This is a genomic window from Pseudoalteromonas piratica, assembly GCF_000788395.1.
Classification (GTDB): Bacteria; Pseudomonadota; Gammaproteobacteria; order Enterobacterales; family Alteromonadaceae; genus Pseudoalteromonas; species Pseudoalteromonas piratica.
The window spans coordinates 1815072-1869164 of the sequence record NZ_CP009888.1 but is presented as its reverse complement, the minus strand read 5'-3'; the positions used below and the strand labels follow the sequence as shown (position 1 = coordinate 1869164).

Here is a 54093-nt window from a genome sequence, read left to right as displayed (position 1 = left end):
TGAACGAGAAACAGGGAGCATTATTAGTAAAACATTTAATAATTCTCGAGCTAGAGAAATCACCGTTCTTGACATTGGTAGCGAAAAAAACGCATTTAAGTCAATTTCCCTCTATGGACCTAATAAAAAAATCAGTTATTTAGTAATAAATGAGCATTTAAAATCAGCAACAAAGAGTTTCATTTTTCATCATGAGTTTGATGTGGTTTATAGTGGAACTTGTACTGAAATCTAAAACTTGAGAATCTTAATCCATTGAAAGGAAACCATAAGATAATTCAGTATTTCCAATTGTTTATGTAAAATAATAATTTTAGTCACAATCTATTAATAGGGATTTTATGAGTTCAAATAAAACTAATAGTGACGACCTAATTTTCAAAAACCTATTTTATGGCTCCTTTTGGGTTTTGATTTTTGCACCTCTAATTGTTGCACTTATGCAATATTTTTTCGTTGGCTATATAGTTGATTTTAATGACCCCGATTCTTGGGAAGACATAGTAAAAACGTACAACTTTCCTATAGAGCTCACCAAAATATTAGGCGGTATTACTGCAATGCTTGGTTTGCTTTACCGAAGTCGCCAAACAAGTACTCAAATTTTGAAATCCCAACAACAGTTAGATCTATCTATCCGTGCCGAAGAAATAAAAAGAGATGAGTTTCAGTTAGAGCTAGTAAAATCTGGCTTTGAAGACGTATTCGACACGTTAAAAGATAAAAATAATTCTAGAGTTAAGTGGATTAAGGCTGCAAAAATTCTATTACACACCCTTGAAATCGAGAAACACATAAAAACAGATATCGGTATTAAAGACTATAAATTTTATAAAGAACGATTAAGAATACAGTTGTATGAAGCTTTGCAACTCGAAACTTCCCCTGGAGTGTTCCAATCTTTGCCTGCTCAATTCTTTTATGGTGTTGAAAATTGGCAAGATGCGGATTTGACTCTTGAACAAGCTGCGATTCAAGCACACCCAGTGAGTGATGTGCAATGTGAAGACATAAACAAAATTCTTCCAGATCCTATAGTTACAGCGCTATTACCAGAATCTGTGACTACAATATTTGACTTTCTAGAAGGATATGATCCAGAGATGAATGAGCTACTGAGTGAAGTTGAATACAGGGATGGAGACTATATGAGCGCACACGGATTTAAACAAGGTCCAGCAAAATACATTCATCATAGGAGAAAGTTTAAGGTGTTGAATGGAGAAATACACGTGCGAGACAATAATAATTAAAGAAGCTTTTAAATAGCGTTTCCCATCACCCTAGATAAATAGCGGCTCATAGACAGCCGCTTTATTTTTGCACTACCATATAGGAAACCGACATTAACAAGACTAGCTATGGATAACGAAATAGAATTTAAATGGGTATGGAAAACACCGGATTTACGCAACGTAAAACAGCCTGACATTCTCACGCCAGAAGAAATGATCAACTTGATAGAAAGAGTTGATAATGTGCGCGTTGATCCGCTGCTTGGGCTACGCAATCAATGTATGCTGGCAATGACTTTCTTTAGCTGCTTTCGTGCAATCGAGGTTAGCCAGTGGAAAGTTAAAGAGTGCCTTTATCCTGACGGCTCTATTTGCCATATCACCCATGTTAGAAAGGATGGTACTAAGGGCAAATATCCGATGAAAGCACCCGTTGTTATCCAAGAACAGCGTGAAATGTTAGATAAGTGGCTCAATGCCCGGGTGAAACATCGTATTAAACTCGATAAAAGCGGTTCAACTAAATACCGTGGATTAGACCCCGAAAGCCATGTGTTTTTAAGTAACTGGCGCGGTGTTTGGCAAAACTTCTCACTGACTCGAAAGGTTAGCAAAGGCAAAGAATACTTGGTTGCTACTGCGGTGCAAAACTTACTTAGCAAGCTTTATAAAGAATATGGTTTCCCGCGCTCAAGTAGTCATGCTGGCCGTCATTCTATGGCGCGATTCGCTGAGAAATTACTAAACAAAAAGAACAATCCACACGCAAGATTTATACTGCAAAACTTATTGCATCATAGGTGCGAAGAAGCACAAAACGACTATACAGAAGTGATAGATTATAAAAGAGTGAAAGCTGCGCATCAGGCTATGTTACTTAAGCCAAAAAAGAGGGGAAGACCTAAGCTTAAAGATTAAATAATCCGTATTTACTCGCTATTTTATTTATTTTATGGTCTAACACTTTTTGAGCAATGCTTATGTCTCCGCGTAACTCTATAACGCTATAATCATGATCAATATTTTCTGGTCCGTTATTATCGCTCTTTAATTGTTTTTTATGATAATTGTCTATTCTCAAACCATTATAATTCATCACTAATTCTGAAAGAGTATTTATTTGCTCTAATAACTCGATGTCATTGAAATACAATTTGGTAATCACTCTTAAATAATTAAGAGATCCAAAGACTTCATTGATATTTTCCCTATAGTCATCTGGGGTTTCTTTTTTACCAATCAGCCTAAACTCGTTTCTAATAATGTTGTTATGGTAAAGTAGAAGCTCAGCTTTATCAGTTAACTTTTCTTTCTTGGTTCTTGAATCTGTTACCTTTTTATTGAGCCATAAGGTAATTAACGACAAGCCAAAAACAAATAATGAAAGTACAATTTTAAACTTTTCACCCTGTTCAAATTGAAAATTGAATATATCGAAATTAATTGAAAATCCTGTTAATAAACCTGAAATAAAGACAAGACTAATCACGAATAAGAAAAACCTATTACTCTTATTGCTGAAAAAACCATTTACTCTTTTCAAAATTACATTCCTTTAATTGCTTTCAGCAAATCCCAATACCAAGTTGTTTGGTGTGTGCACTGGCTTATCTTATTTCGCAAACCTTGCTCAGTGATGGGTCTACCCATTGCGGTTAAACGCTCAGCAACTTCTTTAGCACTAACACCATTCAATGCCATTTCAGCCTTAACTTGCCGCTTTATTTCGATTGCGGCTTGTTCGTCTAGCTGCTTTTCAACGTCCGATTTTGCTTGTTTAGCCATTAATCAATCTTAATTACAAAAATAATCTAATTTGATTATACATATAATCATTTAATGGTTGCAAATTAATCTATTTTAGTTATTCTTATAATCATATTTGATTATTAATATATTCATTTATGAGTTTGTTTGATTCGTATTTGAATGTTTATAGATGGGAAATTTTATGAGTGATTACACAGTGCTACCAAAGCAAATAGCAAACGCTTTAGAAAAAGAAGGTGTACCGCTGTCACAAAAGCAAGAACTTGTAATGGCTGGTTATCTTTCTGCGGTACAAATGCAAATTGAAGCTTTTGGTTTAGATAAAACAATCAAAATGCATCAAGAATCAAATAATTCTTAAATAGGAAATTTTATGGCTATGAATATTGAGTATCTATCATCCGATAGCGCTACTTTTTTAGTCGCAAAAGGCGATTATTCTGCAAGTGAAATTTTAAAAGCTGCGGTTGAACAAAACGTGATTGATGACGGTGATTTTTCAGATGCTGAATATTATCAGTCTCATTTTAAAGCAACGCCAGCGCCGAAAAACTCAGGTTTCAAGAGTTGGCATTATCCAATAGAAAAACCATGCAAGGGTTCTTACTTTGCATCAGTTTTACAGCAGGGTTAACAGGTAGGAATATTTGAACATGTCAGAGAAGCAAGCATTAGAGAGCATGAAAGGAAAAGTTATTGAATCAATCCAGCATCATGAAGTAATCGGTTCGATTCAATTTCATTTTACAGATGGAAGCACCGTGCAGGTTTTTGCTCAAGAAAAAGCAAGCCAGCAAATAATGATTATTGAACCTAACACTAAATAAAAGGTGAATCATGGAAAACCAACACAAAAAAATTAAAGGCTATCGCGACCTGTCACAAGCCGAGATTGATGCAATGAATGAAGCTAAAGCGCTTGCTGAAAATGTAGGCTCTTTAGTTGAAAAACTTCAAGGCCAAGACGGGTTAGATCAGCGTTGGATTGCAACTGCTAAAACAGATTTGCAGAAAGGTTTTATGTCTCTAATTCGTGGCATAGCACAACCAACAACTTTTTAAGTTTAGTTAACCGCTGCGCTTGTTAATCGAGCGCATTATTAAACAAATTTTTAGATTGGGAATTTTTATGTCTATTTTTCAATGCGAAAACTGCGGTTGTGCTGAAAATACAGCTTGCGCCAATCAGGGGTTTAAAGGAATAAAGCACCTTTTTGATTGGTCATACAACCCAAGTTTAGAGGGAAAGTTACTTTGTCGAGCTTGTGGCCCTACCAAATTTAGCGATGGTTCAAAAATGAAATCAGACCATTGGGGTGAATATGGTATTTGGCACAATAGATTTGAAAGAAGATATTTGCCGCATGGTGAGTTCAAGACCAATAACCAAGGAAATTTGGAGCATATTGAATCAGGTTTAATTGGTAATGAAGCATACAAGAAATTTGCCCGTTCTGAACCTTACCCACTTAAAGAAAACGTATAGGAAATTTTATGGCAAAGGCAATTGTAGATTTAGAGCTAGAAATAGCAGTCGGTATCGAGGGTTTTGCCCTTATGAAGCTTGATGAAAAAATTAATCAAACGTTTGGTTTTGCTCCAAGCGATGACCTTGAATTTGTTTTACATGATATGCACCAAGTTGGCATCGATGATTGGGTTAAAAGCAATATTGATGACATACCAGAAGAAGTCGGTATTTATTCATTTCATGGGCGCGGTGAATTTACAGAAGATAGCGCTGATTACAGCATAACTTGCATTAACGTTTAAATGGGAAATTTTTAACTCGATGTTTGAATTGCAAAAAGGCGATTGCCTGCAGCTAATGCCCAAATTAAATGACAAAAGTGTTGATATGATTTTCGCAGATCTACCTTTTGGCACAACCAAGCAAAGCTGGGATAAAGTCATTGATATGGTTGCTTTATGGAAAGAGTACGAGCGCATTATTAAAGATGACGGCGCAATAGTTTTGTTTGCAAAGCCACCGTTCGACAAAGTACTGAGCTGCAGTAATTTGAAACGCTACCGTTACGACTGGATTTGGGAAAAAACACGCGCAACAGGTCATTTGAACGCGAATAGAATGCCATTGCAGGCACATGAAAATATTTGTGTTTTCTACAAAAAGCAGCCTACTTATAACCCTCAGAAAACAACGGGCCATAAGCCAGTAAATAGTTTTTACACTAGACACAACGGCGAATGTTATGGAGCCAGCAAAGTTAGTTCTGGTGGTGGTAGCACAGAACGTTACCCACGCAGTGTTTTGAATTATGCCCCTGTACCAAATAATGAGCGGTTGCACCCAAACCAAAAGCCAGTCGATTTACTCAAGCATCAGATACTAACTTACACAAATGAGAAAGATTTGATACTGGATAACACTACAGGGGTGGCATCTACTTTAGTGGCCGCTATCGAATTAGGGCGTGAATGTATAGGCATGGAGAAAACGCCTGATATTTACGAAACAGCACGTAAACGATTGCAGCGATATTCAGCTGCAGCTTAGATGGGAAATTTTATGGCTTGTAATAATCATACACCTTGCCCCGATGGTTATTTAAATTGGCATGATTGGGCTAAGAAAATGAGTAAAACTCACAGGCAAACTAAGTGCCCTGATTGCAGTAAATATGTAGTTTGGGTTCCAAAGAAAGGTAAATAGGAAATTTTGATATGTCAGAAGAAACTAATAAAGCTGTGTCTTTTGAAAGAGTGCGAAGCTCGGTACCAAAAAACTCAGTAGGCATACTGGCTTATTCAACAGTTCTATTTCACAGCCGTTTAGGGGAAATCGCTATATCAGGTTCTGATAGAGATACTGTTTGCACAGCTTTTAACAGACTAAAAACAAAGTCTACTACTTCATGTGACCCTGATAGATTGCAAGAAGTGTGTTTTTTCAAACAAGATGACTTAGAAGATAACAATGAGAATTTTGAGCAGTTGAATAGTACACCTTGGCAACCTATGGAAACAGCTCCTAAAAATGGTGATGAAGTTATTTTGTATGTAGAAAAAAGAGCTGGCATACCAGGCGGTTTTTTAGTTGGTCATTATATGGGGGGTGGTCATTGCATAGAGGATCATCCACCTATAGATGCAGGTTGGTATTTTTGGAACGGTTGTCAATTTGACCTTGCATCTAAACCGTTGGCGTGGATGCCTCTACCAAAGGTACCTACAGGCTTTAAATACTAACACTTTTTAAATGGGAAATTTTATGTCACAACAACAAGCTGTAGAAATAACGGCAAAACTTTATCAGTGTCGTGAACAACAAATATTCTTAGGTGGTGAAGATGGCTTTATTCAAATGTTTGATAAGTGGAAGCCAGTTGTTGAGGCTGCGATGAATAAACATCAATGCTCTGAACTGCCAGCGTTAATTGAGCTTTTAAAATTGGCTGAATCGAAACCTGACGGTGGAATGATGATGCATGTACTTAATGCTGTTGTTTGCGAAATGTTAGAGCCTACGGTTACGGCTCATTAATTAAGTGGGAGTGGTTGAGGTAATTATGAACTACAGGCTTTTAGAACATGATGAAGTCATTCAGTCAGGCGATGAGTTTTTAGAAGATGATGCGAAGACTTGGACGGAGATTACAGATAAAAGTCCTTGTTCTTGGACTATAGGGATGAAGTGGAAAGGCCGTGGTTTAAAACCAATGCGACGTAAAGTACAAAATAACAATTAGCGATATAGGAAATCATTTAGGCTGTAAAAATTTAGTTTGGGGAGGTTTAAGTACCATCCCCTGCTCCGCTGCCTAAACCCGCACCCGGTATTGCGCTTTGAACCGCATCGGCAGCAACTGTAATACTTGCACCAAAACCACATACCAAAACACCAATGAATAATAAGACTTGTTTTATTTCAATTCTCCTTTCTAAAAGTTAGTCTTAAATAAAATCAGGTCTCATTATACGAAGGAAAAAATTTATTTCACCCGTTGGGCTGGGGTTGTAGTTTTTAGCTACACGTTATCGAGCCAGCGAACAAAACAAACATCGCAGTTAAAAATAGCGACATAATAAACGCGATACTTAACGTAATTAACCACCACAAGCGCGTATGATCAGAAAAGTAGTTAACTAATCCATTGCACAACTTAAGCGACAGTTTAAGCAGAAACATAGTTAAACATCGCTTTAATATCAGCACGCACTTGCTGCTTTAAATCACTCATTGGTTTGCGGCCATCAAGCGATGCGTTATCACCAAACACTTTTTTATAAGCAATCTCTGCGCTTGGTTCGTCATCAAACTTAAAACACCAAAGCCGCCAAATTGGATGAACGTATAACAAATCAAGCTCAACACTTGTTAGCCTTACAATCGTTAGCGCATCAGCATCAAGCACAGGGAACACAGCTTTAATCATTTCAGCTTGATTGTCTGTGCTGTCTTCGCTCGCTTTGTAACGCACATCAAGCAACGCATTATCATTGAGTGAGTCAAAGTCAGCAATATGGCCCGTGTAATGACTGAACACTCTTACACCTTTACTTTGCTCTGTGTCAGACTCATCGTGACAAACGCCATGCCAGCTACCGCCGATTTGTGATTTGAATGTCTCGATAACATTATTAGCAGGTGTCGCAGCATATAGCGCTACGTTGTTTATTAAATATCTGTAGCTCATTGCGCCCCCATATCTAGCAAACTTTGCACTATTAACGTGTTTATAGTGCCAGCAAATCCTGTGCTTTTGCTTTGCAAATAGCATGTTGACGCTTTTGCTGTTACAGCATAAATTTGCTTTCCACTCGCTGTAAAGCTTAAGCTATCGGTTGAGTCAAAATTTACTAAATGCATATCACCACTGGCAATATCTGCATCAATTGTAATTAAATATTTACTACCAATGACAAAGCCCGTAATCGTAATAATGCCTGACCAAGCGTTAGTCTGATTGACAGACATATTCAATGCTTTGTAATCAGCTAAACCAACCCAAGCATTACGCTCTGAATTCCAAGTAAACTGCTCTTTGTTATCGTCAGTAACGTTAACAAATTCAGCATAGTAAGAAGCTTTTTTGATTGAGCTTTTTTTGAAAATAACAGCGTTTGTTGTTCTTGGTGAAACATACAACCTGACGAAAGCCTCAGTTGTTGTAAACAATACTTCATTTACTCCCCTGCTTATTAATTGATATGCACTATTATAAGCAAGTAGGTTGACGTCCTCGTTTGCTTCTACTTTGAATAAATAAGATTCGTTTGGCGTTACAGGAAAGCTTAGAATTCGAGCGCCATACGCTAAATTATTAGGGCTACCGTGCGAGGTTTGCACTGACCAAGAATCACTTGTCAGCTTTGTCACTGTTCCTGCATTTGCCACAACAAATGGATTGTCAGCGTAAAGCTCCACACCCAACGGCTGCGCCAGATTAGGAATAATGGTCGTGCCATGTGGCGCGCTTAGATCATGGTCAATAATCTTCTGACCATTTTTAGTGAATTTAAACTCTAAGAAGCGACACGTAGCAAGCTCGTTAATACGATGGATAGTAAAAGGTATCCAAGATTCGGCACCAATATGTGTTCCTATAGCCTTAACACCATTAACAATATAATCCATCTCCTTGCCCGTTCTCACGATTTTAAGGCGGTTGAACTTTGTAGGAAACTCTGGATTTCTGTCTTCTGGCGCACAATCAGCATAATATGCAGTCTGCGTGTGCTTCATCTCTAGTTGTAAAGAACCGTGCTCCCACGCTGCACCACCATCTACATATTTATTCTTTTTTAACCGAAACGCGGGGGTATCATCAGAGGCATTACCCTGAACGATAGAATCATAATTAGGATCATCGCGTTCAACTTGTACCACCATTTCAAACTCAAAATCGTCTTCTGGTGCAACCTCTATTTTTTGCTGCACGTTAATAAAGCCGCCGTCTGATGATTTTAACAATGCAATATTACGTGGCCGCTCAATTCTTAGCGCTTCACGCACAAATTTGGCAGCGAGCGACGGGCTGCCAAGTTGCACAGGAAACGGCAGATAGTTAATCATTATGATCTCCTAACAACTGCTTTAAATGATGTTGCGCCAGCAATACCACTTAGTGTGATGCTAGCTTTTTCAAAGTGGCCGTAAGCGTGCGGCTGTGCACGGTTTGCGTTGTCGCTATCGCTTGCGTTAAATGTGCCGTTTGTTACATCAAGTGTCACACCTGGCAAGTTGTCAATTGCGCCATTTTCTGTGACAACCTGGCACGTAACAATGCCAGCGCTTGGAATGACCTTATTGCCGCCAGCATCGAAAAACACAATCTGCTCAAAAAACGTTTTATCATAGTCTAGCGACATACTGTTTGATGAATGTACGCCATCTAGTGTGCTACCTTGAATCAAAATTCGTTTACTCATTTTAATTACTCCGAATACGTTGAGCTATAAAGCGCTGCAATTGCATCTGGCGATGCAGCATATGCGTGTATATCTGCACTAACAAATGTTCCTGCTGTATGTTGGCTGTTGTTAAATTGCGACATTACTGAACAAACAGAATCAAGCTTAACCATTGGGTATGTTCCCACCTTTTTATAACTCGCTGAAACACCATTCAGATAAAGCTCGATTTGGTTATTGCGGTGCACAACCACTATTTGATTAAAACCTGGTGTTAACCCCCCACGTATATCTGTAAACGCTCCATATTCACCAAACCTAAACAATATAGATTTGGCTTTTTCAACTATCAGAGCCATTGAAAAGCCTGACAGCGATGTGGGTGCTACGTTAAATAAAAGGGTTGTCTCATTTGGTACATTTAAATAAGCGTTAAACACCAACGTCCACGCACTATCAAACGGCGGGAAATTATCTTTGGTTGGGAACGTTAAAAAGTCGGCTTGTACTGTGCGCTGTGCAGTTGTTGTTCTAGCTAGCGGTGTTGGTTGTGCTGAATCTGTCACAATGGTATCACCAAGATAAAGCGAACCAGCGCTTGCCGTGGTATCTGGTTCATATGGATCAACGCTTGGGTAAACAGCAAGTATTGCTGATGTATTGCCGCTTGCGTTATTTTGCACGCCAATGTGTAGCACACCAACACCATTTGCTTGCCAATCGAACTTATAAAAAGCAGGTGTACCGAACAACACTTGAGGCACTGACGCACGCAAATCAATGACTACGGATTGAGTAACTGGCGTTGCGCCTCCTGTGAGCGTTAGCTCAACTTTAATATGTGTTGCGTCATCTGCTTTTAACTCAACAGCCGCAGTTTTAACAAGGTTATCGTTTGTAATACCTGTTGCCGTGTTACGTATTGCACCGACTGCACCTTTGCTATTAGTAACGCGGGTTAATGTTAAATTGCCGTTTGTATCTTCACCTGCGCTTGGCAATATCGTGACGTTGTCTTTAGTCCAGGCTGCGTTGTTATGTGTTGCTGATTGCAGTAATAAATTTTTAAAGGTTGGTGCTAATTGTTCGCCCCGAGTTGTAAAACAACGCTCATTAGCTGCTGCAAGTGCGCTTTGGCCATAGCGATTGTAATATTGTCTGTCAGCTGTTGCGTTAGTAAACGCAACACCACCTGCAACACGGCTTAGATCATAACGCTGGCCACTAATATGCGTTAACGGGTTCATTAATTTATAAAGCTCAATTGTTGAGAATGGCGCAAGTACAATTGCGCTGGCTCTATCTGCTTGCTGCTTCGCCAGCTCTGCATGCGACGCAGCATCCTCCGCAGCATCTAACTGCGCGTTATAGCCAATGATGCTGTTTTGTACTGCAGTAAAAAGCGCTTTTAATTTTGTTAAAAATGTAAAGCCGAAATCATCCGCGCTAAATTCATCTTTAGGCACGGTAATACGTGAAGGGGTACTCATTAGCATTCTCCAATATTGAAATCTTGTGTGTAGAGGTTATAAGCCACACCTTTAAGTGGCTCTATAGTTGTAAACTTGCACGCATATGCGTTATCAAATTCTTTTTGATTATTTAATCCAGGGTAAAGCGATATAAACCAATCTTTGTGGGTTGTTACATCACGCATAGCGCTTGATAAAAACGGCACATCAGCATCGTTAAGCCAATTAAGTGAAAAGCTATTTTCTCTGAAAGTTGGCGCTTGCTGGCTATGCAGTGAGCCACCATCTGTTCTAAACTGTTCGCCGTTGCTATTAATGGTAAATGTACTTCCGTAAGCAAAATTAACAGCAGGCGAAAAATGGCGCCCCATGTAAATGCGGGCAATATCAAGTTGGTTATCAATATTTAGCGGGTCTTTAATCGTGATGCGGTATGACTTGGCAAAAACGCCTTCAAACCAAAGTTGGCTAAATCGCGTCTGCAAATTTTTAATTACTGATGAAACAATAGGCTGTATGCGCCAATCCCAATCTCGCACCGTTACTTGTTGTATTACACCAATTTCGCCTGAATCATAAACACGCTTACCAAGTTGGTTTACATCATTAAATAGCTCTAAACGCATTAAACCAGCGTCGCTAAAATTCGTGCGCCAAAGCACCAAAGCAGAAATTAAAACTAAATCAGCAAACTCACCAACAATTTGTATTTCACTGCTATCAGTAGAGCGAAAAATATCTGAATTGCCGTATTTCTGCATATTTTTTAGCGGCAGCGTTGGCACTTCTGCCCCTACGTTCATTGAAATACTGGCGCGATCAAACTCATTATTGATTAACATGCGAATTTTATTATTCATTGCCAAAAGTCCAGTGAAATTTTGTTAGTTAAAAGGTTTTCAGCAAACCGTGTAATGATTGCGTGATTGCCGTTCTGTGCAGGTGTTTCAAGTGATATTTCATCACCCAAATTCCATTGGAACGGTGCAGCAAGTTGCTCTGTTTCATTGACATAACGCGCAATACTTTTTAACGCTAATCTGCGTGCTAACTCAGTTTGTGCGTCGTCTTTATTAGCTATTAGTGTTGGCGTTGTAATGCTTAAACCATTAACCGCATTGCTATCAGATACTGTTAACTGCTCGTTTGATAACTGCTGTGCAAGCGTTGGGTTTGTGTCAAATACACGTGCAGCAACATTTGCTAAAACAGTCCAGTTTTTTTGATACCCGAGTGTCAAATTTTGTATAGGTTTTAATCGGTGGCGTTGCTGGCGCGTAAACTCAATATTTTGGTCATCGCGCAAGGTTTTGTTGGCTGTGCCTGTGGTGCCTGAGAATTGTTTAAAAACAAATGTACCCAATCGGGAAAAGTACCAATAACCACCAATAGAGATTGCAATTTGGTCTAGTAAATCACTGTAGGTTGTATCGTTATCAATATAAATTCCGAGTGTATAGCTCGGCAGCACACCAAATGTAATTGCATAACCTAAACGTGTGCCGATTAAATAGTTGACAATCTGGTTTGAAGTTTTAACGTACTGGCCACCAATTACAGCGCCGTTTATATCCAACGTAATATTGCCAACTGGCTGCACTAAAAATGTAATTGTTGAGGCTATTAAATCAACGGTGTAATTTGTTGGGTTTACTAAATCACCGTTGAATTTAACCGCATTAACAGCGCTGCTTTGCACACTATTAAATTTGTATGTATGAGTAGCTGCGTTAATTAACTTGGGTGTGATATTGAAACACTGGCCAAGGGCTAATGGCAGCAATTCGCCCTCGCTTGGCCCTGCAGTAAACACACTCGTTAAAATAGGTATGTCTAATGCGCTGGCTTTGTCTTTAAACTCAATGCTAACTTTATCTTTACTTTGTTCAACAGTGTCAGCAACGCCAACAAAGACTTGCATAAATTGCGTTTTGCTCCATGTTTTATCGCCAATGTAAATTTTGATTTTACAGTTCTCAACATCATTTAAACTTCGTGTAAAGCTCGTTGGCACTAGCTCCAAATCACTAATCGACGACGCACTCTTGCCAAAAAACACTTCACTCATTGTGCGCACAATTTCAAGACCGCCAACAATCGCATCTTGGTATGCTTGGTGGGCTGGCACGTCAGAACCGCTCGACACAAACGGACAGTTAGCAAAATATGCTGTTTTAGTTTGCTCATTATCGATGTAATCAAGTTCAACAATTACGCAACGAAATAAGCCAGGCGTATTTAGCCAGTCGTGAAATGTCATGCAATAGACCTCGCAGAAACCTCGTTAACTCGCTTTAACTCTTTTTGCGAGCTTTCGCTGAACTTAGCAATTCGCTCTAATCGAGTGATTGCAACTTTGTTATCACTTACAAGTTGTTTGTTAAGCTGCGTTTGCTCTTCAAGTTTTGCACTCAGTTCTCTGTTAAGCTTTTGCGACTCATCAACAACACGTTCTAGTAACTTATTTTGTGCATTAGTTTGTGGTGCCAAGTCTTTGATTGGATCGGGCCAAATAATGTCGATCGGCGAAAAATCAGGAGGCAATGTCACTTTTTTATTTCTATCTAGTTCAATCGCTTCTTTTGTTTTAATAATCGCTGTTTCAATGCACTCAAGCTGAGTTGTGTGCACGTTCAACACGTCTATTTGCGCTGCACTTGCAGCCAGGATTAACTCTGCTTCTTCTGCAAACACTGCGCGAACATCTGCGAACTCTTGTTCTAGCGTTTCGTTTATTTCTTCCAAGTCTGCACTTAATTTGGCCTCAAGTTCAGCAATTGCACTATCTCGCTCGTCTGCAGCTTCAAGCTCTAAACTTTCAAGCAGCAATTTTATTGCTTCTAACTCTGCAATAGTTGTTTGCTGTAGCAATAATTTAGCTGCTTCAAACTCTGTCAATTCAAGCTCTTGATTAGCAATTGCATCAGCAATTGCATTTGAGTCGCTCTCATATGCAGCTGTTAGGTCAGCAATATTTGCTGCAAGTTCCTCGGCGGCTTTTTCTTCAAGTGCTGCTGTTAATTCCTGCAGTGCTTTCAGTTCGGCAATTGTTGAATTTGCTAGGCTTATTTTTTTATCTTCAAATGCTGCAATGCGAGGGTGTGGTGCAGGGCCAACATTGCGAGCAGGGGCTATCTTCTCAAAAACATTGTGTACGCTATCAAAAACGCTGTCATAGTTAGCAGGATTATAGTCACGGCTTAGCTCTAAATAACGCGAGCCAACGCTTTGCAATTGCGACATTGCCTCCGTGTCACCTCGGCGTGCACGTGCTGTTAATGATTCAAACTGCCTTTTTGCTTCATCAACTTGCGCCGCATTTGTGAGTGAGGACAAGTCACTAATTAATAGCGAGTCTGCTGCTTGTTTTAACTGTTTTGCGGCATTATTTAGCGCATCAAAACTGGCAAGCTGCGCGCTATGTGCTTGCTCTTGTGCTGACTGGTTTGCATTAATGGCTGCAAGCTCTTGGCTGTAGCGTGCCGCTATTGCGCTGTTAAGCTCCTCAATGCGTGCTAGCTCATCGGCATTAGCTTCACCTGTTAGGTTGCCATATAAACCGCTTATTGCTGTGTTACTGTAGCCAATTGCATCAAAGCCAGGTAACGACGATTCAATTTTATAAATTGCCGCATCAATGCTGCTTGCTGTTTTGTTTATCGTTGCAGCTAATTTATCAAAGTCACGCTGTGCGTTACTTATTGCTTTTTCAAATGTATTTGTAAGTGTTTGCCGCTCAGCGTTAAGCGCATCAATGTTAGATTTAGCGGTATTAATCAGCCCATCATAACCTGCAAGCTCAGCATTAAAGCGGTTTAAAATCGCTGCTTGCAGTTCATCGAGTGCATTTAACTGCTCTTCAATGGTGCCACCTTCAACGCTGCTTTGGTAATTCTCTCGGGCACTTGCTTCAACGCTGCCTAAGTAATCAATGTTGCTTAGCTCACCCATCGCAATGTGTATTTCAGCAATACTTGCTGACAGTGCCAGGCTAAATTCGTTAATGGCGTCGATGCGCTCATTGTAAAGTGACACTTCAACGTCAACGGCCGCAGCAAACGCATTGTTTGCTGCTTCTCGCGCTTGCTCGGCTTTATCTATTGCCGCATTAATATATTGCTCAGCAATTTCTAACCGTTTTTTACCATACAAGGTCTCTAAATGTGCCGTTTCAGCGCCTAACGCCTCAGCCTCAGCTTTCATTTGCTCGTACCAGTCATTTAAATCTAGCGCGGCAAGTTCGAGGTCTGATTTACCTATACGGTTAATCTGTTCAATAATATCGTCATTAAACGCTTTTCTTCGCTCCGCCAGCTTGCGCTCTGCTTCTGCGGCTTCTGCGGCTTTATCCTTTTGGTTTTCAACTGCGTCATAGTATTGGTCTAAAATTGGTAGAAGTGCCATAAGTGCCGCATACATTTCTTGACCAGATTCGGTTGATAAATCTAAACCGTCAATAATGTTTTTAAAGCCATCACGTGTACTCGGCAACGCCAACCCCAACTCGCCAAACTGTTGAATTAATTGCTGTGATAAAAACTCATATTGTTCTGTGTCTGTTAAAAATTCAGAGTAATAGGTGCTAGCAGCATCGACCAGCGCCTCAATGCCGCCAACAAGCTCAATAATGTTTTGGCTTGCGCCAATCATATCTAAGCCCGTCAAATCGCCTAGACTTTGGCCTGTATAATCCAATGCGCGGTTAAATACTGCTTGCTCTTGTGCAACACGGATCAAAGTGTCATATAAGCCTTCGCCCACTTTTTGAAACTCACCAATTTGCGGTAAAAGATGTTTTGCCATCAAATCAGCTTGCTTACTAAATGCAGCTTGCAGCTCAGCCTCTATCTCTTCGCCACTTAAATCTTTTAACGATAAATTAGGAATGCTTATTACAAAGGACTCAAGCGCATTCGCAGCATCAAGACCTAGGATATCTAGTGCTTCAGTAAGTGTGTCACCCATTGATGTGAAGATGAGCGCTAATTCAGATGATAGTTGTGCATCAAGTGAATCATATTCGGTGTTGTATTTAGTTGATGACTTTAATCCCCAAAATTTCTTTTTCTTGGTTTTAATGTCGGCATAGGTTGCGGCATCAACTAAACCACGCTCAATGACATCACCCATGGTTTGCGTAAAGAAAGTGATACCAGAATCAACGAGTGATTTTTTCGTTGAACTAAACGAACCAATGATTTTATCGAGTATGCCAAGCGGATCAATTTGCGTTAAGCCACCAACCAAGGTGCTTTCTAACTTACTTGTGGTGCTTACTTTGCCTAATTCACCAGAGTAACTATTTTCATCAAAACGCCCGAAATTACCGACAATACTTGTTGCTAGTCTCGTAATATTTCGATTCAAATCGTTCAAAGCGCTATTCATAGCTCGCATTTCAGCGTACTGATCGAGCTCTAATTCTTCTGCGCGTTCTAGTGCATTGAGGATAGATTCAGATTTTGCATCGGCATCACCTAGAATCGTTCCTGTTCCCTGATTTGATTGACGTTGCTGTGTTGAACTTGGCGCACTGCCTGATGCTGAACCACTAAACACACCTAAGCCAGCCATTAGCGCCGCCATTGCCGCAATTCTTGCAAATGCGGTATAAGGATCACCACTACCTTGATTTGTAATTGCAGTTAGTGCGTTTGCTGCTGCCTTTTTAAGCGCCAAAGCTGTTTCAACAATTGCAAAAGCAGTTTCAATTTTGTGTAATTTTTCACGCGCAGAGCTCTGCTCATCAAAGAACTGGCCAGCAGCTCTTGCCATACCAGCATAAGAGTTCATGTTTGACTGCAACCGGTTATCAGCTAAGTTCGTTTCTGCATTGCCTATTTGAGTTAAATTTGATTTGGCAGAAGCAGCTCGCGCTGTATCTCCTGATTCAACAGCTTTCAAATACTCATCATTGTATTTTATGCGTTGCGCGGCCAGTTCGGCTTCAAGCTGCGCGAATTGTTGCTGCTTTGCGATCATGTTATCCAATTGCTGTGCAACTGAACCAAATGCTGAAACAATTACATCTGATGTATTCGATAACGAGCTATTTAGCGTTTCAGATTTTTTAATTAATTTATCGAGCGCTTGCTGCTCTTTTTTGATTTGTGTTTCACGTGATTTGTTATTGTTTGTTGAGCTACCATTTTTACGTGCTTCTTTATTGGCTTTCGCCTGTGCTTTTGCTGCAGCTTCTGCGTTTTCTTTTACGCCTTTCCACCAATTCGCAAGATTATCGCTTGGCTCAAATGACTTAAGTTCTTCAAACTCAGTGCGTGATTTCTCAAGCGTGCTGTTCATAACCGCTGCAGCAGCCTCAATATCTTCTGCTGAGACAGTAAAACCCTCACTTTTTGAGGCGAAGTCACCAAGGCTGTTACCCATAGCAACTAGACCTTCATCACCAAGGAAATTGCCAGCAGCAAGCAAGATTTGTGACCAGCCATTAGCAATCGTTGCTAATGTTAGAGTGAAAGGTTTTAATACAGCATTAATTACTTGCGCGGTTACATCGGAAATACTCGCTAATGCATTCATGCCGCCCGAACCGATTTCGAGCCAACCAATTTCAACGAGTTTTAATACCTTTCGTAATGTATGAACACGATCCAATACAAAACCAATACCAGTAACAGTGCCTTCAACGATATTCGTAAATACATCTTGCCAACCGCCCCAGCTAGTAACTGTATCAACAATGCCTGCATTGACTGCAGATAAGGCTGGTGCCATGGCAACAGTCAAATGATTTGATGCACCTGTGATTAAGCCGCCCATGCGGTCAAATTCGCTAGCAGCTTGCGCCACCATTGCAGCATCAACTTCACTTAATGAGACACCAAGTAAGCGTGCTTCTTCTTGCGCAGCTAATAAGCCTGCTGCACCATTTTCAAGTAGTGGCAATAATCGACTAGCTTCATCAGCGAGTGATTCAAGATAAAAAATCTTTTCGCCTTTGGTGCCTACTTGATCTAAGCCTTCAGCAATCGCTAATAACTGCTGATCCGGTGTTTTTGATTTCAGCTCATCGATTGATAAACCTAAGTTTTCAAAAATGTCGGCTGCTTCACCGCCACCAGTAGCGACAAAGTCACCAATTTTATCTTGCGTATCTTTGAAGATATCGCCAATTTTATCGGCACCAATACCGACTTTATTCGCGGCATAAGTCCACTCGGTTAACGTTTCGGTAGATACATTAAATGCTTGCGCAGTTGCATTAATTTCTTTAATTGCTTGAGTTCGCAAACTGCCAGCAAGCAAACCAACAGCTGCAGTTAAACCGCCAACAATTGCAACACCACCTGAGAAGCGCGCAAGCATGTTTCCCATTTGCGCTTTTGTTTTCTTGGATTCAGTTTGCGTGCTCTTTTGTGTTTTATTAAGCTTGCCTAACTCATCTTTAGTGAGTTTTAGAGCGCGAACACCGCCTTTAGCATCACCAGTGATCAGAATGCCGGTTTTATAGCTTTTACTTGCCATTTAATACCTCGGCTGCACCTGCAGCTATATGCTTAATATCAAAAAAAAGTTGTTGGCGAATTGATTTATCGATATCGAAAATTTCAAACGCGGATTGAATTGATTGGTTATCTATAGCCGTGTAAAAGATACCGGCCATGCTTGAAACGATACGCCATTGATCTGCTACAGACTGATAAAGCTCAAATGCTCGAACGTTTTCAGCCCATAGTTCTAATGGTTCTGGTTTTTTCTTTGAAAGGGTTTTCTCGACAAACTCAAGCGGCAAACCAAGCGCAGCAGCTTCTTCTTCAATATCTTCTGCACTTCGCTCTCGTTTGCCACCATGATAGGCTTTGCCGAGTTCGACTAGTTTTTTAAGCGCTGCTCTTCACGTACTGATCCTGTTGCTTTAAATAAACCATCAAGCAGTGCTTTGAAGTATGGTTCCCAACGAAGCGCCTCTTCTAAATTATCTTCATTAAACTCAAAAGCAGCACCACCGCTGTCTTTTAGGTCCCACCCCTTTAAGTAATCTCGAACAAGGTTTTCTGACTCTAAATCAATTTCGTTAATACGTGCTTCAATTTCAGCTTTACGCTCAGCATCATCATCGGTTAGCTGAATGAGTTCTCGCGATAAAGCGCGTACTTCATCCATAGCCGCTTGGACGGTCCGCTTGATATCTTTTGCCGCGTTACGGTCTAAACGTGTGAAAGTCGCACTAAATTTAATTTTTTGTGTGCGCATACCTTCAGTAACTTCTGCAACACATGCCACTTTGATTTCAGGATTAGTACCGATTAATGATAAAGCCATGATAATTTCTCTCTTAGTCGTTAATTTGATTTGGTCGTAAAGGAAAAGCCGCAAGCGCCACGACCAAAGCGCAAGCGGCAAAGAAGTTACTTAAAGATAAGTTTTGGCGCTTCTAAGAAGCGGATATCAGCCTGAAAACCAACATCACCATCGATATCGGATTCTGAAATATTACTTAGTTGAACACGCGCAGAAACAATCTCGATGATGTTTCCGCCGACTGTGCCATGAACAAGTTTGAATGCTTGCTCAGTCACGCCATTATGCGATTCAGCGTCGGCAAAATAGTTTTTAGCCGCGATATCAGGTGCAATAAACGTAACTTGACCAGTAGGTTCAAAGTCTCCATGCGCTGATGATTCAGAATTAGGAATGTTTCGGTGATTAACACCACCACCAAAGTTAATGCTGCCACCGGTCATCTTGAGCGCTTGACCACCTAATTCAACTGTCACAGTGTTATCTTTGTTGATAGGAAGTGGATCAGCATAATTACTATATGCAATGGTTACTGGATTACCTCCTGGGGATGGTCGCACATATGAACCTTTGCAGTTACCAAACTGCATACGAACAAACTGGTTAAAGTCGATTGACAACTCACCGCGTACACCATGTGTCTTCTGGATCATCTTGCCGCCAGTGTGACGAACAAGCGTTACCGTTTTCGATTTATTGTGACTCAGTTCATATGTAACGGTTTCACTTCCTGGTGTCGCAGTATCAACCGTTTCAACAAAGCCACATGCTTGCAGTAAACAACCGAAAGCTGGTGCAGTGCCTTTAGTGCCAGAGCCTGCTGCATCAATATTGAATGACCACGTTGAATGCGGCGATTTATTGATTTCAGGGCCTACGCTCGGAATAACTGAATCAACATTACGTGTAACTTTCTCACCGTCATATTGCGTAACTGAAATACCGTCAACGGTTTCCATTACATGTGTGCCGTCAACACCTGGATCAACACCTTCGCTAACTTCCAGCATTGCAAGCAAAATTGAATTTAACTTCATCGCGCTTTACCTTATTTTTTCTGGCTTTGCTTCGGTTGCTTAGCCGGTTGTTTATCTTTCGGTGTCCAAGCTTTTTTTGCAGCTTCTTCACCACGTTTTTTTAATTCAACTTCACAGTTAAGCGGCTCTGACGCAACTGTCACTTTGCCGTCTGTTCCTGTGTGAATTGTGCGTTTAGGCATGGTTTTCTCCAGGCAATAAAAAAGCCGCTGTATGCGGCTTGTTAATTAGATTTATGTGTATATGAATTTTCAAAAACATACCGATACATGGATAACCGTCCGTCTATATCCAATGGGTTGCCTTTTCGTAATTCCATATTGCTGTGGTTGTCGCTTTCGCACCAACCTATCAAAGAGTTTTCAATGCCTGCTTTAATTGAAGACATGTTGCCTTGGTTAGTTAAAACAATCACACCATACGTTTTTGTTAATTGCTGGCGTGTACGCGATGCTGATTGCGATGGACTGGCACTTGTATCGAGTTCATAAACCAAAATGGCAGGTAACTTACTATCACCGCTAGAAGCAGGAACAGTAAAACTAACCTCAATATTCTGCCTAAATGATTCACTAGAAGAATCGTAATCTTGAAGCCAATCGGTGAGCTCTAAAGCAAACTCACTTGTTTCAACCATGGTTTTTAATGTCGCGACTAACGCAAAGCTTTCATCACGCGATTTTGCTCTAAGCTCTGTCACATATACATCTGTGTGTGCGATCTTTCTACTATCAATTTCTAGCGGTCTACTCGATACAAGATTTATGACACAACTCTCTGAAGCAGGATTATCATTTAATCTAAACGTTTCAGTTTCGGGAATAACCGTCTTTACAGATGAAAACATCAAATGAGAAGTGTCCAGCTTTGGTTGGGTATTATCTCCCCCGGCTTCAACAATTGAAAACGTTGGAAAAGTGTCTTTCAGCTTAGCAATTAGATTTGAAACACTCATAACCTATCCAAATATCGAGAAAGACCTTTATAAAAGCCTGCATTTATATCGTTTGCCGCTGCATCATGTGCTTTGGCCATCCAGCCAGTTGCTTTGATACCAGGGTGACTTACTGAACCTTTAGCAAAATAGAAAGAAGTTGATGAACTACCTGCTTTAGATATTCTCATCGTTTTGCCGTGATTTTTTTTACGAACAGAAATGCTGTGCGAACGTGCGCCAAACTCTAATATATGTGCATAGTAACTTGGGTTTATCCCTGCTACTTTGCGGTTTGGGCCAACAATGATTGCATACTGTTCTTCTTCAAGCTTGGTTGTATCTTTTTGGCCTTTTCCAACTAACAACAAGGCGTTTTGCTTTCGCTTGCCGCTCAATGTTTGGTGACCAATTGATTTTGAAAGCCTACCCGTACGATCCGGTGCATCTGCCTTCATTTGTTTTTTTACTGGCGCTGATGCAGTTCGTAAACCTGCACGAATCGCTTTTGTCTTTAATCCATTTTCTAACTTGTCTAACTCTTTATTGAGTGCAGCAATGCTAGGATTAAATTCAAAATCAATCATTTTAAAGCCTTACAATAAACATGTATTTCAGTTGGCTTACCTAAAACACCGGTTACCGATAAAAGCGCATTATTTACCTCAACCACAAAGTCTTCTTCAATTACTACCGGTTGAGGCTTGTTAAACTTAATGACGTATTTATTTTCTGTGATTTCTTGCGCGTCAACGATACGGCCTGATGTGGCCGTTTGTTCGAACTTGCAACGTATACGCAATTTTTCAACGAGCTTATTTTCAGAACCATACTTGCCCTGCACTTTTTCATCTTGTGAAAAAATTGCTAGCCACTTTAATTCTCCAGGTCTAAGCATTACCCAATCACCACTTCGTCAAAGCTTGCCAGTAATGCACTTAATGCACGATTCTCATATTGCTGTGCATCTGTTGTTGACTCACGGTTTACATACAAATCAGAAACAACCAACAAAATTGCTTGTTGTAACGCCGCTTTGCTTGAGGCTTTCAAATCTTCGATAACAATTGCATTTGCTACATCGCCAGCTTCACCCTGCGTGTTGAAAATAGGACGTTGCAGTTTACCTTCAATAAGACCTAATGAGGCAGTTATCAAACTAGTGATAAATGAGTCATCAAGCGTATGATCGATATTTAATTGCTGTTTAGCTTGTGCTAATTCGACTACCATAAAAACCTCAAACAAAGCGGATTACTTCGCTTTTTCTGCAACAAACTCTTTTGCCACTGCTGGCGTGATTGCTAGAATTTTTTTAGCTCTCTTTACTTCAAAAGTAGCTACATCGCCATTTGCATAATTACGGTAAGGAGCTACAAAGTGAATTGTTAACTCACCTTCTAAATTCAGCTCTTCTTCATTAGCTACAGATTCAAGCTCATTCAAAATCACTTTGAGCTCATCGTTGCTTTTACCATCTGTTTGAATGGTTTTCTTTTGTTCTTCCGCTAACTTTCCGATAGCTGCCAAAAGTTCTGCTTTATTCATGATTTTCTCCAATTGAGCTAGCCGCAACTAGCAGCTAGCTCTTAATAAATTACCAAGTAACGCCAGTGCCTAGCGCAAGACCTTCATTGTGACGGAAACCAACATCGTTACCAGTAACAACACGCAGAACTGATTGGTTACGAGAGTACGCAGAAACCAAATTACCAGCATTATCGTTATAAGTAGCTTCACGGCTGAAATCGATTGTTAGTTGATCTGATTCACCGATAATTACATCATTCCAATCAGCGAAATAGATTTCTGATTCGTTAGTACCTGCACCTAAATTTGCAGGAATTGTTGAAGTGTGTTGAACCGGGTAACCTTTAAGCTGCATTTGTGCCAACTCAGGATAAACAAGGTTGCCTTTACCATCACGAAGACCTTTAAGCGTCATAAACGTGCGAGGACTTAGACCCCAGCCAGGCGAAACAAGTAAAGAGTCTGATTCCATCACTTTTAGGATGAGTGAATTAAGATAAGCGTCGATTTCAGCAACTGTTTTGGAGCCTGACCATGCAACGGTTTGACCAGCAGTTGTGGCTACTGCTTTAAAGCCAGTAGGAGTATTGTTTGTACCATCATCACGCAAAAATGCTTTATCTTGTCGTGTTGCAATCGCGGCGATCATATCGCTTAAGAAAATTTGCTCCACTGCAAAACCAGACTTACCGATCAGCTCATTCGACATTGGTACGATGGTCATTTGTGTTTTTGATGATAGTTTCACATCATCTAATTGACCGCTTTCAGCATTTTGAGCATCATTCTCACCTTTGTAGCTCGAAGTCGCACCACCTATCAGGCGAGGAATAGAAAGGTTACCACTCACAAGCGGCATCACGCGCGCACCTAGAGAACGAACAACCGCTTTAGGACGAAGCAGTTCAATTACTTCTGATGCAATGTTTTCAGGTACTAGCACACCACCCGAATTAGATGCAGTAGAAAGGGCCATTGCTACTTCTTTGTCGCCTAGTTCGCTTTCAGCAAACTTAGCTGCATCTACCGGATTGTTTTCTGCGGCTGCAACTGACATTGCAAAGCGCGCAGCTTTAGCACCAGGATATACAGCTGGAGCTTTCTTAGACTGAATAGCAACGTCTGCAGTAATTGCTGATTTTACTGGTTCAGCTGTGGCTGCTGCCATTTTTTCTGCTTGTTCTGCACGACTGATTTTAGCTGTAAGCTCATCAAACTGAGTGCTCAGTTCAGTAAATTTTGCTTGGTCTTCTGCTGAAAGTTGTTCACCTTTTTGCTCTTTATCAGCAAGCGCTTTTACTTGATCAGCAATAGCCGCTTGTTCGCGGCGCATTTGAGTAATACCCATGGGGTTTTCCTTATGTTTATAAAACAAAAAAGGCCGCTGTAAGCGACCCTTGTTAAAAACTCTGCCGCGAGGCTAGAGCTGTGTTTGCATACGCATGTGCGCTGCTTGAATAGAGATGGTTGGTTGTTGTGTTTGACTAGCAACAATACGTGATGCAATTGAATTCACTGCTTCTTGCGGTGTACTCAACGTATCAGCTAAGCCTAGCTTTATAGCTTCTTCACCTTCAAAACAGTCAGCTTCCGTGTTGATAGCTTCATCAATTGAAATGTTTCTATATCGACTAATCGCATCAGTGAACTTTTGATAGGTTTTATCCATATCAAGTTCAATCGAAAGTCTTTCTTCATCTGTCATTGCTACATCAGGTTGGCGATCAACTTTACGGGCGCCACGGTAAAAAGTATGTATATCTACATTTTGTTCTTCATACCATTTAGACAAATCATAGCGTTTAGTATAAACACCAACGGAACCGACACCACCTGTATCTGAAAGAATAATTTCTGTACAAGCTGCTGCAATTAAGTAGGCACCGGAGTAGGCATTGAAATTAACTATTGCTCGAATAGGCTTCTTATCTCTGTTTTGATAGATATACTCAGCAAGCTCAAACGCACCTTGCGCACTGCCACCGCCAGAATTTATATCAAGAGCAATCTCTTTTACAGAATCATCATTTAATGCTTTGGATAGTTGGTTACGTATCAACTCATAACTTGTAACTTCTGTGCATGCTTGTGTAATTAAACCCCGTCTTGGTACTAACACACCATGCACACAAATAATTGCCAAGTTTTGACTCTGCTCAGGACTGCCTATTGATTGTACTTCCATATCTCGCGCACTTAGCCGGGATTCATCAATTGGCAAATTGAACATCTTACCTTTTAAGAAAGACGCAATCATATCTGAAACACTGGAGGTTGCTAATAATGGCTTATTAAAAGCCATTTCAGCAAGATGAATATAGTTTACTTGAGGCATAGGTTACCTTTCTAAAATGGTTCTAATTTCTTTGATTTGATCAGAAGTGGCCGTATTCATTTGCTGGTGTGTATCAATGTTTTTCGAATCAACCATGTTAAGTGGAGTTAAATATTTATCACCACCTTGAATTGGAGGTAAGTTTTCAAGTCTGCGAATATCATTTACTGATAACCAACCCCATTGTCGAGCAGTTGCATAAGCTGTATAGCGACCTTGCAGGTCACCACGCACCAAGCTTGCAACATTAAATTCTATAAAATAGTCTTTACGCTCTGCAGGTAAAAGTAAGTCTCGGCGCATTGCCGATTCCCAACGTTTCAACCACGGCATTAAACCGTAAATAACGAAGTTCAGTGATTGCTGTTCTATTGATTTATAAGATTCACCAGCGCTTTCACTCAGCATCGAAAGTGGCACGCCATATAAACGAGATATATCAGCAACGCCCATTTTTCGCGCTTCAATCAGTTGCGCTTGTTCGTTACTCATTGCCATTTGCTTATAGGTCATGCCTTCTTGCAACATGGCAACGCTGAACATATTCCTTAAACCTGAATGCTTTTCAGTAAAAGAACTTACAACCTTGTTAACACCGTCTTGCGTTTTTATTGTGCCTGCATCTTTTGGTCTTTCAATCACACCTGATAACGTGGTGCCATTTGAAAACACTTTTGAAGCATGTTCTTCAACGGCTGATGCAAGACCAATTGAATCAGCACTAGTTTGTAATGGTGAAAGGCCTTGAAAACCGTCCATTGAAAACGCTTTAACATGGTGAACCATTCGCATTGGTAAAGTTTCATTTTCATCAGGCAAAAAATAGTACGGTAAACCATCCTTACCTTTTAAAATTTGAACCTTGCTGCGATGGATCGGAATTAGCTCTTTGATATTCTGCTTTCTATCACGCTCAATCAGGGCAATATGGTTACCGTTTAAGCCTAAGAAACCTTGACCTGTTTCAAAATACTCAAATGCTGAATCTTTTTGATTAGGCTGGTTTCGAAGCAGATCATAAAGTGGATGCTCTAATGCCTTTTCTCGCTGATCACCGTCACGTTTATAAACATGACAAGGCAATTGCGCTGTTGATTCAGCAAGTAAAGTAACTGCTCTGCGAAGACCTGAAAGCGCTAACGCAGACTTAGCATCAACTGCAACGCCAGACTTTGCATATGTAGATGATGAAGCAGGCGCAACAGATAAGTTACCACTACTATTACTACCCCATAAATTTGAAAAAAACATTATTCAGCCTTTGGTGCTTTTGATAATAAGTAAGAAAAAACAGTTAGGAAAACACCCAAACAAATCGCACCAAGTGCCGGATTAAATTGATAAAAACCAAACGACATGAGAAGTGCACCGGCTAGGCCAACAACAAAACTAATTGCATCCTTTAACATCCAACTTCCCCTGAGTCATAAATTGAATCTTCTTCTTGAGGCTGTGCAGATTGATACATTGCCTCACCCATAGCCATCATTAGCGCAACGGCACCATCGATTTTATTTTTATCTTTCTGTTTAATTGGTCGAACAACATCATCATTACCTGGCATGTGTTTACCAATCACATTGGATATATGCCAAGTTAAGATTGAATTGCCATCATGGTGAAAACGACCTGAGTTTACAGCCGCTTCTAACTCTTTCATTGGATCTGATAGATTTGTGTAATTCTGAGTAATGGTTACAACATCTAAGCCTTCATCCATTAGATGATGCGCTAAGTTGGTTGCACCATGAGGATCAAGCGGCACTCGAACACAAGGCGTTTCTAAGTGCGATGCAACGATATCATCTTGAATTTCACGATAATCAATTTCAGCACCTTCAGTAACACTCAATAATTTTGCATTGATATACTTTTGAAAGCGCTCACCTAATCCACGATCTTCATTATCGTAAGCAGTGTCATAAGGGATCCAAAACTGAGGCGCAATGCAATACCAGTGACGTTTACCATCAATAAATTTCCAAAAGATGCGAACCTTTGAGTTCATATCAAGTTTACGAGCTAAGTCACACGCTTGAACGCAGTCTTCGCCTCTGAATTGTTCAATGGAAAGCGTTCTATCTTCACACGCTTTCCATTTCTCCATATTGAAATAGGCCTCTTTCGCTGAAACCCAAACATTCAAATGCTTTGTTTTAAATCGGTTTGTAAATCTAGGTCTTGCTATTGCTTTTTTCTGCTGACTTAGCAAGTAATCAGCTTTAACTGAAACACCGTAGTTAGGATTGGCTTTAATTAAAACTTCTGGTTTGGTCCAATCATCATCAGGATCAATGCCGTAAATTAATGCAAACAGTTCGTCATCAATATTGCCATGAAGCATTTCAATAGAACGTTGTTCTAAATCGTGACAAGGGCTCTCGATATTGTCACCAGCCGTTGTGATAACAAGCATTAAAGGTTGTTCACGCGCACCCATACCAGTATTGAACGTATCATACTGATCATCTGATTGATGTTCGTGATATTCATCGATAATGCCTAAGTGTGGTGAGCTACCATCACCAGGCTGACCGATAACAGGCTCAAATACAGAACCATCCGCACGAGTCATTTTTTTTGCGTGAACATGCAAACCGAAACGTTTACGTAAAGATGGAAGTTTTTCGGCCATTAACTTTGCTGGCTTAAAAACTTCCCACGCCTGTTTTTCGTTTGTTGCACCACAATAAACTTCAGAGCCGTATTCATCGTCAGCACATAAGCCATATAGACCAGCACCTGCAGCAATAGCTGATTTGCCGTTCTTTCGTGGTACTTTTAGGTATAACTCTCGAAAACGGCGTGTATTGTCTTTTTTTCTTACCCAACCGTAGCCAACAGCAAAAAAGAAAAGCTGCCAAGGCTCTAACGTAATTTTTAAACGCCTTCTAAGCCACTCGCCTTTTGTGTGTGGTAGCTTTTGAACAAACCGACAAACTCTTTCAGCCTTATCTTTATCAAATCGATAAGGGTATATTTTATCAGTCTGCTTTTTTAAATCTTCTAAATGTCGCTTACATGCAAGTACAGTTAATTGGCTAGCCGGAATTTTGCCAGCGACAATATCACGAGCGTATTTGTTAGCCGCGTTAACGTTCGGATATGAAGACATAAATTAAAATTCATCAAATTCATTCTCTTCGTCTTCGCTTTTACCACCGCTAAGCATTCGTGCTCTCGACATTGGATTTAAGCCAAGTAAAGATCCTGTTCTTGTTAATTGTGAGATCGCATCATTGCGTACATTGACTAATGGATGCTTTTTTAAACCGCCCTGACCTGACTCAGTCCAGTAAGTACCAGCCAACTCCTGATCACATTGCAGCATCATGGCGAATGCGTTGCAGTATGCAAGAAGCAAAATTGCATCTTCTTGAGCGTAACTGTTACGTTTAATCAGTATTTTACTGTTAGTTTTCCAGCACTCTTTTGCCATTTCGTTGATTAATTCAGGTGGTGGAGCAACGCGCTTAATTTCAGCATCACCAACAGCAAGATCGCCTTTTGCTCTGCCTGCTCCAGGTGATCTAACTGCTGTCATAAAAACCTCAACTAATGACTAAAAAACAAACAAAAAACCCTCAAAAAAAAGTTTCTTATTTTTTTCATGTAAAAATCTGTGTTCGGGGCTGTACTATATCGGAGGTTTCCCCCTGACAATTTTATGCCCCCTCCCTATATTTCAATACAGATGTGTGGCCGTATCGCTTCAAAATTTGCTGTTTAGTCTTACCAACTTCCCAACCTGTCTTTTCGTTTGCGCATTCTTTACAGAAACACGAAAGGTTTGATAGTGATTCGTCACCACCTTTTGAAGCAGGAACTATGTGCTCAGCAATAACACCTTGTTTAACTATGCTCGGGTTACCAAGCAAGCAGTTCAAACAAAGAAAGTTCGCAAGGCTTTTAACCTTTGGAGCTATGTGGTGTTTCCATTCGTTAGTTTGATAAACCAGTTTCCCTTTCTTCTTTAGGTCTTTTCTGTATTTACCAAACCCTTTGTTATCTGCATGCTGGTCACAATAACCATGACGATGAGTTGTCGAGTTCCCACACCCAGATTGCCTACACCTTTTAGGTATGGCTCTTGGCATCAGTCGGTAACCTTCGGGATTAACTGATTAATAGCATCAAGCATCTTGCCATTATTCTCTGCGTTAACAGTTGCAGGATCAGAAGCACTAACACCACTTTCATCAAGAACAGCTTCAATCGTTCCATCTGACTTTTTAACAAACTTAAACTTGAGTTTGTCATAGTCCTTACTGTTGTAGACTGTGGCTTTGCAGCAAACAATTGAACCATCAGCCTGAACCATTGGCTCTAATGAATACTCTGTTGTACCCATAGACGACGAACAACCAGCAACAACGATTGTTACCAGTAAAGCAATTAATAGTCTTAACATAATGGACCTATAGCAGTGTGTTAACGATAGCGATTAGTGTGCATGCAGATGTGACACTAAGTGATGAGAATATGAGTAAAACCAATGACCAATAAACTTCTTCCTTGCCGCTAGCTATTTGCATCAGGCAATGGTTTATTTTGTCGATTAGTTTGTTCATGTTATTTACGATCTAACTCGCGCTCAATGTCCGTTACTCTTCGCTTTAATGAGACAACTTCACTTTGAAGCTCTAAGCGATACTTAGTGGCAGAGTCAAAACGACCTTTTAACTCAACCAAAATGACATTTTGACTTAAAAGTCGCTCTTCTATCCGAGCATACTGTATTTGACTATCACTTACTGTTTTAGCCATCCACCCGAGAATGCCTAGTATTAAAGTTGAAAATATTGCGAGTACCCACTTCTCAAATGAAAGCACTTCATTATTGTTATTATTAGAACTAGGCATCACTTCTCAACTTACTTACTAAACTCTTTCCAAACCAAAGCTTAAGTTGCTCTGGTTGTAACGCTTCTGAATGACCAAAGATAATATTGCTCATATCAAAATTGGTAACGCGATCATCTTTACGGCCTGTATAACCGGTTGCTCCCATCGCACCCCACTTACACATTCCGATTGTTAGCCAGCGCACGGCTCGTGAAATCTTTACTGGCTTATCATGCTTGGTCCAGTAAACGACAATTTTTCGAATGTTCTTAGGGAATACGTAATCAGACTTAAGGGCAGGATTAATCAGAATTAATGTATCAATCTGTGCACCTAACTCAGCAGCTCGAACCGCGATTGCTGCACCATTACTATGTGCAACAACACAATCACCAGGCTTTAATTGAGACTTAAGTGCTTGCCCTAAGTTATGGTTAAACAGCACAACACCAACTAAACCTAAATGACCATAATCAAAATCAATTGGAGCAAAGCCAGCTTGTAAGATGTATTGGCTTGTATTATCGATAGTAGCTGCGCCACCATCTTCTACATTAAAACCGTGTACTTTAAATACTCGTTTCATATTCATACTGGCACCAATTCAAAATGAGGTAAGTCTATAAAGCGTTCGTCACTCGTGCGGCCATCAGAATCCCAATCGCCACCCCAACGCAACTTGTGTTTAATCTTTCCAGCTTTTAAAAGCTCATCAGCTATTGCGCATACATAACCGGCAAACTTTGAAAACGCTTTTTCATCGTTCCAATCTGTATTGCGAAGCTCTGAGAAGTAAGGACCAGCATCAACAGCCATGCTTGGCTTTTTATTATGTTTAGAATCAGGCCAAGCAAGCTGTGATAAACCTTTCTTTAATGCAATGTTTTGCATTTGTTTGTCACGGTGACCGCATAAGATTGAGTGGTCATAACCACGCTCAATAACAGTATTGAAAATTAACTGAAGGTCAGTGTGACAAGTAGCTAACCGCTGGCTAGAAACTCTTGAGTATGCCGCCATTGATTAACTCCTATAATACTTATTTAGTTGTGGCTAACTGAATGCGTTAATTGGGTGCCAACCAAAAGCTAATGAATCCTTTCAAGCCGCCTCTAGATTTCCCAAATAAAAAACCCGCCATAAAGACGGGTTTTGATTGGGACATCAACAATGGAAATAATAGAAAACTCTGTAGCTGTAACTCTCGCGAGCTTATAAATATTGTGCCATTTTAAGCCTAAAAATATAGGTCGCTTTGTGTCACTTAACACGCCACATATGGCGTGCATATCCAGCTAATAGCGGTTACTACTGTTTTTCGAGTGAAAACAACGTTGCTTTAAATCAAATTAACAACATTTCAATTTGTATATCTAATAACTCTTGTTTAATGTGTATTAGCAATATGTAACTAAATATAAGTAAAAGGAATTCTGAAATGAAAAAGTTATTAATACCTTTAGCGCTCATCACTTTGTCTGGTTGTTTTGGACCTGCAAAATTCGATTCAACTGACCAATCATCAATTCAATCTTCTACTCAAGCAGTTATAGAGTCATTACCAGAAGCAGATCGTCCTGAGTTTAAGAAAGCAATCATGTATTACTCTATTGGTGGTAAAGAAGGTTTTTCAAATATGCTGGGCGCTGCTTTCTCTGGCGCTGACAAAGCCATATCAAAAGAGACAATGATTGTCGCAAACCTAGCCGACATCAATGGTCTAACCGGTCAAGAAATATTAACCAAATACAGGGCTCAGTTAGAGCAAAATAAAATCGAAGCAGCCGAAAGAAAAGCAAAGCTAGAAGAAAAGCAAAAGCAGATGATTCGTGAAATGGAAGAGCAAACAGCTCGAAGAAATAAAGAGCGGGAAAACACCAGAAAAGTTATAACGCTAGAAAAAGAAGCTAAAAAATTACTAGAAAATAATAAATTTAAAGAGGCTATAGCAAAATATGAAGAAATGGCCAAAGTTGATTCTGGTGCTGAGAAATCACAAGAAGGTATTGATAAAACAATCCAAGCAATGAATGACTTTGAAGAAAAGTTAGATTACATCAACAAAATTGAATTAACAGAGTTTACTGCCAAGCGAATAGATACATATTCAAAGAAAGGTGTTCCAGCGGTTCGCTTATCACTCAAAAACAATGGTGAGCGCTCCTTGGATAAAGTTAAAATCGTGGTCTATTTCAAAGATAAGGATGACAACGTTATTTATGAAGAAGACTATTTGCCAGTTTTAGTAAGCCGCTATTCATTTGGAAATAACAAACCTCTTAAACCTGGTTACGTTCGTGAGCAAGAAAAAGGCAAGTATTACACTCTAGATTCAGCACTATCAAATTGGAAAGAGGGCAACGCCTCAGCACGAATAGTAGATATAGAATTTTCGAGCAACCTTTAATTTAATTAGGCGTGAGCTATCAAACACTCACGCCTTTACCGCAACATCACCAGTAAAGCATTCTCTGCATGCATTAAAAGCAATTCGGAATCACGCTTATTCTTAGCTTTTAAATAACTTGTAAACTCATCGCCTCTCAAACGCTTTGTGTACCAAGCCATAATTGCAATTTTATATGGCGTCTTTAACTGATCAATTAATGCTGTGGTCATTTGAATATGTTCAGGGGCTTGAATCGAGCTTGATGAATCAAATAAATGCAGGTCAGAGGAAAACCAGCCACCCAGCTCGCAAACTTCTCTTAAGCGATCAACATTTGATTTACTAGCATAGCCACCAACCTTCTCATGATTACGCCAGAAACCGCCCCACACTTTTAACTCTTTACGCAGCTTTTTGATGTCCATTGTTTTCCATATCCTCAATTTGTGTAATGCTTAACCCAAGTGTGTCCGTCACAATACCCCGAAGGTCATCATAAGGTATCGATACTTCACCTTTCTCCCAACGTTGATAACTTCTCAAACTTCTGCCGTACAGCTTCGCAACTTCTTCCTGTGTGTACTCTCGAAACTTTCGAGCTTTTCTTAAAATTTCAAACCCACGCATGCTTTTAAATTTTCCTCTACTGTAAATTCTTAAATTCCTGTTTAGCCCTTTATTTATGCGCTTTTAAGGTATGCACTAAAATCTGGCTGTGTCGGCATTGTGTCGGAGCTAACCGCGATTAATAATTGTGATAATCGTGCATGCCAATTCTCAATCGCAACACGTTTGCGATCTTCTAAATCAGTCTGAATATATGTATTACCAAGCTTGCCAAGGGAGTGATTAATAAGTTTCTCACCCACCACATAATCCACATTCATTTCAGCCCAGCAACTACGCGCAAGCTTTCTTAAATCGTGGGCTGTCCACTCACCTTTTGACACAGCAAGCACCAAATCATGTGCCGTGTTATCACCCATGCCACCGAATTTTTCAGGGAACAAATAAACGCCCTTATAACCATTTAACTTTTGGTTGTTTTGGTGCTCAGCAATCGCTTCAAGCACAAATGTCGTTACTGGCAATGTAAGTGGCTCTTTGGTTTTGGTAACGTCTGCAGGAATTAATAAAACGGGCTTATCTTCTAACGCAAACCAGTCATAGCGAATGTTCGCCGTTTCCATCTTGCGTGTGCCATAGCAAAGCATCAGCAATAAATACAAATAACTTTGTTTTGGTCCTAACTTAATGGCCGCAACAGTTTGCGCCAATTTACTGGTTGGCAACTTGCCTTGCTTTGGCAAAATCTTTGTTTTGATGTAATCACTAAACGCAGTTGTGGCTAGCGGGTTAACTTCAAGCATTTTCAAATCACTGGCACGAGAAAACGCTTCTTTCAAAACTTTAAAATACTTTTGAATAGTTGAAAGCTGTTTATTCTCAATCAGCATTGGTTGCACAAACAAATCATTAAGCGCGGCAGGCGTTAACTCTTTTATGGCTAAATCGCCCAATTTAGGGATCAAATGTTTACTAACAGCGCTAACATTACCCGCCTTGGTGCTGTCTTTAATTTCATGGTTCACTGACTGATTATCGATATACCAGTTCAACAACTGCGCCACGTTCTCAAAGTGATCACAACTCGCACTAGCATCATTTAGCAAATCAGCAACAATATTGATCGCATTTTCTCGTATAGCATTAATGTTTTTAAAAGGCTCAACACAAACGCCAATCTTTTTGCGTTTTGTTTTACCTTCCTTGTTATACTCAGCTAGGCAGCTGCATTGTGTACGGCCAGCATTAATACGCAAAAGCAAAGGCGTTTTATCGTCTTTTAACTCAGTTACTTTGGCGTTTTTTAAATGGCGCTCAATACTGGCCTTAGTTATTTTTTCACGAACGCGCATCTAAAACCTCAACCGCAACGCATGGATGAAAGCTCATGGTTTTACTGTTTTTTAATAATCTGACAGGAATTAACTGGTTCTTCTCTTTACCAGAAACAGCAAAGTGCTGACCTGTTCTAACTAAAATAAAACGCTCACCAACACTTAAATCACGCAGCTTCATTGTTCGCTCCAATTAACTCATAACGGTAAACACCATCAGCATCGCGCAAACACAAAATATTGTGGCAACCATGCTTAGCTTTTCTTAAATCTCGAATGCGCGCAGTAATTTGCGTGAACGGGCTCACATTTAATTCACGTACTAAGTCCATCGCGCTATATCGGCCACCACGTTTAAGTACAGCTAATGTTTTTGCATTCAAAGATGACTTACACATAGTTTGTTCAACACTCATGCGGCCTTACCTCGCTTCAAGTTTTTACGCATTTCCGCTAAGCGCGAAGCGGCTGTTTCTTTACTGGCCTTAACAAATACCGTTTCGGGCAAGGCAAGCGGAATTTCTAAACTTAAGTCCTCACCATTTATCACTCTGCGAACTGCAATGTCGTAGTTACGATTAAATAATTTTTCAACACTAGCCGCATCTTGATTTTTAAACGCCCACGAACCTGTTGCGCGCATCGCCACATAAACCGCAGGATGGCTAAACTCTTCATTTTCAGGGAAACGGTTTTTGCTAATAGCCTCACGAAATGCCAGCACATGTGTTGGCATACCAAAATCTTCAGGTGTGGGTGTGCACCACTGGCAAAATTGACCAATTGACGGTAAAAACGGTTTACCCCACTGACGCGCCTTGCGTAAACCATGACTTAACTGCGCTTTAGACGTTATTCCATTATCCAAAAAGCCTTTTAACCACGTTTTTTTTATTTGCGACTCATCAGCGCCCGACACCGCCCACGCAGGGAAAATGGCTTTAAGTTCACCAAACAGCTGATCAAACAACGCCGCAACTTCAGGGCTGACCGATTTTTGCTGAATCACCGGCTTAACGTTGTGTTGTTTCATTGCCAACCCATTTGAAACCATTGATTGAATACTTTGCATAACGCCCCCTAAAGTCCTAAATCTTTATACCAATTCGGATCTGCAACAGCCTGACTGCTCGGTCCAGAAAACGATTTATTGTCGTAATTACCCTCGATAATTTTCACAAAATTAGATTCTTTAGTTATCCAATCAAATGTGGCCTGCCAAGAAGAAGTTTTCCCCATTAAAAAATCACTGTTGCTAACAGCATCAAAGAAATCTCGCCAAGCATTTAGAGTTTTCAATTCTTGTTTGGTCCTTGCGGTAATAGCGCTAATACGAGTGCTTGTTAATTTTTTTACTTTTGGCAAGGAAGGAAGAAACTGATTAAAGAGTTCAACTATTTGCTCAGCTGAAAAATCTGCTTTACCCAAATTACAAATATTTTCATTGATTGGTTCTAAAGAGTGACTGGTTCTCTGTGAAATAGGATCACTACTCGTTAGTGAATTAGGATCACTACTAGGTGAATTAGGTTTACTACTATGTGAAAGTTTTTCACTAGTGTTTTCTTCTGCTTCTTCCTCTAGTGGTGAAAAATTTTCACACCCAGCTTTATTTTGGGTGCGCTGAACTTTTGGCCACTTGTCCGGGTGCAGGAAGTAAAGATTACTCTGATTTCTATCAGCCGCTGTTTTACGTTGCTTAATGGATATAAAGCCCATCGCTGCCAACTTGCCTAAATGCGTAATCACAGATCTTCTAGTTGTTTCACATATGTCAGCCAAGTGCTGATGACTTGGCCATGCAATACCTTGATCATTAGCATTATCAGCCAGCTTAACTAGAATTAATTTGCGAAGTGAATTACCCACTTCGGTGTCTAGTGCTTTCGCAGTAAGCTCCATGCTCATAGAGAACCCCCTACACAGCAAAGGTTGATAATTAAATTTCTAGATGCCATACTTATCTCCGTTGGATGAGGCCCGTAATCACTTTGGTCGGTAAGTACGGGCTTTGTTTTATCTGTTAGCTGCCGAACTTCGTGCAGCTTTCCTTTCTCCTTTCAGTCACCAATCCATTGGCAACTACTAGGCCGCATTTGAATACTTTCTGATTTCGTTAAGTAATGGGTGCTTCTCTACTTCTAGAATTTTCTCAGCTGTTTTGACCGTTACATTAGGTGATGCTTCGTTCGATAGTTGATATAGTCGAGTGCGAGAAACTCCAGTGACTTGAGAGTATTCGTCAACTCTATTTTCTCTAATGGCTCTTTTAATTGCAGAAACGATTATGCTATTCATTTTTGAAACACTTATTTTTATTACTGATACAGTATTTTGTATTTTATATTTAAATTGTCAACATGATATTTCTGAATTTCAAATAAACCATTGATACAATTGATTAATTTATTTTTCACTGTATAAATAAACAGTTCAATAGTAGGTATTGTGTTGCTATGATTTATAAAATTTATTTTTGTGGCTTTGAAAGTGGACTCTAAAACAGCATTGGTACAGAACTTAAAAAAGTTAAAAAAAGTTACTGGGTTAAACAATAAAGAGATTTGCGCTCTTGCTGCAGATAATGGTGATCATATCCTACATGGAAACACTGTTACGAATGTATTAGCTGGAAAAGACTTCCAATCAAAAACTATTGATGCATTCGCCGCAGCATTCAATGTGTCCCCTGGGGACATGATTAACCCTTTAGGATTTAATGATGAAGGAAAGCCAATAGATAAAGGTGAAGCTTTCCCAATGGATGCAGTTGAAACGGCGATAGACTGCGTGTTAAACATTTGTCATCTTGCAGGTGTTGAAGATAGGGCTTGGATTAATGCTACAATCAAAGAAGCGGCACATGAGTATATACAAAGTGGTCCAGATGCTGCTCATGGCTATGTTTTAACAAAGCTAAAAGGCAGTAATGTTAACTGATATTGCTAGTTTCATTTGAGTTAATTTATTTTGATAATGAAAAACCCCGAGCTTTATGCTTGGGGTTTTTTGTGAAATCAGTCAGATAGTTCTAGGCTATTGATTCGAATTTACGTAACTTGCGAAATTTTTCGCATTAAATTTTGATGTGTTTTGTCTCTTTTTAATCTCCGTTCTAATTCTGGTTGCGGCATCCAGTAACCGCATATCACATTCCTCTTTAGATTTGGATCTTAAAACAGCATCTACTACCTCTTCCGCAGCATTATAGAATTCTTCAGTAACGATAACTTTATTACCTAAGAGCCCTTTGCTTTTGGCGTGCTGATAACTTTTCTTTAATAAATGAAAAATAGAAACAAGAACAATTACAACGGTTATAGCCAATAAAATATCCATATTAACCCTTATATTTTTTAAGTAATTTAGTTAACCCAGGTAGGGAACAGCTTATAGCAAACATCCCATTGATTGTTGGGATGATGTAGCCATATATCTCAGCGGTAAAAGTTAAGTCAAAATACTGCCTGTCAATATATCGCAAAAGCCAAGTTATTATTAGAGATATAGATAGTGCTAAAGCCAAGAAGTATTGGCTATTAATTATCAACCCTTTTGACCACAGCTTTAGCAAGATGAATAAAAAAAGCAGCTCACAGATTGAGTAGTAAAAATAGCGATAAGCAATAAAGGGATCTAGTGACTTAATAAATTCATGAGTTTGCCAACCTAAGAACATAAACAAACAAACTAGCATTGAGTATAAAAACCATTGCGCGTCTTTAGTTAACAAGGCAACTAAAGCGGATAATGCGGTTAGAAATGTATAAAAGTCATAGGTAACGTAATTTATTAGAGTCATTGTCCCTTCCTTAAGAATGTTTTAGAGGCTAATCATTACGAACTTCATCAGTGCCATTATCACCACCTGGAATGTAAGAATATTTATGTTTCATGTCATTTCTCCTGCTTGAGTTGATTGTAAAAATACACAAACATTAGAACCCATACACTTTTCTTTATCAAGAAATTAAAATAATTATATTCACAACTTTCCAGAAAAAGCTTTTAAAACAGAGGTTTAACAACCTTACCAACTTTAAAACTGTTAACAAACAACAATTCGCGTTTAATTTATTTGTATTTTTATGGTTGACCAACAGCTATTGATACACTAATCTGTATCACAAGACCTGTTGAGGCACCTCTAGAACTCAGCTAGGCGCTAACAGATAAAACCAAAACCGACCAAGGAAAAACAAATGAAATCAATGACAGATTCAATGATGTACAAAGGTGGTAACAGTTGCCGAGCAGACAAAGAGAGAAAGCAAAAACAGTTACAATACACTGTTCGCTTAATTTCTTATCTTGCACTAGCAGTTGTAGCATGTGCGCTTCCATTAATAGGAGTAATGGCATAATGAGCCGAGGGATAAACAAAGTGATCCTCGTAGGAAATATGGGGCAGGATCCTGAAGTTAGATATATGCCAAATGGCAATGCTGTAGCAAATATTACTCTTGCAACATCTGAGAGCTACAAGGATAAGAACACGGGCCAGATGGTTGATAAAACTGAATGGCATCGCGTTGTATTTTTCGGCAAGGTGGCAGAAGTGGTTGGCGAATACTGCCGCAAAGGTTCGCAAATTTATATTGAAGGTAAATTGCAAACACGGAAATGGCAGGATCAACAAGGCCAAGACAAATACACCACAGAAATAGTAGTTGATGGCTTCACCGGTCAAATGCAAATGCTAGGCGGTCGCAGTGAAAACGCAACAAATAGTGTAGGTGGTTTTCAAGGTCAACAAAATCAACAGTCAGGTTTTGCACCGCAGCAAGCCGGATCAGGCTTTAATCAACAACCAAGCAAATCAGCGCCAGCATTACAAAGCGCCAGCCACAGCGCGTATCAAGGTGGCCCATCACACCCAATGGAGCCACCAATGGATTTTGATGACGATATCCCATTTGCGCCTATTGGCCTGCAGTACCCTAATTTACTTTTATGCATATAAGGAGATAGCTATGTTTGCTGTTCAAGGTGTGTGTTTGAGTCATTGTAAAAAGAAAGCTGAGAAAGAAATCATGCGATTAAGAGGTGATGATGCACCTAAATCCCCTGAAGAATACAAGCAAAAACTAGATGCGATTACGAATGAAATTTTTAAGAAAGCGAAGCCACAGCTTGTAAGTGGTGAATTAGCATCACCTGACTCAATACCCGAATATATCGGGCTTGCACAAAAATCGGGGGGGATATCGCGGCCTAAGAGGTGTAAAAAAGGTCGAACGTAAAGATGCCAAAGGCAACGTGGTAATCAGCAAAGCAACAAAGAAACCTATGTGGGACTGGGTTCCATTCAACTAAATAAGGAAATATCTATGTGGTTCAACAACCTAATTGCATATCGCTTCAAACAAGATACACAGTTTGACCAAGAAAAATTTGAACAAGCGCTTGCGCAAGATAAATTTCGCCAATGCGCAGCGCAAGACCTAAGCACCTTTGGCTGGTCTAACGCGCTTGGCAAGTTCGGCAACGCCCTTTCACACTTTTCAGCGGATAAAATACTAGTCTGCGCAAAGCGCGAAGAAAAAGTATTACCGCCAACCGTGATCAATGACTTGCTAGCTGCAAAAATTGACGAAATCGAATCAACGGAACACCGTCCTGTTAAGAAAAAAGAAAAAGACGAGTTAAAAGAAAATCTCATTCATTCTTTACTACCGCAGGCGTTCACCAAACCATCATTTACATTTGCCTTTATTGATATGGCAAAAGGCTGGTTAGTAGTAAACACCATAAGCTTTAATAAAGCAGAAGAACTACTTGCCCTACTTCGCAAATCACTCGGTTCGCTGCCAGTAGTACCCGCGTTTGTAAATCATGACATAGGCCTATTCTTAACTAAATGGTTAAGCACAAACCAAGCGCCAGCTCAATTTTCTATTGGGTATGACGCTGAACTAGTTGAGCCAGAAGAAAAAGGCGCAAAAGTCGTATTAAAACAGCTTGATTTAACCGCTGATGAAATTCAAACCCATTTACACAATGGCAAAGCAGTTACCAAATTATCACTTGATTGGCAAGAACGTATCAGCTTCACCCTGCAAGAAGATGGTTCAATTAAACGCCTAGCGTACGCAGAACTGTTAAAAGAAGAAAACGCTGACATTCCAAAAGAAGATATGGCACAAAAGCTTGATGCTGATTTTATTTTGGTAACGTCAGAGCTCATTCTACTTTTAGAGCAATTAACCGCTTCATTGGGAGAGCCTGAAAGTGTTTGATGAGTTTAAAGGTCAGAAGTTCAACCTTATTTATGCAGATCCAGCGTGGCAGTTTAGCAACAAAAAAACCGGCGGCTCAATGACTTCAGGTGCTGAGCATCAATATAAATCAGTAATGGGTATTGAAGATATTAAAGCTATGCCCGTGGCTGATATCGCGGCAGATAATTGCATACTTGTTATGTGGTGGGTTAATTCGATGCCATCTGAAGCATTAGAGGTTGTTAAAGCGTGGGGCTTCGAACTAAAAAATATGAATGGTTTTGTGTGGAATAAGTTAACCAAAAAATTCAAACCGTTCTTTGGTATGGGGTTTTATACACGCGCTGGCAGCGAGTCAGCATTAATTGCAATTAAGGGTAAGCCGCAAATTGCTTCAAGAAGTGTACGGGCTGTTGGCTCATATCCAGTAAGAGAGCACAGCCGCAAACCTGATGAGTTTCGAAAGAGGTGCGATAACTTAGCTGGTAACGTTAATAAAATTGAGCTATTTGCCCGCGAAAGCTCGCCAGGTTGGTCGAGCTGGGGAAATGAAGTTAATAAATTTAGTGATAAGGTGGCAGCATGAAAGCATATATTCAGTTCGGTTGGGTACTCCCAACAATATTTGAGCAATACAAAGGCATCACCAAGGATGCATTAGATAAGAAACGCAAAACCGGAAAGCTGATTGAAGGTATTCACTTCAAAAAAGCTGATGACGGCCGCATCTATTACCATTACGAAAACTATGATGAGTATGTAGAGCATGGACTTAGAGCTGCTTAAAGAGCATTGCAAGAAATATCCTGGTGTTGAATTACATGGTAAGAAGATTCGTATTGAATTTTCTTACCGTGGAGTTCGCTGTAAAGAAGGATTAAACTTTCAACCAACCAAGGCCAACCTAAAAGCAGCTTATAATTTGCGAGTCGCAGTGCTTCATGAAATATCAGTAGGCACTTTCGACTATGCTGAGCGCTTTCCAAATTCTAAAAAGGCAGCACAGTTTTCTAATACTCAAAAGATACCGACTGTAAATGAAGCAATGGAAAAGTGGCTTAGTATTAAAGAACAAACAACTGCACACAGCACTTTTAGAGCGTATAAATCCAAGGTAAGAACTCATATTCTGCCAATTTGGGGAATGCACCGGCTAGATCAGATAAAGCCAAGTGAATTGAAGAAGTGGGTAACTATTGACTTGCATCATTTAGCAAACAAAACGATCAACGAAACACTAATACCGTTTCGCGGCATTTATAATGATGCGTTGGCAGACAGAATAATCAAACACTCACCTTTTGAGTTTATAGACAATTTAGAAGTTGTGAGCACAGATTGTGATCCATTTGAGCGTTCGGAGATTGATAAAATAGCTAACACTGCCACAAATAGAATTCAGGAGTTGAATGCGTTTTTATTTAATTGTTGGACAGGCTTGCGTTTAAGTGAACTTTTAGCGCTAGCTTGGGAAGATGTGGATCTTAATAAAGGAATAATCAAAGTAAAACGTGCGGTTGTTAGGGGCAATTATAAAGTCCCAAAAACCAGAGAGTCAGTTCGCACAATCAATTTGATAGGGCCAGCACTTGATGTTCTTAAGAAGCAAAAACAATACAGCTTTCTGTCAGAGAAACATGAGATCGATGTTATACAAGAAGATAATAAAACCAAAGTTAAGCAAATGGTTCAATTTGTCTTCATACATTCACTAACGGGTAAACCCTTCCGGTTCGGTGATAAATTTCGGGATGGATTCTTTAATACACATATTAAAAAATCGGGAGTACGATATAGAGGCCCAAGCCAAGCGCGACACACTTTTGCTAGTCAGCTATTAACTGCTGGCATTAACGAAAGATGGATCTGTGTCCAAATGGGACACACTTCTATCAAGATGCTAGAAAAGCATTATGGTAAATGGATGGAAAGTGAAGTGCCAGATATGGCTCAAAGGGTAACTAAAATATTAGGGTTTTCCGTACAAAACACCCCAATAGCGTCCCAGCTAAAATGAAAAAACCCGTAACTCATTGAGTTACGGGCTTAAATCATGGTGCGGATGGAGGGACTTGAACCCTCACGTGATTGCTCACACAGCGACCTCAACGCTGCCTGTCTACCAATTCCAGCACATCCGCAAAGATGTTATTTATTAGTTTGGTACGTCGTTGCTTTTATCTTGAGAAGCAGGAACGTCTTTATCTTTTGGATCAGCAACAACCGTTGTCGCAGCTGGTGCGTCAGAAGATAAATCTGACCACTCGTCAGTCTTTTTAATCTGACCAGCTGTTAAGTTACCTAACACAATACTCATAATAAAGAATACTGTAGCTAAGATTGTGGTTGTTTTAGTCATAAAGTTACCAGCACCGCTTGAACCGAATACGGTTGCAGATGCACCAGCACCAAATGATGAACCCATATCAGCACCTTTACCCTGTTGGATTAAAACAAATCCAATTAGAGCAAGCGCTACGATAAGATAAACTACTAATAAAATTTCGTACATTGTTAGCCATTTCCTTTTGCGCTATTACAGATGGCTGCAAAGCTTTCAGCTTTTAGGCTTGCTCCGCCTATTAAACCACCATCTATATCTGGTTGCGCAAATAATTGTTCGCTATTGTTCTCGTTAACACTACCGCCATAAAGCAGTTGTATCTTTGCAGCCAGCTCACTGTTTAACTCAGTCAGCTTGCTGCGAATAAATTTGTGCACAGCTTGTGCTTGTTCAGGCGATGCAGTTTTACCTGTACCAATTGCCCAAACGGGCTCGTATGCTATCACACTATTAGCCAGTGCATCTACACCTAATTTGCCAATAATTGCGTCAATTTGCTGCCAAACAACCTGTTCGGTCAATTCTTGCTCACGCTCTTGTTCGCTTTCACCAACACATAAAATTGGCGTCAATTTATTTTCTTGCGCTTTTGCAAATTTAGCAGCAACGGTTTCGTTGCTTTCACCAAAAATAGCTCGCCTTTCTGAGTGACCAACTAACGTATAATTCGCCCCCAGTGCGTGAACCAATTTGGCATCAACTTCACCAGTGAATGCGCCCGCATTGTTTTCTGATACAGTTTGCGCGCCTGCTTTCATACCCGCATCTAAGGCAGATTTAATTAAAGGAAATGGCGGGAAAACTAAAATATCAACGTCAGACGTATCAATATTTGCGATCGCTGCAGCTAATTCAGAAACCAGTTCAAGTGAACCGTTCATTTTCCAGTTGCCAGCAACCATAGGTTTGCGTAAAGCCATTGCTTACTCCAATTTCGAAAGCGAGCAGGATACTATCCTGACTCGCTAAAAGTTACAAGAGGTTATTGTGCGTTTTCGAGTTGTTTGCTTACAGATTCAACAACATCGGCAATTTTCTTTGAAAAATCGAAAACTTGTTTCTCTTTCTCCGCTTCCACCATTACGCGAATTACGGGTTCAGTACCTGATTTGCGGATAAGCACACGGCCTTTATCACCAAGCTGTTGCTCCACCTCAGCAATTACTGTTTCAACATCGCTGCTTGCAAGCGGCTCTGTACCCTTTGCATAACGTACGTTAATCATATTCATCGGGTACTTAGTAAAGCCTTGGCCTAAATCTTCAAGGGTTTGATTAGTTTCAACCATCGCGGCAAGCACTTGTAAGCTAGAGATAATGCCATCGCCCGTTGAAATACGGTCTAAATTAAGAATATGGCCTGAACTTTCACCGCCAATTTTCCAACCTTTTTGCTTTAGCAGCTCTAAAACATAACGATCACCGACTTTCGAACGTTCAAACTCAACACCGAGTGATTTAAGTGCATTTTCGAGTCCCATATTCGACATTACAGTGCCTACAACGCCCCCACCCAGTTCGCCTTTTTCAAACGCGTACTTGGCAATAATATAAACAATATCATCACCATCGAATACTCGACCTTTGTGATCAACCATCATCACACGATCGCCGTCACCATCGTATGCAATACCAACATCAGCTTTAACTTCAAGTACTTTTTGCACCATGGTATCGACATGTGTCGCACCACATTTTGCGTTGATATTTAAACCATTTGGTTCACATGCTACCTTGATTACCTCAGCACCAAGCTCGCGCATAACGTCTGGCGCTATGTGATAGGTTGCACCGTTGGCACAATCAACTACAATACGTAAGCCTTCGAGTGATAAGGCACTTGGAAATTGACTCTTACAGTATTCAATATAACGACCTGCAGCCGTATCGAGACGTTTTGCTTTACCCAATGACTCGGAAGAAACACACGTCATGTCTTCATCCATCATGGCTTCGATTTCAAGCTCTAATGCATCATCCAGCTTAGTGCCTTGCGATGAGAAAAATTTAATACCGTTATCTTGATATGGGTTGTGCGACGCACTGATCACAATGCCCGCTTCACCGCGAAATGTTTGTGTTAAATATGCAATTGCCGGTGTAGGCATTGGGCCTAGCAAAATAACATCTATGCCCGCGGCAACTAAACCCGCTTCAAGTGAGGTTTCTAATAGGTAACCAGAAATACGAGTGTCTTTTCCAATAATAACTTTTTTGGTGCCTTTTTTAGACAGTACCTTGCCTGCTGCCCAACCCAGTTTTAATGCAAATTCAGGGGTGATTGGATATTGACCTACTTCACCACGGACACCATCGGTGCCAAAATATTTTCTATTGCTCATTTGTAATTCCTTGTTCACAGGCCCGCCAAACATTTAACGCGTCAGCGGTTTCTGTAACATCATGTACACGGATAATCTTAGCGCCCTTTTGCGCGGCAATCAGTGCGCCCGCAATTGAGCCAGCTAAACGCTGATCTACATCGCGTCCTAATAAGTTACCAATCATCGACTTACGCGAAAGTCCAGCAAGTACTTCACACCCCATCATTTTAAACTCGTCTATGTATTTTAAAATATGGTAGTTATGTGCAAGTGTTTTACCAAAGCCAAAACCTGGGTCGAGAATAATTTTATCGCGCGTAATGCCAGCCTTTTCACATTCATTAATCCGCTCGATAAAGAACTGCTTAATGTCGTTAATCACATCTGTATATTGAGGGTTAGCTTGCATGGTACGAGGTTGACCTTGCATATGCATTAAACATACAGGAACACCAAGCGCTGCTGCTGTTGCTAACGCATTTGGCTCTTGCAGTGCCCGAACATCATTGATTATATCCGCCCCAGCATTCACTGCTTGACGCATTACCTCAGCTTTGCTTGTATCGATAGAAATTAGGCAGTCTGACTTCTCTCGAATTGCCTGAATAACAGGGATTACACGTGACAATTCTTCCTCTAATGCAACGTCAGGCGCACCAGGGCGGGTTGATTCACCACCAATATCAATAATAGTTGCGCCATTTTCAAGCATCGCCAACGCGCTAATGACAGCGCTGTCGACATGTTGATAACTGCCGCCATCAGAAAAAGAGTCTGGAGTAAAGTTTAGTATGCCCATGATATGGGTTTGGCTTAGGTCGAGTACCTTGCCGTTTGGTAAATTGATTTTTGACATAGAAATGTAGATTTAAAAAACCCCGAATAAATCGGGGTTTTTAGGGTTGTTAGTTTACCGATGGTTGGTCGGTGTCATCAAGTTTATTTTCAGGTTTTTTATCTGATTCAACCTGTTTTTCTACTTGTGTTGCCTCATCTGTTGTTGCTGCTGCACCAGCGCTTGGCTTGTCGTCGTCTTTGCGATCATGTGCGTCACGCGGTGGACGAACCTCACGGCGAGCCATTAGGTCATCAATTTGCGCTGCATCAATCGTTTCATACTTCATTAATGCATCTTTCATTGCGTGAAGAATATCCATATTTTCTTTTAAGATATCCTCTGCGCGCTGGTAGTTACGATCAGAGAAGTCACGTACTTCAGCATCAATTAGCTTAGCTGTTTCACCAGACATACTCTTATTCTGAGTTTGGCTGCGACCCATGAAAACTTCGCCCTGATCTTCTGAATACAGAAGCGGACCTAATTTTTCACTTAAACCCCATTGGGTAACCATTTTATGGGCAATATCAGTTGCACGCTCAATGTCGTTGCTTGCACCTGTTGTTACTTTATCAGCACCATAAATTAACTCTTCAGCAATTCGGCCACCATAAAGGCTTGAGATCATTGACTCTAAATGTTGCTTAGAGTGACTCACACGATCTTGCTCAGGTAGGTACATAGTGACACCTAGTGCGCGACCACGTGGAATAATAGACACCTTATAAACTGGGTCATGCTCTGGCACTAGACGTCCAACAATTGCGTGACCTGCTTCATGATAAGCTGTCATTTCTTTTTCTTGCTCACTCATAACCATTGACTTGCGCTCTGCGCCCATCATGATTTTATCTTTAGCGGCATCGAATTCAGCCATGCTTACAACACGCTTGTTACCGCGCGCTGCAAATAATGCGGCTTCATTTACTAGATTAGCCAGATCTGCACCTGAAAAACCTGGTGTACCACGCGCGATAACTGCTGGCTCAACATTGTCAGCCAAAGGTACTTTACGCATGTGTACTTTAAGAATTTGTTCACGACCACGAATATCAGGTAGTCCAACAACCACTTGGCGGTCGAAACGACCAGGTCGAAGTAACGCAGGATCTAGTACGTCAGGGCGGTTAGTTGCTGCAATTACAATGATACCTTCGTTGCCTTCAAAGCCATCCATTTCAACAAGCATTTGGTTAAGGGTTTGTTCTCGCTCATCGTGACCACCACCAAGACCTGCGCCACGTTGACGACCTACCGCATCAATTTCATCAATAAAAATAATACAAGGCGCTGCTTTTTTTGCTTGTTCGAACATATCACGTACACGTGATGCACCTACACCAACAAACATCTCAACAAAATCAGAACCTGAAATTGTAAAGAATGGTACCTTTGCTTCACCTGCAACTGCTTTAGCAAGCAAGGTTTTACCTGTACCTGGAGGACCTACCATCAGTACGCCCTTAGGAATGCTACCACCGAGTTTTTGGAACTTTGATGGGTCACGCAAGAAATCAACAAGTTCTGTTACGTCTTCTTTCGCTTCGTCACAACCTGCAACATCGGCAAACGTAGTCTTTACCTGATCTTCGCTCATAAGGCGGGCTTTACTCTTACCGAAAGACATCGCGCCTTTACCGCCACCGCCTTGCATTTGGCGCATAAAGAATATCCATACACCGATAAGTAGTAACATTGGGAACCAAGAGATGAAAATAGTAGCAAGAAGAGATTGTTCTTCAGGCTCTACCCCTTCAACAATTGCACCGCTTTTAATTAATTCATCTACGATATATTGATCGTGCATTGGAATTACAGTTTTAAACTGCTCACCATTTAATTTTGTGCCGTAGACAATACCAGCAGTGCGATCAAATTTTGCTTCGCGGATTTGTTCAGAGCGCGCTTCTTTTACAAACTGCGAATATGCGAGTTGGCGATTAGAACCTTCGCCCGGATTGAAACTCTGGAATACCGACATCAATACAACGGCGATAACCAACCAGAGAATTAAATTTTTAGCCATATCACTCAAGGCATTAACCTCTTGTCTTATCTAATAATGAAAAAATCTTTTAACTATAAATACTGTACTACAGTTTGTAACCTGTCGCTACTATATATACTTCACGTGAGCGTGCTCGCGAAGAGTCTGGCTTGCGAATTTTTACAGTCTTAAAGCTATTACGTAAGTCTTTAACAAATTGATCAAATCCTTCCCCTTGGAAAACTTTTACAGCGAAGTTACCGTTTGGCTTGAGAACTTGATGGCACATATCAAATGCAAGTTCCACTAAATACATGCTACCGGCTTGGTCTGTAACGTTATTTCCGCTCATGTTAGGCGCCATATCTGACATCACTAAATCAACGTTTTTACCGTCAATACGGGTTAATAAAGCATCCAGTACCGCCTCTTCACGGAAGTCACCTTGTAAGAACTCAACCCCTGGTAATGGGTCCATAGGTAAAATGTCACAAGATATTACAGTGCCGTTATCGCCCACTTTATCCGCAGCATATTGCGACCAACCACCCGGAGCGGCACCTAAATCCACAACAGTAAGGCCAGGACGGATTAATTTATCTTTTTTGTCGAGCTCTTCAATTTTAAAATAAGCGCGCGAACGATACCCGAGTTTACGGGCTTCATTGGCATAAACATCATCAAAATGCTCTTTTAACCAGCGTTTTGAACTTGCCGAATGCTTTTTATTAGACATTAAATTCTACTCTAGAATTAGTATTATTCTCTATATGGCGGTAGAATACCCATAATTCAAGATTATTTCTGCGAAATTTACTAAATATGAAGTTATCAAACAAACAAAAGCAGTTTTTAAAAGGCGAAGCACACGCGTTAAACCCAGTTGTTCTTTTAGGTGCAAATGGCTTAACGGAAGGTGTACTTCTCGAAATTGAAAACGCACTGGAAATTCACGAACTCATTAAAGTTAAAGTACCGACTAGCGATCGTGAAACAAAAGCATTGATTTTCGAGGCGATTGTGCGCGAAACAGGTGCTATCAAATTACAAACAATTGGACACATTATTGTGCTTTATAAACAAAGCGAAGATAAGAAAATCCAATTACCAAAGGGCTAACAAGCTCAACGGAATCAAAAAAACGCGCTCTAGGCGCGTTTTTTATTGAATTGTTTTAATGTCAGGTCAAGAAAGTCAGTCGTTAATTCATTTAAAATGCCTGCTTCAGCATTAATCATTAAACTGAAACCTAACTCTAATCGAGGAATTACCAACAGATCTGCTCGGTAGCCTTGCACCCAACCACTGTGATAGTAAATTGTTTCACCTTTATAATCATAAATTCGCCAACCTAATCCATACTGCGCCTTTTTAAGATTTGATCGCCAAACTCGTCGTTTTAACTCTTTTTTAGTATTAATATGAGGTGTTGCCTGTAGCGCTAACGATTCTTTCGATAATACGCTCGGATACTCACCTAACTGCGCTTTTAACCACTGCACCATATCACTGGCACTGGCATTAACGCCGGCAGCTGGCGCAACTTTATAGTAATTAGGTTTTAATTTAGTGGTATACCAACGCTTTCGAGCTCTCACATGAGGATGTGCATAATTGTCATCTTTAACCATTGCCTTCATGCCTAAGCTCGCGTTTTTCATATTGAGTGGTTTAAACAAAAATTCATTAACCCAAGTGTCGTAGTCCATGCTTGTTGATTGCTCAATGACATCGCCAATTAAACTAAACATGACATTTTGATAACCATAACATCTGCCCGGTGAGCAAATTGGCTCAACGTCAGCCAGTTTAGCCTTAATTTTGTCATACGCCATACGTGACTCAATCAAATTATCATAGGCATTGGGTACTAAGCCGCTACTATGGCTTAGCAGATGTGATACGCGTAATTTTTTGTCGCGGCTATGGAAATGAAAGTCAGGCAAGTACTTAGTGACAGTATCATCCAACTGAAGCTGCCCTTGCGTCGCTAACTTGGCGGCTAAAGACCCTGCAAATGTTTTTGATACAGACGCTAAGCGAAAGCGCGTATTGCTATCAACAGGATTTCCACCTACACGCTTTGTTTTACCATAGCCATAAGCAAACTCTCCCCCATCGACTTTGACAACAGAAAGCGCAGCACCTGGAATGCCTTTTTTGCGCAGCTTTTTGACCATGGATTGCTTATAGCTTTTAACAAATTTTTCAAAATCAACACTCTGCCCAGCATTATCAAGGCTGTCAGCAAAGGTGAAAGAATGTACACTCAAGAGGAATGAGAAAAACAAAAACCGCATATATATCGCTATTCTCGGAATAATTACGCACATAGTTTAACAAGCAACACGAATTGATGCAGGAAAAATTGTTAATTTATTTTTAATTGCACACTTACACTACATTTTTTTACATGTGCACTACACATTTATACATATAATACGTATTTTAGTAGCTAGCACTCAGTATCCCTTTTAAAAAAATAATGAACAAACTCACAATCACACTACTTTTTATCGCCATTCTTGTTTCCGCACCAAGCCAGGCCAGTAACCGTCTTTATGCCGACAATACGCTTGAAGCAAGTGATGGCTTTACTTGGGATTGGAGTTTTGGTGCAGGTTACTACATCGATAAGCATTACCTTCAGGGTGTGGATTACCAAGATGGGCTCGAACTAAATATCAATATTGCCATCAATTACGATAAATTTTATTTCGACGTTGATAATTCTCAGTTATCTGGTGGGCTTACAGTGGGTTACAACCTAGTAGATAAATATGATTGGAGTCTCGATTTATTTGCTATCAATGCTCATGAAGGATTTGATCAAACGGGCACTTACTATAATAACGATTTAGTGTTTGAACTTCAGGGAATAAGAGAAAGAGAAAGTGATTTTAATGCTGGCTTTAGACTCACTCGAAAGCAGAAAACACACCAAGTATCTTTTGAATTATTGCAAGACATTTCCGGCGCACACAAAAGCCTGTGGGCCAGTGGTTTTATTAGTACCATTCAAGATTATCGAAATTGGGAGTTTCGCGTTGGCTCTGGTCTCAATATCTATTCATCCGAGTTTACAGGGTATTATTTTGGTGTAGATGCCAGTGAAGCAATTGAAAATGCTAGGCCGATTTATGATCCAAGTGTTGCCTACAGCGTTACCTTTGAATTTCATTCTGAATACCCAATTAATGAAAATTGGGTGTTTTTAGGTGGTTGGTTATCATCTTGGTATTCGAAAGAAATCAGCGACAGTCCACTGATTAGCAACAGTATCACGCACAGAGCTAAGGTTGGCATTCGCTATGTATTTTAACCTTAAGTTTATCTTAATAAAGCTCAAGCTGGCAGCACTTTTCGTTGTCGCTAACGGGAGTTTTGCGAGTACTGAATTACCGGTAAATAACCCGTTTGCTAATCCTGAGCTTGCTATCTTTCCAGAGAAGTGTGTAGCTCTTCGCCAAGGCAAGCACTGTTACACTAAATTGAAGTTTCAATGGCACGCACCTGTTCGCGGCGATTATTGTATTCGCACGGTAAGTGATCAAAAACTCATTCGCTGTTGGTATAACAGCACATTTGGCGAATTAGAAAGCGAATTTAACTCACCTGATGCAAAACGCTATGAACTGGTTGAAATTGGTTCAGGCCAAGTCAGTGAACAAGTAGAAATGAAAGTAAATTGGGTTTACACCAATAAACGTAAAAAGCGTCGATGGAGGCTGTTTTAATGGATGTTGCAAAGAAAATACTATTAGTTGAAGACGACACATCCCTCGCCCAATGGGTGAGTGAGTATTTAGTTGAGCAAGGTTTCGAAGTTGTGTTATGCCAACGTGGCGACGAAGCAGTACAGGCAGTTAAAAAACACAACCCTGATCTAGTACTGCTTGATCTTATGCTACCTGGTAAAGATGGTATGAGTGTGTGCCGAGATCTACGTGTGTTTTTCCACCAGCCAATTATTATGATGACAGCTAAAGGTGACGAAATAGATGAAGTGCTTGGCCTTGAAGTAGGCGCAAGTGATTATGTCATTAAACCTGTTCGTCCGCGTGTTTTGCTGGCTCGCATTAATGCTGTACTCAGAGAAAAACAAGGTAACTCCGATACAAACACCGATGAAATCAGCATTGGCAGTTTACAAATCGATACCCTATCGCGCGATGTATTTATGAATAAAGAAAAGCTTGCGCTGTCTAATGCCGAGTATTCATTATTGTTTTTCTTAGCTTCAAATGCAGATCAAATTCTCGATCGCGATAGTGTGTTTTTAGCCACTAAAGGGCGTGAATACGATGGTTTAGATCGCAGCGTTGATGTCCTTATTTCTGCGCTTCGCAAGAAAATTGGTGATGACCCACAAAGCCCAAATAAAATCAAAACCATTTGGGGGAAAGGCTACTTATTTGTTAGCCAAGCTTGGTAATCAATGAAGAAACTCTATATCAGCCTGATCACAGGTGCATTAATATCATCCTTTATCCTTGGCTGGCTGATAGACTCATTAAGTGCTCCACCCAGTAATCTAGATAATTTTAAACTTGAGAAGCAAGTACTTGCCGGTGTGGTGTCTGAGATGGCTCAACACCCAAGCGACCAACATCAAGCGTGGTTGAACCGCTTTGCTGAATCGAGCCACTTTAGTTTAAGCTATCATGATAATGCGGAATTAGCTTTACCAATTGAACTTCACTCACAATTGCTGATCCCTGGTGGGATTACACTTGAAGATGAATTAGGCTTTTATTTAATTCAAACCAGTGAGGCATTAGCGGATCACCATGTTCAGCTTCGCGTTGAAAAGCCCCCGATGCCTGCTAATCGAACTGATTTATTTTTAACTGTTGGTTTTTATCTTGGCATCTGTATCTTCATGTGGTGGTGGCTTGCGCCATTAACGAAACGTTTGAGTCTGCTGAACAAAGCAACCGCCCAATTTGCCAACGGCAACTTGGATGCGCGCATCAACTTAACTGGGCTTAGTTATATCCGCGAACTTGAAACCAGTTACAATCGAATGGCTGACCAAATTCAGCAATTGATTGAAGAAAACCAGTTATTAGCATCAAGTATGTCTCACGACATTCGCACGCCGCTTGCTTGCCTAAGATTTGGCCTAGATGCAGCAATTGACAGTCATGACTCTGAAAAAATTAAGCATTATCTGGCGCGAATGGAAGGTGATTTGGATCAGATGGAGTCGATGCTTAATCGTTATTTAGAGTATGCAACCTTAGAGCAAAAATCATATCAGATTTCACCAACATCGATCTCCAGTTCAGAGTTATTTGAGAACTGTGTCCATCAAGTAGCACCCAAACTACAAGCACAATCAATCAAATTAGATATAAAAGCAGAAGATTATCTACTGTATGTTGACCCTCACTGGTTAGCACGCGCTATTGTGAATTTACTTAGTAACGCGACTGATTTTGCCAAAACACGTATTACTATCAGCACCACTCAAACACACAGCGATACCTATATAGAGATTGAAGATGACGGTCCAGGCATTGATGAAGAAAACCTCGATAACGTATTGAAACCCTTTTTTCAGCAAGAAAGTCACCGTAACCGCGCAGCCAAAAATTTTGGCTTAGGACTGGCAATTGTAGCAAAAGTGATAGCTTGGCATTTTGGTGAAATTAAAGTGTCGCGCTCTAAGTCACTAGGGGGTGCAAAGTTTACTTTACGCCTGCCTCATCGCTGTCATTTAAAAAACAAAACAGGCACTTGGTAAGATTGCCAAGAGTTAGCTGATGAATTTAATTATTTCACACGCTTAATGATGCTAACGCCAGGTTTACATTTTTTTAAATCAATTGATCCAAATCAAGCAAAGTCACTCTATTAATTTATTTCAATTTACAGTAGATTGGGCGGCAAATTAATAACGAGAAAAATATATGGGTGCTTCACGTGGAGAGTTTACCTCTCGACTCGGTTTTATTATGGCTGCCGCAGGTAGCGCGGTAGGTCTTGGCAACATTTGGGGATTCCCAACACAAACTGCAACAAATGGTGGTGCAGCATTTGTTTTAGTTTATTTAATATTAGCGTTTTGTTTAGCCTACCCTGCTTTTATGGCTGAGATCCTGATTGGACGCTACGGCCAAGCAAATGCGGTGACTTCATTAGAAAAGATATCTCGCACGCAAATGCAAAAAAGGTTTGCGTTTATTGTGGGTTTTGGCGGGATTGTATGTGCTGCCCTAATTTTAAGCTTTTATGGTATTTTAGCAGGCTGGATGACATCTTATGCCGTTGAGTCTGGCGCCACTATTAT

Annotated in this window: 73 protein-coding genes and 1 tRNA gene (2 of these 74 running past the window's edge); 28 read left to right on the top strand and 46 right to left on the bottom strand. The window is 40.3% G+C overall.

The features are described from left to right. The 3 genes from OM33_RS08635 to OM33_RS08625 all read left to right on the top strand — a co-directional run. Nucleotides 1–235 carry the 3' portion of a hypothetical protein gene (locus OM33_RS08635; RefSeq protein WP_038640902.1) on the top strand. The gene continues 167 nt to the left of window position 1, outside the view, so the window shows 235 of its 402 coding nt (coding positions 168–402); the start codon falls outside the window, past its left edge; it ends in the stop codon at nucleotides 233–235. A 106-nt stretch (nucleotides 236–341) separates the two neighbouring features. Continuing rightward, nucleotides 342–1253, top strand: a complete 912-nt coding sequence (locus OM33_RS08630) for a hypothetical protein (RefSeq protein WP_038640900.1) — start codon at nucleotides 342–344, stop codon at nucleotides 1251–1253. Nucleotides 1254–1361: 108 nt separating this feature from the next. Further along, nucleotides 1362–2153: a site-specific integrase gene (locus OM33_RS08625; protein ID WP_038640898.1), complete on the top strand. Its 792-nt coding sequence runs from the start codon at nucleotides 1362–1364 to the stop codon at nucleotides 2151–2153. Here OM33_RS08625 and OM33_RS08620 read toward each other — a convergent pair. Further along, a complete protein-coding gene (locus OM33_RS08620) occupies nucleotides 2143–2778 on the bottom strand; it encodes a hypothetical protein (RefSeq protein ID WP_038640895.1) in 636 nt (211 codons plus the stop codon). The two genes, OM33_RS08625 and OM33_RS08620, sit on opposite strands and share 11 nt — an antisense overlap. Before the next feature lie 2 nt (nucleotides 2779–2780). Further along, a complete protein-coding gene (locus OM33_RS08615) occupies nucleotides 2781–3020 on the bottom strand; it encodes a DUF6471 domain-containing protein (protein ID WP_038640894.1) in 240 nt (79 codons plus the stop codon). Nucleotides 3021–3186: 166 nt separating this feature from the next. Between OM33_RS08615 and OM33_RS08610 the strand changes: the two genes are divergently transcribed. The 10 genes from OM33_RS08610 (at nucleotide 3187) to OM33_RS08570 (ending at nucleotide 6715) form a co-directional block, all read left to right on the top strand. Continuing rightward, nucleotides 3187–3366, top strand: a complete 180-nt coding sequence (locus OM33_RS08610; protein ID WP_038640892.1) for a hypothetical protein — start codon at nucleotides 3187–3189, stop codon at nucleotides 3364–3366. Nucleotides 3367–3378: 12 nt separating this feature from the next. Beyond that, nucleotides 3379–3639: a hypothetical protein gene (locus tag OM33_RS08605; RefSeq protein WP_052140950.1), complete on the top strand. Its 261-nt coding sequence runs from the start codon at nucleotides 3379–3381 to the stop codon at nucleotides 3637–3639. Between the two features lie 19 nt (nucleotides 3640–3658). After that, the gene (locus tag OM33_RS22535) at nucleotides 3659–3832 is read left to right on the top strand and encodes a hypothetical protein (protein ID WP_199922431.1); all 174 of its coding nucleotides are present in this window, start codon (nucleotides 3659–3661) and stop codon (nucleotides 3830–3832) included. A gap of 10 nt (nucleotides 3833–3842) precedes the next feature. After that, complete coding sequence (locus OM33_RS08600) at nucleotides 3843–4067, top strand: Acb2/Tad1 domain-containing protein (RefSeq protein WP_038640888.1); 225 nt, start codon at nucleotides 3843–3845, stop codon at nucleotides 4065–4067. A gap of 67 nt (nucleotides 4068–4134) precedes the next feature. Then, on the top strand, nucleotides 4135–4491 hold the full coding sequence (locus OM33_RS08595; protein ID WP_052140949.1) for a hypothetical protein: 357 nt from the start codon (nucleotides 4135–4137) through the stop codon (nucleotides 4489–4491). An 8-nt stretch (nucleotides 4492–4499) separates the two neighbouring features. Continuing rightward, nucleotides 4500–4778, top strand: coding sequence for a hypothetical protein (locus OM33_RS08590; protein WP_038640887.1), 279 nt, complete (start codon nucleotides 4500–4502; stop codon nucleotides 4776–4778). 19 nt (nucleotides 4779–4797) lie between these two features. Next, nucleotides 4798–5523: a DNA-methyltransferase gene (locus OM33_RS08585; RefSeq protein ID WP_038640884.1), complete on the top strand. Its 726-nt coding sequence runs from the start codon at nucleotides 4798–4800 to the stop codon at nucleotides 5521–5523. Nucleotides 5524–5690: 167 nt separating this feature from the next. Beyond that, nucleotides 5691–6215 (top strand): hypothetical protein, encoded by a 525-nt coding sequence (locus tag OM33_RS08580; protein WP_038640883.1) that lies wholly within the window; start codon nucleotides 5691–5693, stop codon nucleotides 6213–6215. Between the two features lie 22 nt (nucleotides 6216–6237). Next, entirely contained in the window at nucleotides 6238–6510 is a 273-nt protein-coding gene (locus tag OM33_RS08575; protein WP_038640882.1) for a hypothetical protein, read from the top strand. A 25-nt stretch (nucleotides 6511–6535) separates the two neighbouring features. Then, nucleotides 6536–6715 (top strand): hypothetical protein, encoded by a 180-nt coding sequence (locus tag OM33_RS08570; protein ID WP_199922430.1) that lies wholly within the window; start codon nucleotides 6536–6538, stop codon nucleotides 6713–6715. 426 nt (nucleotides 6716–7141) lie between these two features. On the opposite strand, the gene OM33_RS08565 is transcribed toward OM33_RS08570, so the two are convergent. The 27 genes from OM33_RS08565 to OM33_RS08445 all read right to left on the bottom strand — a co-directional run bounded on the left by OM33_RS08565 (nucleotide 7142) and on the right by OM33_RS08445 (nucleotide 30815). Continuing rightward, on the bottom strand, nucleotides 7142–7663 hold the full coding sequence (locus OM33_RS08565; protein ID WP_038640879.1) for a hypothetical protein: 522 nt from the start codon (nucleotides 7661–7663) through the stop codon (nucleotides 7142–7144). Next, a complete protein-coding gene (locus OM33_RS08560; protein ID WP_038640878.1) occupies nucleotides 7660–9042 on the bottom strand; it encodes a hypothetical protein in 1383 nt (460 codons plus the stop codon). The genes OM33_RS08565 and OM33_RS08560 overlap by 4 nt, the downstream gene beginning before the upstream one ends. Continuing rightward, nucleotides 9042–9398, bottom strand: a complete 357-nt coding sequence (locus tag OM33_RS08555) for a DUF7265 domain-containing protein (RefSeq protein ID WP_038640877.1) — start codon at nucleotides 9396–9398, stop codon at nucleotides 9042–9044. The genes OM33_RS08560 and OM33_RS08555 overlap by 1 nt, the downstream gene beginning before the upstream one ends. Before the next feature lie 5 nt (nucleotides 9399–9403). Next, nucleotides 9404–10870, bottom strand: coding sequence for a phage head spike fiber domain-containing protein (locus OM33_RS08550; RefSeq protein WP_038640875.1), 1467 nt, complete (start codon nucleotides 10868–10870; stop codon nucleotides 9404–9406). After that, nucleotides 10870–11712, bottom strand: coding sequence for a hypothetical protein (locus tag OM33_RS08545; protein WP_038640871.1), 843 nt, complete (start codon nucleotides 11710–11712; stop codon nucleotides 10870–10872). The genes OM33_RS08550 and OM33_RS08545 overlap by 1 nt, the downstream gene beginning before the upstream one ends. Continuing rightward, nucleotides 11709–13112: a hypothetical protein gene (locus OM33_RS08540; RefSeq protein ID WP_038640869.1), complete on the bottom strand. Its 1404-nt coding sequence runs from the start codon at nucleotides 13110–13112 to the stop codon at nucleotides 11709–11711. Before OM33_RS08540 ends, OM33_RS08545 begins: the two co-directional genes overlap by 4 nt. Next, nucleotides 13109–18337, bottom strand: a complete 5229-nt coding sequence (locus OM33_RS08535) for a coiled-coil domain-containing protein (RefSeq protein WP_038640866.1) — start codon at nucleotides 18335–18337, stop codon at nucleotides 13109–13111. Before OM33_RS08535 ends, OM33_RS08540 begins: the two co-directional genes overlap by 4 nt. After that, the gene (locus OM33_RS08530) at nucleotides 18327–18605 is read right to left on the bottom strand and encodes a DUF1799 domain-containing protein (RefSeq protein ID WP_038640862.1); all 279 of its coding nucleotides are present in this window, start codon (nucleotides 18603–18605) and stop codon (nucleotides 18327–18329) included. Before OM33_RS08530 ends, OM33_RS08535 begins: the two co-directional genes overlap by 11 nt. 80 nt (nucleotides 18606–18685) lie before the next feature. Then, entirely contained in the window at nucleotides 18686–19135 is a 450-nt protein-coding gene (locus OM33_RS08525) for a hypothetical protein (protein ID WP_038640861.1), read from the bottom strand. Nucleotides 19136–19221: 86 nt separating this feature from the next. Beyond that, complete coding sequence (locus OM33_RS08520) at nucleotides 19222–20151, bottom strand: phage tail tube protein (RefSeq protein WP_038640859.1); 930 nt, start codon at nucleotides 20149–20151, stop codon at nucleotides 19222–19224. 11 nt (nucleotides 20152–20162) lie between these two features. Then, nucleotides 20163–20333: a hypothetical protein gene (locus OM33_RS22530; RefSeq protein WP_199922429.1), complete on the bottom strand. Its 171-nt coding sequence runs from the start codon at nucleotides 20331–20333 to the stop codon at nucleotides 20163–20165. Nucleotides 20334–20374: 41 nt separating this feature from the next. Continuing rightward, on the bottom strand, nucleotides 20375–21106 hold the full coding sequence (locus OM33_RS08515) for a hypothetical protein (protein ID WP_038640856.1): 732 nt from the start codon (nucleotides 21104–21106) through the stop codon (nucleotides 20375–20377). Continuing rightward, nucleotides 21103–21672: an HK97 gp10 family phage protein gene (locus OM33_RS08510; RefSeq protein WP_038640855.1), complete on the bottom strand. Its 570-nt coding sequence runs from the start codon at nucleotides 21670–21672 to the stop codon at nucleotides 21103–21105. Before OM33_RS08510 ends, OM33_RS08515 begins: the two co-directional genes overlap by 4 nt. Continuing rightward, entirely contained in the window at nucleotides 21669–21983 is a 315-nt protein-coding gene (locus tag OM33_RS08505; protein ID WP_038640853.1) for a hypothetical protein, read from the bottom strand. Before OM33_RS08505 ends, OM33_RS08510 begins: the two co-directional genes overlap by 4 nt. Next, nucleotides 21983–22318 (bottom strand): head-tail connector protein, encoded by a 336-nt coding sequence (locus tag OM33_RS08500; RefSeq protein WP_038640851.1) that lies wholly within the window; start codon nucleotides 22316–22318, stop codon nucleotides 21983–21985. The genes OM33_RS08505 and OM33_RS08500 overlap by 1 nt, the downstream gene beginning before the upstream one ends. A 21-nt stretch (nucleotides 22319–22339) precedes the next feature. After that, on the bottom strand, nucleotides 22340–22633 hold the full coding sequence (locus tag OM33_RS08495; RefSeq protein WP_038640849.1) for a hypothetical protein: 294 nt from the start codon (nucleotides 22631–22633) through the stop codon (nucleotides 22340–22342). A gap of 49 nt (nucleotides 22634–22682) precedes the next feature. Then, nucleotides 22683–23963 (bottom strand): phage major capsid protein, encoded by a 1281-nt coding sequence (locus OM33_RS08490; protein ID WP_038640847.1) that lies wholly within the window; start codon nucleotides 23961–23963, stop codon nucleotides 22683–22685. A 72-nt stretch (nucleotides 23964–24035) separates the two neighbouring features. Further along, a complete protein-coding gene (locus OM33_RS08485) occupies nucleotides 24036–24950 on the bottom strand; it encodes a S49 family peptidase (RefSeq protein WP_038640845.1) in 915 nt (304 codons plus the stop codon). A 3-nt stretch (nucleotides 24951–24953) separates the two neighbouring features. Beyond that, complete coding sequence (locus OM33_RS08480) at nucleotides 24954–26201, bottom strand: phage portal protein (protein ID WP_038640843.1); 1248 nt, start codon at nucleotides 26199–26201, stop codon at nucleotides 24954–24956. After that, nucleotides 26201–26359 carry a hypothetical protein gene (locus OM33_RS22525; RefSeq protein WP_199922428.1) on the bottom strand — a complete coding sequence of 53 codons (159 nt, stop codon included), beginning with the start codon at nucleotides 26357–26359 and terminating at the stop codon, nucleotides 26201–26203. Before OM33_RS22525 ends, OM33_RS08480 begins: the two co-directional genes overlap by 1 nt. Continuing rightward, nucleotides 26353–28065: a terminase large subunit gene (locus OM33_RS08475; RefSeq protein WP_038640841.1), complete on the bottom strand. Its 1713-nt coding sequence runs from the start codon at nucleotides 28063–28065 to the stop codon at nucleotides 26353–26355. Before OM33_RS08475 ends, OM33_RS22525 begins: the two co-directional genes overlap by 7 nt. Nucleotides 28066–28068: 3 nt before the next feature. Continuing rightward, a complete protein-coding gene (locus OM33_RS08470; protein ID WP_038640839.1) occupies nucleotides 28069–28494 on the bottom strand; it encodes a phage terminase small subunit P27 family in 426 nt (141 codons plus the stop codon). 121 nt (nucleotides 28495–28615) lie between these two features. Continuing rightward, entirely contained in the window at nucleotides 28616–29047 is a 432-nt protein-coding gene (locus tag OM33_RS23050; RefSeq protein ID WP_038640837.1) for an HNH endonuclease, read from the bottom strand. Next, nucleotides 29047–29361, bottom strand: coding sequence for a hypothetical protein (locus OM33_RS08460; protein ID WP_038640836.1), 315 nt, complete (start codon nucleotides 29359–29361; stop codon nucleotides 29047–29049). The genes OM33_RS23050 and OM33_RS08460 overlap by 1 nt, the downstream gene beginning before the upstream one ends. Before the next feature lie 161 nt (nucleotides 29362–29522). Next, entirely contained in the window at nucleotides 29523–29813 is a 291-nt protein-coding gene (locus OM33_RS08455) for a hypothetical protein (protein WP_038640834.1), read from the bottom strand. Beyond that, entirely contained in the window at nucleotides 29806–30387 is a 582-nt protein-coding gene (locus OM33_RS08450; RefSeq protein ID WP_038640832.1) for an alpha/beta hydrolase, read from the bottom strand. The genes OM33_RS08455 and OM33_RS08450 overlap by 8 nt, the downstream gene beginning before the upstream one ends. Further along, nucleotides 30384–30815, bottom strand: coding sequence for a M15 family metallopeptidase domain-containing protein (locus OM33_RS08445; protein WP_038640830.1), 432 nt, complete (start codon nucleotides 30813–30815; stop codon nucleotides 30384–30386). Before OM33_RS08445 ends, OM33_RS08450 begins: the two co-directional genes overlap by 4 nt. Nucleotides 30816–31233: 418 nt before the next feature. Here OM33_RS08445 and OM33_RS08440 point away from each other — a divergent pair, with 418 nt between their 5' ends. Beyond that, on the top strand, nucleotides 31234–32202 hold the full coding sequence (locus OM33_RS08440; protein WP_038640829.1) for a DUF6694 family lipoprotein: 969 nt from the start codon (nucleotides 31234–31236) through the stop codon (nucleotides 32200–32202). Between the two features lie 35 nt (nucleotides 32203–32237). Here OM33_RS08440 and OM33_RS08435 read toward each other — a convergent pair whose 3' ends face one another. From OM33_RS08435 to OM33_RS08405, 8 genes are all read right to left on the bottom strand, one after another. Further along, entirely contained in the window at nucleotides 32238–32609 is a 372-nt protein-coding gene (locus OM33_RS08435; protein WP_038640827.1) for a hypothetical protein, read from the bottom strand. After that, a complete protein-coding gene (locus OM33_RS08430) occupies nucleotides 32587–32811 on the bottom strand; it encodes a helix-turn-helix domain-containing protein (protein ID WP_038640825.1) in 225 nt (74 codons plus the stop codon). The genes OM33_RS08435 and OM33_RS08430 overlap by 23 nt, the downstream gene beginning before the upstream one ends. A gap of 53 nt (nucleotides 32812–32864) precedes the next feature. Beyond that, on the bottom strand, nucleotides 32865–34103 hold the full coding sequence (locus tag OM33_RS08425; protein ID WP_038640823.1) for a tyrosine-type recombinase/integrase: 1239 nt from the start codon (nucleotides 34101–34103) through the stop codon (nucleotides 32865–32867). Beyond that, nucleotides 34090–34266, bottom strand: a complete 177-nt coding sequence (locus tag OM33_RS22520; protein WP_199922427.1) for a hypothetical protein — start codon at nucleotides 34264–34266, stop codon at nucleotides 34090–34092. Before OM33_RS22520 ends, OM33_RS08425 begins: the two co-directional genes overlap by 14 nt. Further along, nucleotides 34253–34501 carry a hypothetical protein gene (locus OM33_RS08420; protein WP_038640821.1) on the bottom strand — a complete coding sequence of 83 codons (249 nt, stop codon included), beginning with the start codon at nucleotides 34499–34501 and terminating at the stop codon, nucleotides 34253–34255. The genes OM33_RS22520 and OM33_RS08420 overlap by 14 nt, the downstream gene beginning before the upstream one ends. After that, nucleotides 34498–35157 (bottom strand): replication protein P, encoded by a 660-nt coding sequence (locus OM33_RS08415; protein WP_052140948.1) that lies wholly within the window; start codon nucleotides 35155–35157, stop codon nucleotides 34498–34500. Before OM33_RS08415 ends, OM33_RS08420 begins: the two co-directional genes overlap by 4 nt. Before the next feature lie 8 nt (nucleotides 35158–35165). Beyond that, entirely contained in the window at nucleotides 35166–35993 is an 828-nt protein-coding gene (locus tag OM33_RS22515) for a helix-turn-helix domain-containing protein (RefSeq protein ID WP_052140947.1), read from the bottom strand. Between the two features lie 177 nt (nucleotides 35994–36170). Further along, nucleotides 36171–36383 (bottom strand): hypothetical protein, encoded by a 213-nt coding sequence (locus OM33_RS08405; RefSeq protein WP_038640819.1) that lies wholly within the window; start codon nucleotides 36381–36383, stop codon nucleotides 36171–36173. Between the two features lie 192 nt (nucleotides 36384–36575). Between OM33_RS08405 and OM33_RS08400 the strand changes: the two genes are divergently transcribed. After that, entirely contained in the window at nucleotides 36576–37025 is a 450-nt protein-coding gene (locus tag OM33_RS08400; protein ID WP_199922426.1) for a hypothetical protein, read from the top strand. Between the two features lie 96 nt (nucleotides 37026–37121). On the opposite strand, the gene OM33_RS08395 is transcribed toward OM33_RS08400, so the two are convergent. Further along, a complete protein-coding gene (locus OM33_RS08395; protein WP_038640815.1) occupies nucleotides 37122–37424 on the bottom strand; it encodes a hypothetical protein in 303 nt (100 codons plus the stop codon). Nucleotides 37425–38287: 863 nt separating this feature from the next. Between OM33_RS08395 and OM33_RS22510 the strand changes: the two genes are divergently transcribed. The 7 genes from OM33_RS22510 to OM33_RS08360 all read left to right on the top strand — a co-directional run bounded on the left by OM33_RS22510 (nucleotide 38288) and on the right by OM33_RS08360 (nucleotide 42323). Continuing rightward, a complete protein-coding gene (locus OM33_RS22510; protein ID WP_199922425.1) occupies nucleotides 38288–38449 on the top strand; it encodes a hypothetical protein in 162 nt (53 codons plus the stop codon). After that, nucleotides 38449–39048 (top strand): single-stranded DNA-binding protein, encoded by a 600-nt coding sequence (gene ssb, locus OM33_RS08385; RefSeq protein ID WP_052140946.1) that lies wholly within the window; start codon nucleotides 38449–38451, stop codon nucleotides 39046–39048. Before OM33_RS22510 ends, ssb begins: the two co-directional genes overlap by 1 nt. Before the next feature lie 10 nt (nucleotides 39049–39058). Continuing rightward, nucleotides 39059–39328 (top strand): hypothetical protein, encoded by a 270-nt coding sequence (locus OM33_RS08380; protein ID WP_038640811.1) that lies wholly within the window; start codon nucleotides 39059–39061, stop codon nucleotides 39326–39328. A gap of 87 nt (nucleotides 39329–39415) precedes the next feature. Further along, nucleotides 39416–40324, top strand: coding sequence for a recombination-associated protein RdgC (rdgC, locus tag OM33_RS08375; protein WP_038640809.1), 909 nt, complete (start codon nucleotides 39416–39418; stop codon nucleotides 40322–40324). After that, a complete protein-coding gene (locus OM33_RS08370; protein WP_038640806.1) occupies nucleotides 40317–40892 on the top strand; it encodes an MT-A70 family methyltransferase in 576 nt (191 codons plus the stop codon). Before rdgC ends, OM33_RS08370 begins: the two co-directional genes overlap by 8 nt. Then, nucleotides 40889–41092, top strand: coding sequence for a hypothetical protein (locus tag OM33_RS08365; RefSeq protein ID WP_038640804.1), 204 nt, complete (start codon nucleotides 40889–40891; stop codon nucleotides 41090–41092). The genes OM33_RS08370 and OM33_RS08365 overlap by 4 nt, the downstream gene beginning before the upstream one ends. Next, on the top strand, nucleotides 41073–42323 hold the full coding sequence (locus OM33_RS08360; protein WP_052140945.1) for a site-specific integrase: 1251 nt from the start codon (nucleotides 41073–41075) through the stop codon (nucleotides 42321–42323). Before OM33_RS08365 ends, OM33_RS08360 begins: the two co-directional genes overlap by 20 nt. Nucleotides 42324–42360: 37 nt before the next feature. On the opposite strand, the gene OM33_RS08355 is transcribed toward OM33_RS08360, so the two are convergent. The 7 genes from OM33_RS08355 to rlmE form a co-directional block, all read right to left on the bottom strand. Beyond that, nucleotides 42361–42447, bottom strand: a tRNA-Leu gene (locus tag OM33_RS08355). A gap of 14 nt (nucleotides 42448–42461) precedes the next feature. After that, complete coding sequence (gene secG / locus OM33_RS08350) at nucleotides 42462–42818, bottom strand: preprotein translocase subunit SecG (protein WP_038640801.1); 357 nt, start codon at nucleotides 42816–42818, stop codon at nucleotides 42462–42464. Between the two features lie 2 nt (nucleotides 42819–42820). Continuing rightward, nucleotides 42821–43570: a triose-phosphate isomerase gene (gene tpiA, locus OM33_RS08345; RefSeq protein WP_038640800.1), complete on the bottom strand. Its 750-nt coding sequence runs from the start codon at nucleotides 43568–43570 to the stop codon at nucleotides 42821–42823. A 62-nt stretch (nucleotides 43571–43632) separates the two neighbouring features. Further along, on the bottom strand, nucleotides 43633–44991 hold the full coding sequence (glmM, locus tag OM33_RS08340; protein ID WP_038640798.1) for a phosphoglucosamine mutase: 1359 nt from the start codon (nucleotides 44989–44991) through the stop codon (nucleotides 43633–43635). After that, the gene (gene folP, locus OM33_RS08335) at nucleotides 44981–45829 is read right to left on the bottom strand and encodes a dihydropteroate synthase (protein WP_038640796.1); all 849 of its coding nucleotides are present in this window, start codon (nucleotides 45827–45829) and stop codon (nucleotides 44981–44983) included. The genes glmM and folP overlap by 11 nt, the downstream gene beginning before the upstream one ends. 49 nt (nucleotides 45830–45878) lie before the next feature. Further along, nucleotides 45879–47837 (bottom strand): ATP-dependent zinc metalloprotease FtsH, encoded by a 1959-nt coding sequence (gene ftsH / locus OM33_RS08330; protein ID WP_038640794.1) that lies wholly within the window; start codon nucleotides 47835–47837, stop codon nucleotides 45879–45881. A gap of 67 nt (nucleotides 47838–47904) precedes the next feature. Next, entirely contained in the window at nucleotides 47905–48534 is a 630-nt protein-coding gene (gene rlmE / locus OM33_RS08325) for a 23S rRNA (uridine(2552)-2'-O)-methyltransferase RlmE (protein ID WP_038640792.1), read from the bottom strand. 86 nt (nucleotides 48535–48620) lie between these two features. Between rlmE and yhbY the strand changes: the two genes are divergently transcribed. Next, entirely contained in the window at nucleotides 48621–48917 is a 297-nt protein-coding gene (gene yhbY, locus OM33_RS08320; RefSeq protein WP_038640790.1) for a ribosome assembly RNA-binding protein YhbY, read from the top strand. Between the two features lie 29 nt (nucleotides 48918–48946). On the opposite strand, the gene OM33_RS08315 is transcribed toward yhbY, so the two are convergent. Further along, nucleotides 48947–50098, bottom strand: a complete 1152-nt coding sequence (locus OM33_RS08315) for a serine hydrolase domain-containing protein (protein ID WP_038640788.1) — start codon at nucleotides 50096–50098, stop codon at nucleotides 48947–48949. A 185-nt stretch (nucleotides 50099–50283) separates the two neighbouring features. Here OM33_RS08315 and OM33_RS08310 point away from each other — a divergent pair, with 185 nt between their 5' ends. The 5 genes from OM33_RS08310 to OM33_RS08290 form a co-directional block, all read left to right on the top strand. Further along, nucleotides 50284–51120, top strand: coding sequence for a MipA/OmpV family protein (locus OM33_RS08310; protein WP_038640786.1), 837 nt, complete (start codon nucleotides 50284–50286; stop codon nucleotides 51118–51120). Further along, nucleotides 51110–51535 carry a DUF3019 domain-containing protein gene (locus OM33_RS08305; RefSeq protein ID WP_038640784.1) on the top strand — a complete coding sequence of 142 codons (426 nt, stop codon included), beginning with the start codon at nucleotides 51110–51112 and terminating at the stop codon, nucleotides 51533–51535. Before OM33_RS08310 ends, OM33_RS08305 begins: the two co-directional genes overlap by 11 nt. Further along, nucleotides 51535–52233, top strand: coding sequence for a response regulator (locus OM33_RS08300; RefSeq protein ID WP_038640783.1), 699 nt, complete (start codon nucleotides 51535–51537; stop codon nucleotides 52231–52233). The genes OM33_RS08305 and OM33_RS08300 overlap by 1 nt, the downstream gene beginning before the upstream one ends. Nucleotides 52234–52236: 3 nt before the next feature. Further along, nucleotides 52237–53547, top strand: a complete 1311-nt coding sequence (locus OM33_RS08295; RefSeq protein WP_038640781.1) for an ATP-binding protein — start codon at nucleotides 52237–52239, stop codon at nucleotides 53545–53547. A 166-nt stretch (nucleotides 53548–53713) separates the two neighbouring features. After that, nucleotides 53714–54093, top strand: the start of a protein-coding gene (locus OM33_RS08290) for a sodium-dependent transporter (RefSeq protein ID WP_038640780.1). The gene runs 970 nt beyond the window's last position; only the first 380 of its 1350 coding nucleotides appear in the window; it begins with the start codon at nucleotides 53714–53716; its stop codon lies off the right edge, out of view.

Coding starts and splice junctions, on each gene's coding strand:
- OM33_RS08630 (WP_038640900.1), top strand. CDS start 342: ATGAGTTCAAATAAAACTAATAGTGACGACCTAATTTTCAAAAACCTA.
- OM33_RS08540 (WP_038640869.1), bottom strand. CDS start 13,112: ATGACATTTCACGACTGGCTAAATACGCCTGGCTTATTTCGTTGCGTA.
- OM33_RS08625 (WP_038640898.1), top strand. CDS start 1,362: ATGGATAACGAAATAGAATTTAAATGGGTATGGAAAACACCGGATTTA.
- OM33_RS08510 (WP_038640855.1), bottom strand. CDS start 21,672: ATGATTGATTTTGAATTTAATCCTAGCATTGCTGCACTCAATAAAGAG.
- OM33_RS08550 (WP_038640875.1), bottom strand. CDS start 10,870: ATGAGTACCCCTTCACGTATTACCGTGCCTAAAGATGAATTTAGCGCG.
- yhbY (WP_038640790.1), top strand. CDS start 48,621: ATGAAGTTATCAAACAAACAAAAGCAGTTTTTAAAAGGCGAAGCACAC.
- OM33_RS08555 (WP_038640877.1), bottom strand. CDS start 9,398: ATGAGTAAACGAATTTTGATTCAAGGTAGCACACTAGATGGCGTACAT.
- OM33_RS08585 (WP_038640884.1), top strand. CDS start 4,798: ATGTTTGAATTGCAAAAAGGCGATTGCCTGCAGCTAATGCCCAAATTA.
- OM33_RS08300 (WP_038640783.1), top strand. CDS start 51,535: ATGGATGTTGCAAAGAAAATACTATTAGTTGAAGACGACACATCCCTC.
- OM33_RS08475 (WP_038640841.1), bottom strand. CDS start 28,065: ATGTCTTCATATCCGAACGTTAACGCGGCTAACAAATACGCTCGTGAT.
- OM33_RS08545 (WP_038640871.1), bottom strand. CDS start 11,712: ATGAATAATAAAATTCGCATGTTAATCAATAATGAGTTTGATCGCGCC.
- OM33_RS08505 (WP_038640853.1), bottom strand. CDS start 21,983: ATGCTTAGACCTGGAGAATTAAAGTGGCTAGCAATTTTTTCACAAGAT.
- OM33_RS08445 (WP_038640830.1), bottom strand. CDS start 30,815: ATGGCGGCATACTCAAGAGTTTCTAGCCAGCGGTTAGCTACTTGTCAC.
- OM33_RS08435 (WP_038640827.1), bottom strand. CDS start 32,609: ATGGACATCAAAAAGCTGCGTAAAGAGTTAAAAGTGTGGGGCGGTTTC.
- OM33_RS08575 (WP_038640882.1), top strand. CDS start 6,238: ATGTCACAACAACAAGCTGTAGAAATAACGGCAAAACTTTATCAGTGT.
- OM33_RS08395 (WP_038640815.1), bottom strand. CDS start 37,424: ATGGATATTTTATTGGCTATAACCGTTGTAATTGTTCTTGTTTCTATT.
- OM33_RS08460 (WP_038640836.1), bottom strand. CDS start 29,361: ATGTTAAGACTATTAATTGCTTTACTGGTAACAATCGTTGTTGCTGGT.
- ssb (WP_052140946.1), top strand. CDS start 38,449: ATGAGCCGAGGGATAAACAAAGTGATCCTCGTAGGAAATATGGGGCAG.
- OM33_RS08455 (WP_038640834.1), bottom strand. CDS start 29,813: ATGCCTAGTTCTAATAATAACAATAATGAAGTGCTTTCATTTGAGAAG.
- OM33_RS08430 (WP_038640825.1), bottom strand. CDS start 32,811: ATGCGTGGGTTTGAAATTTTAAGAAAAGCTCGAAAGTTTCGAGAGTAC.
- ftsH (WP_038640794.1), bottom strand. CDS start 47,837: ATGGCTAAAAATTTAATTCTCTGGTTGGTTATCGCCGTTGTATTGATG.
- OM33_RS08525 (WP_038640861.1), bottom strand. CDS start 19,135: ATGGCTTTATCATTAATCGGTACTAATCCTGAAATCAAAGTGGCATGT.
- folP (WP_038640796.1), bottom strand. CDS start 45,829: ATGTCAAAAATCAATTTACCAAACGGCAAGGTACTCGACCTAAGCCAA.
- OM33_RS22525 (WP_199922428.1), bottom strand. CDS start 26,359: ATGTTAAAGGATGCAATTAGTTTTGTTGTTGGCCTAGCCGGTGCACTT.
- OM33_RS08520 (WP_038640859.1), bottom strand. CDS start 20,151: ATGAAGTTAAATTCAATTTTGCTTGCAATGCTGGAAGTTAGCGAAGGT.
- OM33_RS08580 (WP_038640883.1), top strand. CDS start 5,691: ATGTCAGAAGAAACTAATAAAGCTGTGTCTTTTGAAAGAGTGCGAAGC.
- OM33_RS08365 (WP_038640804.1), top strand. CDS start 40,889: ATGAAAGCATATATTCAGTTCGGTTGGGTACTCCCAACAATATTTGAG.
- OM33_RS08425 (WP_038640823.1), bottom strand. CDS start 34,103: ATGCGCGTTCGTGAAAAAATAACTAAGGCCAGTATTGAGCGCCATTTA.
- OM33_RS22510 (WP_199922425.1), top strand. CDS start 38,288: ATGAAATCAATGACAGATTCAATGATGTACAAAGGTGGTAACAGTTGC.
- OM33_RS22535 (WP_199922431.1), top strand. CDS start 3,659: ATGTCAGAGAAGCAAGCATTAGAGAGCATGAAAGGAAAAGTTATTGAA.
- OM33_RS08590 (WP_038640887.1), top strand. CDS start 4,500: ATGGCAAAGGCAATTGTAGATTTAGAGCTAGAAATAGCAGTCGGTATC.
- OM33_RS08485 (WP_038640845.1), bottom strand. CDS start 24,950: ATGCCTCAAGTAAACTATATTCATCTTGCTGAAATGGCTTTTAATAAG.
- OM33_RS08515 (WP_038640856.1), bottom strand. CDS start 21,106: ATGAGTGTTTCAAATCTAATTGCTAAGCTGAAAGACACTTTTCCAACG.
- OM33_RS08535 (WP_038640866.1), bottom strand. CDS start 18,337: ATGGCAAGTAAAAGCTATAAAACCGGCATTCTGATCACTGGTGATGCT.
- OM33_RS08595 (WP_052140949.1), top strand. CDS start 4,135: ATGTCTATTTTTCAATGCGAAAACTGCGGTTGTGCTGAAAATACAGCT.
- OM33_RS08310 (WP_038640786.1), top strand. CDS start 50,284: ATGAACAAACTCACAATCACACTACTTTTTATCGCCATTCTTGTTTCC.
- OM33_RS08415 (WP_052140948.1), bottom strand. CDS start 35,157: ATGCAAAGTATTCAATCAATGGTTTCAAATGGGTTGGCAATGAAACAA.
- OM33_RS08440 (WP_038640829.1), top strand. CDS start 31,234: ATGAAAAAGTTATTAATACCTTTAGCGCTCATCACTTTGTCTGGTTGT.
- OM33_RS08470 (WP_038640839.1), bottom strand. CDS start 28,494: ATGACAGCAGTTAGATCACCTGGAGCAGGCAGAGCAAAAGGCGATCTT.
- OM33_RS08480 (WP_038640843.1), bottom strand. CDS start 26,201: ATGTTTTTTTCAAATTTATGGGGTAGTAATAGTAGTGGTAACTTATCT.
- OM33_RS08565 (WP_038640879.1), bottom strand. CDS start 7,663: ATGAGCTACAGATATTTAATAAACAACGTAGCGCTATATGCTGCGACA.
- OM33_RS08315 (WP_038640788.1), bottom strand. CDS start 50,098: ATGCGGTTTTTGTTTTTCTCATTCCTCTTGAGTGTACATTCTTTCACC.
- OM33_RS08305 (WP_038640784.1), top strand. CDS start 51,110: ATGTATTTTAACCTTAAGTTTATCTTAATAAAGCTCAAGCTGGCAGCA.
- glmM (WP_038640798.1), bottom strand. CDS start 44,991: ATGAGCAATAGAAAATATTTTGGCACCGATGGTGTCCGTGGTGAAGTA.
- OM33_RS08405 (WP_038640819.1), bottom strand. CDS start 36,383: ATGAATAGCATAATCGTTTCTGCAATTAAAAGAGCCATTAGAGAAAAT.
- OM33_RS08600 (WP_038640888.1), top strand. CDS start 3,843: ATGGAAAACCAACACAAAAAAATTAAAGGCTATCGCGACCTGTCACAA.
- OM33_RS08615 (WP_038640894.1), bottom strand. CDS start 3,020: ATGGCTAAACAAGCAAAATCGGACGTTGAAAAGCAGCTAGACGAACAA.
- OM33_RS22520 (WP_199922427.1), bottom strand. CDS start 34,266: ATGAAGCTGCGTGATTTAAGTGTTGGTGAGCGTTTTATTTTAGTTAGA.
- OM33_RS08605 (WP_052140950.1), top strand. CDS start 3,379: ATGGCTATGAATATTGAGTATCTATCATCCGATAGCGCTACTTTTTTA.
- secG (WP_038640801.1), bottom strand. CDS start 42,818: ATGTACGAAATTTTATTAGTAGTTTATCTTATCGTAGCGCTTGCTCTA.
- OM33_RS08500 (WP_038640851.1), bottom strand. CDS start 22,318: ATGGTAGTCGAATTAGCACAAGCTAAACAGCAATTAAATATCGATCAT.
- OM33_RS08450 (WP_038640832.1), bottom strand. CDS start 30,387: ATGAATATGAAACGAGTATTTAAAGTACACGGTTTTAATGTAGAAGAT.
- tpiA (WP_038640800.1), bottom strand. CDS start 43,570: ATGGCTTTACGCAAACCTATGGTTGCTGGCAACTGGAAAATGAACGGT.
- OM33_RS22515 (WP_052140947.1), bottom strand. CDS start 35,993: ATGAGCATGGAGCTTACTGCGAAAGCACTAGACACCGAAGTGGGTAAT.
- OM33_RS08490 (WP_038640847.1), bottom strand. CDS start 23,963: ATGGGTATTACTCAAATGCGCCGCGAACAAGCGGCTATTGCTGATCAA.
- OM33_RS22530 (WP_199922429.1), bottom strand. CDS start 20,333: ATGCCTAAACGCACAATTCACACAGGAACAGACGGCAAAGTGACAGTT.
- OM33_RS08295 (WP_038640781.1), top strand. CDS start 52,237: ATGAAGAAACTCTATATCAGCCTGATCACAGGTGCATTAATATCATCC.
- OM33_RS08570 (WP_199922430.1), top strand. CDS start 6,536: ATGAACTACAGGCTTTTAGAACATGATGAAGTCATTCAGTCAGGCGAT.
- OM33_RS08560 (WP_038640878.1), bottom strand. CDS start 9,042: ATGATTAACTATCTGCCGTTTCCTGTGCAACTTGGCAGCCCGTCGCTC.
- OM33_RS23050 (WP_038640837.1), bottom strand. CDS start 29,047: ATGCCAAGAGCCATACCTAAAAGGTGTAGGCAATCTGGGTGTGGGAAC.
- OM33_RS08360 (WP_052140945.1), top strand. CDS start 41,073: ATGGACTTAGAGCTGCTTAAAGAGCATTGCAAGAAATATCCTGGTGTT.
- OM33_RS08610 (WP_038640892.1), top strand. CDS start 3,187: ATGAGTGATTACACAGTGCTACCAAAGCAAATAGCAAACGCTTTAGAA.
- OM33_RS08420 (WP_038640821.1), bottom strand. CDS start 34,501: ATGAGTGTTGAACAAACTATGTGTAAGTCATCTTTGAATGCAAAAACA.
- rlmE (WP_038640792.1), bottom strand. CDS start 48,534: ATGTCTAATAAAAAGCATTCGGCAAGTTCAAAACGCTGGTTAAAAGAG.
- rdgC (WP_038640809.1), top strand. CDS start 39,416: ATGTGGTTCAACAACCTAATTGCATATCGCTTCAAACAAGATACACAG.
- OM33_RS08495 (WP_038640849.1), bottom strand. CDS start 22,633: ATGAATAAAGCAGAACTTTTGGCAGCTATCGGAAAGTTAGCGGAAGAA.
- OM33_RS08380 (WP_038640811.1), top strand. CDS start 39,059: ATGTTTGCTGTTCAAGGTGTGTGTTTGAGTCATTGTAAAAAGAAAGCT.